The 55,205-nt window shown below is 52.2% G+C and carries 54 protein-coding genes; 34 read left to right on the top strand and 20 right to left on the bottom strand.

The window, feature by feature from the left end; all coding sequences use genetic code 11:
* On the bottom strand, positions 1-613 hold a 613-nt coding region (locus tag V6Z81_03880; GenBank protein ID MEG9861628.1), incomplete at its 3' end, for a hypothetical protein.
* Between the two features lie 197 nt (positions 614-810).
* Between V6Z81_03880 and V6Z81_03875 the strand changes: the two genes are divergently transcribed.
* The 4 genes from V6Z81_03875 (at position 811) to V6Z81_03860 (ending at position 3,771) form a co-directional block, all read left to right on the top strand.
* Entirely contained in the window at positions 811-1,020 is a 210-nt protein-coding gene (locus tag V6Z81_03875) for a hypothetical protein (GenBank protein ID MEG9861627.1), read from the top strand.
* Between the two features lie 205 nt (positions 1,021-1,225).
* Positions 1,226-1,696, top strand: coding sequence for an ankyrin repeat domain-containing protein (locus V6Z81_03870; protein ID MEG9861626.1), 471 nt, complete (start codon positions 1,226-1,228; stop codon positions 1,694-1,696).
* Between the two features lie 59 nt (positions 1,697-1,755).
* A complete protein-coding gene (locus V6Z81_03865; protein MEG9861625.1) occupies positions 1,756-2,652 on the top strand; it encodes an ankyrin repeat domain-containing protein in 897 nt (298 codons plus the stop codon).
* A gap of 132 nt (positions 2,653-2,784) precedes the next feature.
* Positions 2,785-3,771 carry an ABC transporter substrate-binding protein gene (locus tag V6Z81_03860; protein MEG9861624.1) on the top strand — a complete coding sequence of 329 codons (987 nt, stop codon included), beginning with the start codon at positions 2,785-2,787 and terminating at the stop codon, positions 3,769-3,771.
* A gap of 60 nt (positions 3,772-3,831) precedes the next feature.
* On the opposite strand, the gene V6Z81_03855 is transcribed toward V6Z81_03860, so the two are convergent.
* Positions 3,832-4,083, bottom strand: a complete 252-nt coding sequence (locus tag V6Z81_03855; protein MEG9861623.1) for a hypothetical protein — start codon at positions 4,081-4,083, stop codon at positions 3,832-3,834.
* A 199-nt stretch (positions 4,084-4,282) separates the two neighbouring features.
* Positions 4,283-4,891, bottom strand: a complete 609-nt coding sequence (locus V6Z81_03850) for a glutathione S-transferase family protein (GenBank protein MEG9861622.1) — start codon at positions 4,889-4,891, stop codon at positions 4,283-4,285.
* A gap of 132 nt (positions 4,892-5,023) precedes the next feature.
* Here V6Z81_03850 and V6Z81_03845 point away from each other — a divergent pair, with 132 nt between their 5' ends.
* The 6 genes from V6Z81_03845 to argF all read left to right on the top strand — a co-directional run bounded on the left by V6Z81_03845 (position 5,024) and on the right by argF (position 12,067).
* Entirely contained in the window at positions 5,024-6,085 is a 1,062-nt protein-coding gene (locus V6Z81_03845; protein ID MEG9861621.1) for a hypothetical protein, read from the top strand.
* A 104-nt stretch (positions 6,086-6,189) separates the two neighbouring features.
* Positions 6,190-6,666: a (2Fe-2S)-binding protein gene (locus V6Z81_03840; GenBank protein ID MEG9861620.1), complete on the top strand. Its 477-nt coding sequence runs from the start codon at positions 6,190-6,192 to the stop codon at positions 6,664-6,666.
* Between the two features lies 1 nt (position 6,667).
* On the top strand, positions 6,668-8,887 hold the full coding sequence (locus V6Z81_03835) for a molybdopterin cofactor-binding domain-containing protein (protein MEG9861619.1): 2,220 nt from the start codon (positions 6,668-6,670) through the stop codon (positions 8,885-8,887).
* 81 nt (positions 8,888-8,968) lie between these two features.
* Complete coding sequence (locus tag V6Z81_03830; protein ID MEG9861618.1) at positions 8,969-9,790, top strand: ABC transporter permease; 822 nt, start codon at positions 8,969-8,971, stop codon at positions 9,788-9,790.
* Between the two features lie 122 nt (positions 9,791-9,912).
* Positions 9,913-11,097: an aspartate aminotransferase family protein gene (locus V6Z81_03825; GenBank protein MEG9861617.1), complete on the top strand. Its 1,185-nt coding sequence runs from the start codon at positions 9,913-9,915 to the stop codon at positions 11,095-11,097.
* A 31-nt stretch (positions 11,098-11,128) separates the two neighbouring features.
* Positions 11,129-12,067, top strand: a complete 939-nt coding sequence (gene argF, locus V6Z81_03820; protein ID MEG9861616.1) for an ornithine carbamoyltransferase — start codon at positions 11,129-11,131, stop codon at positions 12,065-12,067.
* A gap of 7 nt (positions 12,068-12,074) precedes the next feature.
* Here the strand turns inward: argF and argE are convergent, their stop codons facing one another.
* The 5 genes from argE to V6Z81_03795 are packed head-to-tail and all read right to left on the bottom strand — an operon-like array spanning position 12,075 to position 17,157.
* Positions 12,075-13,256, bottom strand: a complete 1,182-nt coding sequence (gene argE / locus V6Z81_03815; GenBank protein ID MEG9861615.1) for an acetylornithine deacetylase — start codon at positions 13,254-13,256, stop codon at positions 12,075-12,077.
* Positions 13,257-13,267: 11 nt separating this feature from the next.
* Positions 13,268-14,446, bottom strand: a complete 1,179-nt coding sequence (locus V6Z81_03810; GenBank protein MEG9861614.1) for a glycosyltransferase family 4 protein — start codon at positions 14,444-14,446, stop codon at positions 13,268-13,270.
* The gene (locus V6Z81_03805; GenBank protein MEG9861613.1) at positions 14,439-15,323 is read right to left on the bottom strand and encodes an SDR family oxidoreductase; all 885 of its coding nucleotides are present in this window, start codon (positions 15,321-15,323) and stop codon (positions 14,439-14,441) included. The genes V6Z81_03810 and V6Z81_03805 overlap by 8 nt, the downstream gene beginning before the upstream one ends.
* Complete coding sequence (gene queG, locus V6Z81_03800) at positions 15,320-16,477, bottom strand: tRNA epoxyqueuosine(34) reductase QueG (protein ID MEG9861612.1); 1,158 nt, start codon at positions 16,475-16,477, stop codon at positions 15,320-15,322. The genes V6Z81_03805 and queG overlap by 4 nt, the downstream gene beginning before the upstream one ends.
* Positions 16,477-17,157, bottom strand: coding sequence for a glutathione S-transferase family protein (locus V6Z81_03795; protein ID MEG9861611.1), 681 nt, complete (start codon positions 17,155-17,157; stop codon positions 16,477-16,479). The genes queG and V6Z81_03795 overlap by 1 nt, the downstream gene beginning before the upstream one ends.
* Before the next feature lie 124 nt (positions 17,158-17,281).
* Between V6Z81_03795 and V6Z81_03790 the strand changes: the two genes are divergently transcribed.
* The 10 genes from V6Z81_03790 to lpdA all read left to right on the top strand — a co-directional run bounded on the left by V6Z81_03790 (position 17,282) and on the right by lpdA (position 29,357).
* Entirely contained in the window at positions 17,282-17,683 is a 402-nt protein-coding gene (locus V6Z81_03790) for a metalloregulator ArsR/SmtB family transcription factor (GenBank protein ID MEG9861610.1), read from the top strand.
* Positions 17,680-18,135, top strand: coding sequence for an ArsI/CadI family heavy metal resistance metalloenzyme (locus V6Z81_03785; GenBank protein ID MEG9861609.1), 456 nt, complete (start codon positions 17,680-17,682; stop codon positions 18,133-18,135). Before V6Z81_03790 ends, V6Z81_03785 begins: the two co-directional genes overlap by 4 nt.
* Before the next feature lie 46 nt (positions 18,136-18,181).
* Positions 18,182-19,309: a cell division protein ZapE gene (gene zapE, locus V6Z81_03780; protein MEG9861608.1), complete on the top strand. Its 1,128-nt coding sequence runs from the start codon at positions 18,182-18,184 to the stop codon at positions 19,307-19,309.
* Positions 19,310-19,354: 45 nt separating this feature from the next.
* Positions 19,355-20,329, top strand: coding sequence for a malate dehydrogenase (mdh, locus tag V6Z81_03775; protein MEG9861607.1), 975 nt, complete (start codon positions 19,355-19,357; stop codon positions 20,327-20,329).
* A gap of 43 nt (positions 20,330-20,372) precedes the next feature.
* Entirely contained in the window at positions 20,373-21,446 is a 1,074-nt protein-coding gene (locus V6Z81_03770) for an MBL fold metallo-hydrolase (protein MEG9861606.1), read from the top strand.
* A gap of 34 nt (positions 21,447-21,480) precedes the next feature.
* Complete coding sequence (gene sucC / locus V6Z81_03765) at positions 21,481-22,650, top strand: ADP-forming succinate--CoA ligase subunit beta (protein MEG9861605.1); 1,170 nt, start codon at positions 21,481-21,483, stop codon at positions 22,648-22,650.
* A gap of 13 nt (positions 22,651-22,663) precedes the next feature.
* The gene (gene sucD, locus V6Z81_03760) at positions 22,664-23,539 is read left to right on the top strand and encodes a succinate--CoA ligase subunit alpha (GenBank protein ID MEG9861604.1); all 876 of its coding nucleotides are present in this window, start codon (positions 22,664-22,666) and stop codon (positions 23,537-23,539) included.
* A gap of 229 nt (positions 23,540-23,768) precedes the next feature.
* The gene (locus V6Z81_03755; protein ID MEG9861603.1) at positions 23,769-26,669 is read left to right on the top strand and encodes a 2-oxoglutarate dehydrogenase E1 component; all 2,901 of its coding nucleotides are present in this window, start codon (positions 23,769-23,771) and stop codon (positions 26,667-26,669) included.
* Positions 26,670-26,704: 35 nt separating this feature from the next.
* The gene (odhB, locus tag V6Z81_03750; protein MEG9861602.1) at positions 26,705-27,934 is read left to right on the top strand and encodes a 2-oxoglutarate dehydrogenase complex dihydrolipoyllysine-residue succinyltransferase; all 1,230 of its coding nucleotides are present in this window, start codon (positions 26,705-26,707) and stop codon (positions 27,932-27,934) included.
* Between the two features lie 4 nt (positions 27,935-27,938).
* Positions 27,939-29,357, top strand: coding sequence for a dihydrolipoyl dehydrogenase (gene lpdA / locus V6Z81_03745; protein MEG9861601.1), 1,419 nt, complete (start codon positions 27,939-27,941; stop codon positions 29,355-29,357).
* 15 nt (positions 29,358-29,372) lie between these two features.
* Here the strand turns inward: lpdA and V6Z81_03740 are convergent, their stop codons facing one another.
* Positions 29,373-30,398 (bottom strand): tyrosine recombinase XerC, encoded by a 1,026-nt coding sequence (locus V6Z81_03740; protein MEG9861600.1) that lies wholly within the window; start codon positions 30,396-30,398, stop codon positions 29,373-29,375.
* A 172-nt stretch (positions 30,399-30,570) separates the two neighbouring features.
* Between V6Z81_03740 and V6Z81_03735 the strand changes: the two genes are divergently transcribed.
* Positions 30,571-32,106, top strand: coding sequence for a penicillin-binding protein activator (locus tag V6Z81_03735; GenBank protein ID MEG9861599.1), 1,536 nt, complete (start codon positions 30,571-30,573; stop codon positions 32,104-32,106).
* Here the strand turns inward: V6Z81_03735 and hemW are convergent.
* Positions 32,091-33,299, bottom strand: a complete 1,209-nt coding sequence (hemW, locus tag V6Z81_03730; protein MEG9861598.1) for a radical SAM family heme chaperone HemW — start codon at positions 33,297-33,299, stop codon at positions 32,091-32,093. The genes V6Z81_03735 and hemW overlap by 16 nt on opposite strands.
* Positions 33,271-33,885: an RdgB/HAM1 family non-canonical purine NTP pyrophosphatase gene (rdgB, locus tag V6Z81_03725; GenBank protein ID MEG9861597.1), complete on the bottom strand. Its 615-nt coding sequence runs from the start codon at positions 33,883-33,885 to the stop codon at positions 33,271-33,273. The genes hemW and rdgB overlap by 29 nt, the downstream gene beginning before the upstream one ends.
* Positions 33,886-34,118: 233 nt before the next feature.
* On the opposite strand from rdgB, the gene hrcA reads away from it, so the two are divergent.
* The 3 genes from hrcA (at position 34,119) to V6Z81_03710 (ending at position 37,107) form a co-directional block, all read left to right on the top strand.
* Positions 34,119-35,201 (top strand): heat-inducible transcriptional repressor HrcA, encoded by a 1,083-nt coding sequence (gene hrcA, locus V6Z81_03720; GenBank protein MEG9861596.1) that lies wholly within the window; start codon positions 34,119-34,121, stop codon positions 35,199-35,201.
* 85 nt (positions 35,202-35,286) lie between these two features.
* The gene (grpE, locus tag V6Z81_03715; GenBank protein ID MEG9861595.1) at positions 35,287-36,105 is read left to right on the top strand and encodes a nucleotide exchange factor GrpE; all 819 of its coding nucleotides are present in this window, start codon (positions 35,287-35,289) and stop codon (positions 36,103-36,105) included.
* An 18-nt stretch (positions 36,106-36,123) separates the two neighbouring features.
* Entirely contained in the window at positions 36,124-37,107 is a 984-nt protein-coding gene (locus tag V6Z81_03710; protein MEG9861594.1) for a complex I NDUFA9 subunit family protein, read from the top strand.
* Positions 37,108-37,159: 52 nt separating this feature from the next.
* Here V6Z81_03710 and V6Z81_03705 read toward each other — a convergent pair whose 3' ends face one another.
* From V6Z81_03705 to V6Z81_03675, 7 genes are all read right to left on the bottom strand, one after another.
* Positions 37,160-37,681 carry a hypothetical protein gene (locus tag V6Z81_03705; GenBank protein ID MEG9861593.1) on the bottom strand — a complete coding sequence of 174 codons (522 nt, stop codon included), beginning with the start codon at positions 37,679-37,681 and terminating at the stop codon, positions 37,160-37,162.
* A gap of 61 nt (positions 37,682-37,742) precedes the next feature.
* Positions 37,743-38,540: an undecaprenyl-diphosphate phosphatase gene (locus V6Z81_03700; protein MEG9861592.1), complete on the bottom strand. Its 798-nt coding sequence runs from the start codon at positions 38,538-38,540 to the stop codon at positions 37,743-37,745.
* A gap of 68 nt (positions 38,541-38,608) precedes the next feature.
* Positions 38,609-39,388 carry a succinate dehydrogenase iron-sulfur subunit gene (locus V6Z81_03695; protein ID MEG9861591.1) on the bottom strand — a complete coding sequence of 260 codons (780 nt, stop codon included), beginning with the start codon at positions 39,386-39,388 and terminating at the stop codon, positions 38,609-38,611.
* Between the two features lie 23 nt (positions 39,389-39,411).
* Positions 39,412-41,196 carry a succinate dehydrogenase flavoprotein subunit gene (sdhA, locus tag V6Z81_03690; protein ID MEG9861590.1) on the bottom strand — a complete coding sequence of 595 codons (1,785 nt, stop codon included), beginning with the start codon at positions 41,194-41,196 and terminating at the stop codon, positions 39,412-39,414.
* 11 nt (positions 41,197-41,207) lie between these two features.
* A complete protein-coding gene (gene sdhD, locus V6Z81_03685) occupies positions 41,208-41,606 on the bottom strand; it encodes a succinate dehydrogenase, hydrophobic membrane anchor protein (protein ID MEG9861589.1) in 399 nt (132 codons plus the stop codon).
* A 13-nt stretch (positions 41,607-41,619) separates the two neighbouring features.
* A complete protein-coding gene (gene sdhC, locus V6Z81_03680; protein ID MEG9861588.1) occupies positions 41,620-42,042 on the bottom strand; it encodes a succinate dehydrogenase, cytochrome b556 subunit in 423 nt (140 codons plus the stop codon).
* Positions 42,043-42,133: 91 nt separating this feature from the next.
* Entirely contained in the window at positions 42,134-43,234 is a 1,101-nt protein-coding gene (locus V6Z81_03675; protein ID MEG9861587.1) for a glycosyltransferase, read from the bottom strand.
* A 37-nt stretch (positions 43,235-43,271) separates the two neighbouring features.
* On the opposite strand from V6Z81_03675, the gene mgtE reads away from it, so the two are divergent.
* The 3 genes from mgtE to V6Z81_03660 all read left to right on the top strand — a co-directional run bounded on the left by mgtE (position 43,272) and on the right by V6Z81_03660 (position 46,071).
* Positions 43,272-44,654, top strand: coding sequence for a magnesium transporter (gene mgtE, locus V6Z81_03670; protein MEG9861586.1), 1,383 nt, complete (start codon positions 43,272-43,274; stop codon positions 44,652-44,654).
* Positions 44,655-45,163: 509 nt separating this feature from the next.
* Positions 45,164-45,826 (top strand): hypothetical protein, encoded by a 663-nt coding sequence (locus V6Z81_03665; protein MEG9861585.1) that lies wholly within the window; start codon positions 45,164-45,166, stop codon positions 45,824-45,826.
* A 68-nt stretch (positions 45,827-45,894) separates the two neighbouring features.
* Positions 45,895-46,071 (top strand): hypothetical protein, encoded by a 177-nt coding sequence (locus V6Z81_03660; GenBank protein MEG9861584.1) that lies wholly within the window; start codon positions 45,895-45,897, stop codon positions 46,069-46,071.
* Positions 46,072-46,103: 32 nt separating this feature from the next.
* Here V6Z81_03660 and V6Z81_03655 read toward each other — a convergent pair whose 3' ends face one another.
* Positions 46,104-47,156 carry a hypothetical protein gene (locus tag V6Z81_03655; protein ID MEG9861583.1) on the bottom strand — a complete coding sequence of 351 codons (1,053 nt, stop codon included), beginning with the start codon at positions 47,154-47,156 and terminating at the stop codon, positions 46,104-46,106.
* Positions 47,157-47,831: 675 nt separating this feature from the next.
* Here V6Z81_03655 and V6Z81_03650 point away from each other — a divergent pair.
* The 4 genes from V6Z81_03650 (at position 47,832) to V6Z81_03635 (ending at position 50,413) form a co-directional block, all read left to right on the top strand.
* A complete protein-coding gene (locus tag V6Z81_03650; GenBank protein ID MEG9861582.1) occupies positions 47,832-49,571 on the top strand; it encodes a hypothetical protein in 1,740 nt (579 codons plus the stop codon).
* A 177-nt stretch (positions 49,572-49,748) separates the two neighbouring features.
* Positions 49,749-49,916: a hypothetical protein gene (locus V6Z81_03645; GenBank protein ID MEG9861581.1), complete on the top strand. Its 168-nt coding sequence runs from the start codon at positions 49,749-49,751 to the stop codon at positions 49,914-49,916.
* On the top strand, positions 49,903-50,052 hold the full coding sequence (locus V6Z81_03640) for a hypothetical protein (protein ID MEG9861580.1): 150 nt from the start codon (positions 49,903-49,905) through the stop codon (positions 50,050-50,052). Before V6Z81_03645 ends, V6Z81_03640 begins: the two co-directional genes overlap by 14 nt.
* Positions 50,053-50,071: 19 nt before the next feature.
* Entirely contained in the window at positions 50,072-50,413 is a 342-nt protein-coding gene (locus tag V6Z81_03635; GenBank protein ID MEG9861579.1) for a DUF4405 domain-containing protein, read from the top strand.
* Positions 50,414-50,488: 75 nt separating this feature from the next.
* On the opposite strand, the gene V6Z81_03630 is transcribed toward V6Z81_03635, so the two are convergent.
* Positions 50,489-52,174: a YadA-like family protein gene (locus tag V6Z81_03630; protein MEG9861578.1), complete on the bottom strand. Its 1,686-nt coding sequence runs from the start codon at positions 52,172-52,174 to the stop codon at positions 50,489-50,491.
* 594 nt (positions 52,175-52,768) lie between these two features.
* Between V6Z81_03630 and V6Z81_03625 the strand changes: the two genes are divergently transcribed.
* The 3 genes from V6Z81_03625 to V6Z81_03615 form a co-directional block, all read left to right on the top strand.
* Complete coding sequence (locus tag V6Z81_03625) at positions 52,769-53,773, top strand: DMT family transporter (GenBank protein ID MEG9861577.1); 1,005 nt, start codon at positions 52,769-52,771, stop codon at positions 53,771-53,773.
* Between the two features lie 95 nt (positions 53,774-53,868).
* On the top strand, positions 53,869-54,669 hold the full coding sequence (locus tag V6Z81_03620; protein MEG9861576.1) for a hypothetical protein: 801 nt from the start codon (positions 53,869-53,871) through the stop codon (positions 54,667-54,669).
* 302 nt (positions 54,670-54,971) lie between these two features.
* Positions 54,972-55,205: hypothetical protein (locus tag V6Z81_03615; protein ID MEG9861575.1), on the top strand; the 234-nt coding region annotated here is incomplete at its 3' end.

Here is a 55,205-nt window from a genome sequence, read left to right as displayed (position 1 = left end):
TCCGCATTAAGCTCTCATAACGGTTGCGGCTATTGATGCGGTTTTGGACAGTTCCATAACTTGGAGGTTTCAGACGAGATTGATAGCATCTACGGCAAATCTCTTCATGTGTTTGCCGCATTGTTGGACGCTCGGGTGTTTCGTGGTACTTCTCGATTACTGATTGTATTATCGTTTCAATCTTAGAATCTATTTGTTTCTTGCGAACTCCGCCGGGTGATGTTTTGCCGGCTAATGTAGAACTTTGTGGACGGTTTTCGTATTCTGAAATCCAACGCCTCAAGGTGCGTTCGTCTCTCCCGAGTTCAGATGCCCGCTTTGCAACAGCTATTGATATGCCTTTTTTACCTTTGAGCTTTAGGAGAGGTTTTATGGCGTCATATTTCTTTAGAGCTTTTTCCTTTTGCTTCGGGGTTAACTGATCCCACTCCCTATGTCTGCTGCAGGTCGCATCCGTATAAGGATCTAGTTCACCTGGGGAGACGTCGCGTTCAGCACCATGAGTTATATGTGCAACACGTACCTTATTTAGTTCTGACACGGAAATAATTTGATATGGCTCGCCATTGATGGAGACCCGCTCGTTGGGCTGGAGGCGAACTCTGTTCATCATTCCGTCACCTCATTTAGCCATACATGAGGGGTGCGCATATTTGATGTGATTCTATATGATTATCTGATAGATTAAGAAGCAACGGTTCTCCGTAATGGAAATCAATACTGATGGAGTTACCTCCGGTCAGCGAATAATACAAAAAGGTTCTGCTACAAGCAGCTTCGGCAGTCCAAAGACAATAAAAGGAAAGAACAATGAAAACTCTAACAATGCTTTCAATAGCCCTTGTGATGGCTTTTGCTTATAGCACCCCTGTCGTTTTTATGACCACTTCCGCCCATGCCACTCACGTTGGTGACGGGTTCAGACGTGAGTTTGACAGCTGGGGAAACAGCATCGAAAACTGGTGGGAGTCCACTGGCTTACTGATTGAAGATCTCGATTTGATCGAGGAGTTGGAATAAGTCAATCAGTTTACATTAGCCATAGAAAGGCGGGCCATATTATGTGGTCCGCCTTTATCTTTACAATCCCTATGGCCACCTTCGGGAGTTGCCGGTGTGGAGCCGAAAGTCAGGGGTATCTGTACTAACGATAATGCCTGTATTAACATGTGAGGGGGATCTAATATGATGATCTCATTGAAGAACGTAACTCAAGGAATATGACATGAGGATAAAAGCGAGTATCTTTTTTGGGTGTCTGATTTTATTTTCTATTTTGCATTCCCCCCTTCAGGCGCAAGATAATGTGTTGCTGGACATATCATTTTGGAAGATGGCCACGGTGGCGGATGTAGAATCCGCTCTCGGCCAGGGTGCTGATGTCAACGGCCGCAAAGTGGGTGGGTTAACACCCCTGCACGGGGCCGCAGGAGCTAGCAAAACACCGGCGGTGATAGAACTGTTACTGGACCATGGGGCTGATATAGAGGCCCGCGATGGGGTTCACGGGATAACGCCCCTGCATGTTGCGGCGCGCTTTAACAAAACACCGGCGGTGGTTGAGGTCTTACTGAACCGTGGAGCCGAAGGAACGGCACAGGACAAAAAGGGGAAGACCCCTTTTGATTATTCCCAGTTCAACAAGGCTCTCAAAAATACCGAAGCTTACCGGCGTCTGAAAGAGGCCCAACCTTGATAAGGTGCGCTTTCTGATATAGTAGTTCCCGTTAAGGGATGTAACCCAAGGAATTTGACATGAAAACAAATGTAAGTATCGCTTTGGTGTGTCTGTTTTTGTTTGTTGTCTTGATATATTTCCCTCTGGGGCAAGATCAGAAAAAATATAACGCGTTGTTGGATAAATCTTTTTGGGAGGTGGCCACTGTGGAGAAGGTAGAGTACGCTCACCGCCGGTACGATAATGTCAACGTTCGCAATGAAATTGACCTCACACCCCTGCATTTTGTGGCACGTTATAGCAATGCGCCGGCAGTGGCGGATTTGTTGCTGGACCATGGGGCCAATGGTGAGGCGCGGGACAAATCGGGAAACACACCTTTTAATTATGCCAGAGAAAACGAATCCCTTATCGGCACTAACGCCTACCGGCGGCTGGTCTATGCACAATACAATAACGTGTTGCCGGATGATAATAATGTATTGTTGAATAGAAATTTTTGGGAAGTAGCCACTGTGGCGGATGTAGAGTCCGCTCTTGGGGGTGAATCAGAGGTCAACGTTCGCAATGAAGATGGCTTCACACCCCTGCATTTTGTGGCACGTTATAACAATGCGCCGGCGGTGGTGGATTTGTTGTTGGACCGTGGGGCCGATATAGGTGCCCGCAATAAGTATGGACTGACACCCCTGCATACGGCGGTACTCAATAGTGAAAAACCGTTAGGGGTGAAATATTGGCTGGACCGTGGGGCTGATATAGGTGCCCGCACCGAAGAATGGTGGACGCCCCTGCATGCGGCAACATTTCTTGGCCGGCAGAGACTGGTTGAGTTGTTGCTGGACCATGGGGCTGATGGCACGGCGCGGGACAAATCGGGAGACACAGCTTTGGATTATGCCCATGAAAACGACTCCCTTTCTGGCACCAGAGCCTATTGGCGTCTTTACGATGCCAATTTTGAGATATGGTGAGCCATCATGTCACTGTCGTCCCATCCTCAAAGGCAGGTTTAAGGGTATCCCTAATAGGAAAATCAAAAAAATAGCCGACCTTACGGGTTACTCCCTTTTGACGACAACAAATCAACCGACAAGTAGCATGAAATGAAACTCAAAAATATGATCCTGGCTACCGGTTTTTGGCTAATCGCCAATCAGGCCTTTGCTGCGGATGAATTAACATTACAACTGAAATGGGTTACTCAGGCGCAGTTTGCAGGATATTACGTTGCCCTGAAAAACGGTTACTATGATGACGAAGGTCTGGACGTCACGATTAAACCCGGCGGCCCCGACATTGCTCCGACGCAGGTTTTGGCAGGTGGTGGGGCCGATGTTGCTGTAGAGTGGATGCCGGCAGCACTGGCTGCACGGGAAAAGGGTGTACCTATGGTGAATATAGCCCAACCCTTTAAGTCGTCGGGTATGATGCTAACGTGCAGAAAGGATTCAGGCGTAACCTCCACGCGTGATCTCAGGGGAAAAACGCTCGGGGTGTGGTTCTCCGGCAATGAGTACCCGTTTCTGGCATGGATGAGCAAGTTGGGAATTCAGACAGATGCCTCGGGGGATGGTGTTGAAGTGTTAAAACAGGGTTTTAATATAGATCCTATTCTCAATGGTCAGGCGTCTTGTATCTCCACAATGTCTTATAATGAATATTGGCAAGTCATTGACGCAGGGTTATCGCCTGATGAACTGACAAGTTTCAAATATGAAGATCAGGGCGTGTCAACTCTTGAGGATGGCTTGTATGTTCTCGAAGACAGGCTCGGTGACCGGTCATTCAAAGATAAAATGATACGGTTCGTCCGTGCTTCAATGAAGGGGTGGAAATGGACCGAAGACAATCCGTATGATTCTGCACTGATCATTCTGGATTACGATGAAACCGGAACCCAAACCGAAAAGCATCAGGTTCGCATGATGGGTGAGATCGCCAAACTCACAGCAGGTTCTAACGGCGCTCTGGACCCGGCGGATTACCGGCGAACCGTCGATGCGCTTCTAGCCGGCGGCTCTGATCCTGTGATAACCGGAAGACCCCGTGGAGCCTGGACTCATGAAATAACGGATGCCGCACTAAAATAAGTTCGGATTGCCATACCGCTGAAAAAACTCCAATCAGATATATCCACCCTGTTCATTTTCTTAAATCCAGTTCGTATATGTATTCAAAATCTTTATACCCGTCAGGCCAATGATTTTATCATTATCAAACAGGCCAAAAGTTGCACCGGAATCGTCTCTCAGTCGGCTTCTCCAGATTGCGGTATCGTATTGTGCTTCCTCATCATAGTTGGATAAGAAAACACCCGGAGATTGCTTTAAAGCGCGTAGCCTGATCGACTGGACGAATTCCCAATCTCCCTCAAATAGTTGTTTAATTTTCATCGAACTCATAATCTTTATCCTCCTTTTTTCAAGAGGATTATTTGTGGCAAAATATTGCCTGCTGCAGGGGGTTTGAACCCAAAGGGGTTCAATGCATCGCTACCGGCTTAACTGTATCCGGATGGCCGCCAGCTTACCGCAATATTGGCCACTTTATTTTTTTGCGGTTTTCTATACGCCCATGAGGTTGGGTGCGTCGAACGTTCTCTTATGCCGCCAGAGCTTTCTGCAGTGCCGGACGTTCGCTGATACGTTTTGTGTAGGCCTTAAGGTTTTTCATATCGTCCGATACACAGCCCATGCGGTCACTCATCAGAATAGAGTGCCCCAGCATAATGTCTACCGCTGAAAAATCACCTATCAGATATTCCCGTCCCTCAATGGCTTCATCAACGGGAGCCAGTGCTTTGCTCAACAGACGCTGAGCCTGACCGCGTACGGTTTCGTCCTGACGTTCCGGTGGCAGCAAAAGCGTGTGAACCACGATGGTATTGATCGGTGGCATCACCATGCCTTCGCAATAATGAAACCATTGCAGATATTCCGGAAAGCGGGGGTCATCAACGGCAGGTTTAAGATCTCCGTTTTTGTGACGCTCAAGGATGTATTCGGTGATAGCCCCCGACTCGTAGATGGAGGTATCGCCGTCATCCAGAACCGGTATACGTCCAAGAGGATGCCGCGCTCTATGTTCGTCAGATTTAAGGTCTTTGGGATGAAAGTCCATCCGGTTAAGTTTGTAAGGCAATTCCAGTTCTTCAAGAAGCCAGAGAATACGGACCGCACGGGAATTAGGTGCAAAATGTAATGTGAGCATGACGCCTCCTGTAATAATGACAGAGGCCATCGTTGGCCTCTTGCCGGATTTTGCGCTATCGGGCAGGATATTTAAACCCCCTTTATACGATATGGGGGTTAAGGCGGGTAACCTGGAACAGGCAGGGGTGTTATGACGCAAGTTCAGGACAATAAAAGCGTATCAGGAGGGATTAGAGCACAGGCGGGTCTTCATCATCAATATCTGCTGGGGTTGCAGTTGATGGTGGCTACACGGGAGGCGGCGGAAGTTACCGGTGAATGGATGTTTCATCTGTTTCGGCAGCAACATGAAGAGAAATTTTTATCCGGTTTCAAAAAACTTGATCTGGAAGGGCTTCCGGATGCGGTAGCGTGTGCACAATATCATGTGCTCTCAAACGGGATGGGGGGTGTTACGGTGGAATATATGGAGGAGTCCGATAGAAAGGCATGGGTGAGGTTTCGCTATCCGCGTTGGATGTATGACGGGGCTGTTATTTGCGGTGCGCCGCCTGAGACGAGTCGGGGATTTTTAAGAGGGTGGTATGCGCAAAATGGTCCGTCTTTGGGTAATCCGAGGCTTGGGTTTGTGTGTGTATCGGAAGATATGACCGGTCAGTTTGGACTGTGTGGTTATTTCAGGGAGTATGACCATGTGCTTGATGGAAGTGAACGGTTGCAATTTAAACCTGATGAACGTCCACCGCCTTATGATGAGGCCAAACAGCCCAGGCCACCGGAGGCCGGGTGGCCGCCCGAACGATTGTCCAAAGCCAACCGCAACTATGCCATGGATTATATTCGTAATGGCCTGTCTGCACTTATTACGGTTTTGGGTCCGGAGCGTACCCGCGAACTGGCAAGTCTTGCCGCGCGGCTTACGGGCTTGCAATATTATGCCTTTATGGCGGAGGCCGTAGGGGGAGTTGATGGCGGTGCGGATGATGCGGCCCGGTTTTTGATTGCCATGTTTGCGGGTATGGGAGATGAGGCTGAACTGGCATCCGGCGCCGATGCCGGTAGTGCCGTTATTCACCATAGTGGTCTTCGTATTGTGCGTGGTCTTGAGGGAGAGGTGTGCGATATTCTGCTGGCGTGTTGGATAGAACTTTGGCGCGGAGCCGTAGCCTCGCACCGGACGTTCATGGAGGTCGACGTTGAACAGATAAAAAATCAGTTAATCTGGAGAATTAATGCTCTTCCGGAAAAGTAGGGCGTCATGAGGATGGTCGTCTGTCTTGACTCAAAAGAGGGGAGTTGTCACAATAGTTTTATAAGAAGATTTAGTAATGATTAAAACGAAGCGAAGGCAAAACTTTGGTTAGCGTTACAATCAACGGTGATTCCCACGTGCTTGATGTTGATGATGCAACACCAATCCTCTGGGTTGTGCGCGAGCAGCTAGGCCTGACGGGTACCAAGTTCGGATGCGGCATTGCGCAATGCGGAGCGTGTACGGTGCATCTTAACGGGCAGCCTGTCCGGTCATGTTCCGTTCCCATCGGGGCGGCTGATGGGGGGGCTATCACCACCATTGAGGGAATTGCCACCAGAGATGCCGGAGGGCAGGAAAAACTATCCAAAATCCAGCAAGCATGGATAGACGAACAAGTGCCTCAGTGTGGCTATTGTCAATCAGGGCAGATCATGTCGGCGGTGGCGCTGTTGCGGGAAAACCCTAACCCTACAGATGACGATATTGATGATGCCATGTCCGGCAATATATGCCGTTGCGGGACGTATAGCCGCATCCGTAAGGCCATCAAAAAAGCCGCCGGTGGGGGGAGCGCCTGACATGGCAAAATGGACGCGCAGGGCGGTTATCGGGTCAGGACTATTGGCGGGTGGCGCTTTTGTGGTAGGGGTCGCTTTGCGTCCGGGCAATCCGGTAGATGAGTTAAAGCCTCTGGTGGCCGGAGGTCAGGGCGAAAACCTCATTAACAGTTGGGTTAAAATTGATGCTGATAATGTGGTAACGGCGATTATTCCCCACACGGAAATGGGGCAGGGAGTTCGTACGTCTCTTGTGCAGATGCTGGCGGACGAGATGGATGCCGATTGGGATAAAATTGCCGTCATGGAAGCTCCGACAACCGGCGATTATGTTTCTCAACACATGGTGCGCTTGTTTTTTGCACCGGGCACTCTGGATGCGCCGCCATGGCTTGACCCGACCCTTGATGGCATTCTGACGCAGGTTTCCAAGTTAGCGGGTGGTTATGCAACGGGAGGAAGTTCGTCGGTACGGGCGACGGGGCAAAGAGGAATGCGGGTTGCAGGCGCTGCCGCACGTGAGATGCTTATAGCGGCTGCCGCCGAGGCATGGAATGTACCGGCAGGTGACATACGAACCGCAAACAGCACATTGTTGCATGACGGGTCCGGCAGGTCGGCGGCCTATGCGGTATTTGCAGACGCCGCCTCTCGGCAGTCTTTGCCTACCCATCCCAAACTCAAAACACCTGACCAGTTCAAACTTATGGGCAAATCCATGCCCCGTGTTGACCTTGATGAGAAGGTGAACGGGTCGGCGCAATATGGCATTGATGCCACCATCCCCGGTCAAACGATGCGCTATGGTGCTATTTTCGCCGCGCCCGTGCCGGATTCAACCATTAAATCCGTTAATGACACGCAAGCTAAAACAATGCCGGGAGTTTTGGAGGTAATCAACTTTGGCGGTTTTGTCGCTGTTATTGCCGAGGGATATTGGCAGGCGCAACAGGCTCTTGATACGGTCGAGATGGATTTTTCAAAGACGCCCAACGATAATCTTGATCAGAAGGGATTGTTTGACCGCTATGAAAAAGCCCTGAGTGAAGCGGGAGACGAAGGCGGTGATGTTCTCGGTGAGGCTGGGGATGTCATTTCGGCCTCTGACAATGCGCCTGCAACGGTTGAAGCGGAATACCGGGTTCCTTTTTTAGCTCATGGGGCCATGGAGCCGGTTAACTGTACGGGCTGGGTTCATGATGGTGTTTGTGATTTGTGGACGAGTGCGCAGGTTCCCCTACGTGCCATATCGGAGGTTTCCGATGCTACCGGCATTGCAGCGGACAATATAAACCTTCATCAAATGGAAATGGGTGGCAGTTTTGGACGCCGGTTGCGAGATGATTATGCGGTTATCAGTGCGCGGGTGGCTCAGGCGGTAAACTATCCTGTGAAAGTTATATGGTCGCGGGAGGAGGATATTCAGAAGGCGTATTACCGCACCTGCACAACGAGCCGGTTTAAGGCGGGCCTTGAGAGTGCGGGCCGTCCGGTAAGTTGGGATAATGTCTATGTGCATCAGGAGGCCCCACCGGAGGCGGCTTTTGTTGATTATTATGATATTCCCAACAAGCGCATACGGACCTTGCCGGATGTACCGATGCATTTGCGTTTCGGAGATTGGCGTTCGGTGGATGAAAGTCAGCACGGATTTTTCAAAGAGTCTTTTATGGATGAACTCGCTCATAAAGCGGGTGTTGACCCGTTTGAGTATCGTCTGGCTCTGCTGAACAAATCGCCGCGTCATAAAGCGGTCCTTGAGGGGGTGGCGGAGATGTCAGGCTGGGGACGCAAATTGCCCGCCGGTCATGGCCGGGGTATTGCTCTGGTGCCTTCTTTCGGGACTATTGTGGCGCAGGTCGCGGACGTCGAATTGTCTGGTGGCACACCACGCGTTGTTCGCGTTTATTGTTGTGCCGACCCGGGTTTTGCAGTAAATCCCTCAGGCTTTGAGGCACAGATGGAGAGTGCGATTGTGTATGGCCTGACGGCGGTGCTTTACGGAGAGATTTCTCTGGAGGAGGGTGCCGTTGTGCAGAGCAATTTTCATGATTATGAAATACTCCGCATGGAAGAGATGCCTGATATTGAGGTTAAAATTATCAATGGCGATAATGTGGTTCTGGGTGGCGGTGGTGAGCCGGGCCTGCCTCCTATAGCGCCTGCCGTCGCTAACGCCGTTTTTGCGGCTACCGGTGTGCGTGTTCGGGAATTGCCTTTGAACAACATCACGTTTGCTTAAACGCTATTTTTATGAGAAAAACGAACCGTATGTTAGCGGGTAGTTTTTATAATTCTTCATTGAATAAGATACAGTAGCGCCATGACGGATATAACACGGGTCAGAGAATATCCTGCTGAAGGAGTGCGGCATTTCGGCGCTGTAAACTGGCTTGGGCTTTGGACGTTGTATCTGAAAGAGGTACAACGGTTTTTCAAAATTCTAACCCAGACCGTTATGGCACCGGTTATCACTACTTTACTCTTTCTGGCCGTTTTCTCTTTGGCTCTGGGTGGGTTGCGTCCGGATATTTCAGGTGTGCCGTTTTCCAGTTTTCTGGCTCCTGGACTGATTATGATGGCCACGATTCAAAACGCTTTTGCCAATACAGGCTCATCTTTGTTGATTGCCAAAATACAGGGAACAGAGGTTGATTTTCTTATGCCGCCCTTATCGGCGGGTGAACTTAATCTGGGGTTTGCTCTGGGTGGGGTAACACGCGGACTGTTGGTGGCTATAATGACAGGTCTGGGTATTACTTTTTTTGTAGAGGTGGACGTCAAACATTGGTGGGCTGTCGTCTATTTTGCTGTAAATGCATCCTTAACGATGTCTCTGATGGGGATTATAACCGGCATCTGGTCACAGAAGTTCGATCATATGCAGGCTATCACCAATTTTGTTGTAGTGCCCCTGTCGTTTTTGTCGGGTACGTTTTATTCTGTTCGTCAACTGCCCGAGCTGGCCTACAATATTACCCATGTTAATCCGTTTTTTTACATGATTGACGGGTTTCGTTACGGCTTTACAGGGCATAGCGACGGTAGTCTTTTGGCGGGCGTATTGTTTTTGGGGGGGCTTAACATTATCCTATGGACAGTGTGCCATTGGATTTTCCGAACAGGATGGCGATTGAAATCATAACAATTTGACAGAGCCACCATACAATTTATATTTGTATCCTAGTTTATCTACTTTCAAGCAATTCCTACAACACATCACCGGAAACAGTGTGCCATACGTGTTTCTAACATTAGGCTATTTTTATGATAGAGTCCGTTCTTCCCGTCTACAACCGCACTGATATCGCTTTCGACCATGGCGAAGGCCCATGGCTGGTAACGGGTGATGGTCGCCGCTTTCTGGATTTTGCTTCCGGGGTCGCCGTGAATTCTCTGGGGCATGCGCACCCTCATCTGGTGAAGACCTTAACGGAGCAAGCGCAAAAACTGTGGCATACGTCTAATCTTTATCACATTTCCGGTCAGGAGAAGTTGGCGCAAAGGTTGGTAGCGGCCAGTTTTGCAGATACGGTCTTTTTCACCAATTCCGGTTCCGAGTCCATTGAGTGTGCCATAAAAATGGCACGCAAATATCATACGCACCGGGGCAAGGCAGATTGTTTTGAAATTATTACCCTGGAGAATGCCTTTCATGGCCGTACGCTTGCAGCACTGGCAGCGACGGGACGTGAGAATTATCTGGAGGGTTTTGGTCCCGTGTCGCCTGGTTTTGTTCAGGTTCCCTTTGCCGATATGGCTGCGCTGGAATCTGTGATGACGTCGGCTACGGCCGGAGTGTTGCTGGAGCCTATTCAGGGTGAGGGAGGCGTGCGTCCTGTGCCGTCCGATATGCTGCGGAAAATCCGTGGCCTGTGCGATGAACGGGGAGTGCTTTTGATTGTAGACGAAGTGCAATCGGGCATGGGGCGTACGGGAAAATTGTTTGCTTATGAATGGGCCGACATTGAGCCTGATATTGTAGCCACGGCCAAGGGTATCGGCGGAGGCTTTCCCATGGGGGCGTGTCTTGCCACTGAAGCGGCTGCCTCCGGCATGACAGCCGGAACTCATGGTTCAACCTTTGGCGGCAATCCTCTGGCGATGGCGGTGGGCAATGCGGTGCTTGATGTGCTTTTAGAGCCGGGATTTTTAGAAAAGGTGGTATCCACCGGTTTGAGATTGCGGCAATCCGTTGCCATGATATCGGATCAATATCCTGAAATCATAGAGGGTATACAAGGTGAGGGATTGTTTCTCGGCTTGCGGTGTCAATGTCCAAATGTAGGGTTGGTACAGGCTCTTTATAATGAGAGAGTATTGTCGGTAGGTGCGGCCAATAATACGGTCCGGTTGTTACCGCCACTTATTATTGACGAGTCCCATGTTGAGGAACTCATAAGCCGTATGACAAAAGCCTGTAAAGTTTTGAAGGCGCAGAACAGCGCATAGAATCCGGAAAGTCGAAAAGAAAGAATAAGATATGACCGGTGAGCCGAGACATTTTATTGACCTTGATGTCATTGCAAAAGAGGATTTGCGATCTATTCTGGATGATGCTCGTGCGCGTAAAGAAAATCGCAAGGGTAGTGAAGGTGTGGTGAAAGTTGATACAGACCGTCCTCTTGAAAATTATTTGTTGGCGATGGTTTTTGAAAAATCTTCTACGCGTACGCGGGTTTCTTTTGATGTTGCCATGCGTCAATTAGGGGGTGAGACGTTGTTGTTGAACGGTGTGGATATGCATCTGGGTCGGGGGGAGAGTCTTGCGGATACGGCGAGAGTGTTATCGCGCTATGTGGATATCATCATGTTTCGCAGTGCAAGCCATGATAATCTGGAGGAGTTGGCGGTTTCTGCTGAAGTGCCGGTTATCAACGGGTTAACGAACCGGAGTCATCCGTGTCAGATCATGGCGGATGTTATGACGTTTGAAGAACATAAGGGGCCAATCGAGGGGTGCAAAATTGCCTGGGTCGGCGATGGTAACAATGTGGCGGCATCCTGGATTCATGCAGCGGCGCAGTTTAATTTTGAACTGGTGTTAGCGTGTCCGACTTCATTGTCGCCGGATGTGGCGGTTCTGAAGAAAGCACAAGCGGCGGGGGGACAGGTGACACTTACCCATGAACCTTATGAAGCGGTAGCCGGTGCTGAGTGTGTGGTGGCAGATACGTGGGTTTCTATGACCGACTCGGAAGACACGAAAACTCAGCGTCATGCCGTGTTAACACCTTTTCAGGTTGATGAATCTTTAATGGCGGCGGCCGGTGGAGAGGCAATTTTCATGCATTGTCTGCCTGCTCACCGTGGTGAAGAAGTAACCGCAAGCGTTATAGATGGGCCTCAATCCGTTGTGTGGGATGAGGCTGAAAACCGCCTTCATGTTCAAAAATCTATTTTGAGATGGTGCCTGCTTTAAGGGGGTATCAGGGTCCGGTTGCATAAGCCAGAACGCGCTCCATGAACTGCTCGCACAGATCAATCTGGGATAATTCAATAAACTCATCAGGCTTGTGGGCTTGTGCAATATCACCCGGCCCGCATACGACACTTTCCATGGCGGCGTTTTGAAACAGGCCCGCCTCGGTGGTATAAGAAACGCCGATGGTTTCATTCTGGTTGGCTAGCATAAGTGCTAAAGTTTCAGCAGGGGAGCCGTTCTTGCCTAAAAAGGCGTGTACCTGAGCGTCGGGAATAATTCGAACATCGGCTTCAGGTGCAATAGAGCGCATCTCCGGCAATATGACATCACGCACGAAATGCTCAAGACGCACCTCAGGCGTGGGGTCTGCCATGACCGGTAGTGGCCGGTATTCCCACGAAAAAGTGCACCGGCGTGCAATGATATTAACCGCAGTTCCTCCCTCAATGGATCCAATGTTGATGGTGCTATGAGGGGGGGTAAAGCGGTCATCCTGCGCATCTTTCTCACACATCTCACGGGCCACATTATTGAGAAAGTCAATAAGGCGGGCGGCTATCGTAATAGCATTCACCCCGTCGCCGGATGCGCTTGAATGAGCCTCCCGTCCCGTAATCTCAACACGAAAGGTGCGAATGCCCTTGTGAGTCGTAACGACACGCATGGTGCTCGGCTCTCCTACCACTACCAAAGCGGGGCGGATGCCCTCATCGGCCATCCATTGCACAAGACGCGGAGCACCGAGACAGCCTACCTCCTCATCATAAGACAAGGCTAAATGAACAGGGCGCTGAAGATCTCCTGTAACAAACCGGGGCACGGCGGCAAGGGCAACCGCCAGAAAAGATTTCATATCACACACTCCGCGCCCATAAAGCCGGTTATCTTTTTCCGTTACCGTGAACGGGTCCGTCGTCCACGGTTGACCGTCCACCGGCACTACGTCCGTGTGACCTGACAGAACGACCCCGCCCTGTTTGGGGTCATGGGTTCCATCGGACTTAAGGGTGGCAAACAGATTGGCTTTGTTGCCATCATCGCTGGTCACCTGAACGCTCGTCACACCATGGCTCTCAAGATAGTTGGCGGCAAAATCAATGAGAGCCAGATTAGAGTTTCGGCTGGTGGTATCAAAACTGACCAGGCGGTCAATCATTTCACGGGTGCTGTATGAAGGGGCACTCATTGTGTGTTCTCTTATGTTGCATGGCTGGAGTGTCGAGGAGAGTGCAGAAGCGATCGATAAACGTCAAGAGTGGCCGAACACATAGCATCCAACGAAAAACGTGGAGCCACAAAATTACGACCACGTTGACCCATAATAGTGCGGCCTTTCGGGCCCATGGCAGCGGCTTCTTGTAAAGCGCGGGCCAGAGTGGTGGCATCCCCGGGCGTTATCCGCCAGCCTGTTGCAGTCGCTTCATTATCGTTGATAACGGTCTCTCGGGCACCGCCATGGTCTGCGACAATTACCGGACGGCCTGCCGCTTGCCCCTCTACCGCCACCCGTCCGAAGGCTTCCGCCTGCAAAGAAGGGGATAATATAATGTCAGCTGCCCAACATGCTCCGGGCATATCATCAATGTGCGGCACGAACCGCACGGCGTCTTTTACTCCCAAATCACAGGCTTTATTTTTTAAGCGGATGCCATACGCATTTTGCCAATCATAGCCACCGGCAAAAACCACAACCGGTCGGTAATCAGGGTCAAGCTGAGCCAGCGCCTCTATTACGCAATCATGGCCTTTTGTGCGTGACTGACGGGCAGGCATGAGTGCTAACATGCTTTCCGTGCCCACGTTCCATTGCTGCCTGAAGCGTGTGGTGCGGGTGGAATCTTCTTTTTTCGGGTCATAGGCCGCTAAGTCTGTGCCACGGTGAATAGTAATAAGACGTGCTATACGGCGAGGGTAGCGTATTTTTATTCTCTCTGCCGTGTAACAAGAATTGGCAATCACAACATCGCCACGCACAAGGGCGCTGCTATAGAAGATTTTCAGTGCCGGACCGTCCGGAACGGCACCATGCCAGGTGGCCACAAGAGGTATGTTGCACCGCCGGGCTGCCCGCAAGACACTCCATGCCGGTGCACGTGAGCGTACGTGCAATAAATCTACCTGATGCTTGTCTATGAGGTGACGGAGGCGTCTGATATTATGAACGATAGTTACAGGATTTTTTGAGTGCACAGGCAGGCAGATGTGCTCAGCTCCAATGGCCTCAATGGCAGCTACCTGATGCCCCCCTGCGCTGACCACAAGAGGCAACCAGCCTTCAGAAACAAGGGCCGTGGCAACATCCACCGTGGTGCGTTCTGCACCACCACCCTCAAGGCGCGGAATGATTTGCATCACACAAGGCTTTGCCTTAGCCATGGCCCTCGCCCTGTTTTGCCAGCGCCCGTAAGCCCTCCCGATAGGTAGGGTAGGCCAGTTGAACGCCTAGCTCCCGGGTAATAAGTTGATTATTAACCCGCTTGTTTTCAGAATAAAACCTCCTCACCATGGGCGACAAACCGGCGCTATCAAACGGCTCAAGGGGTGGTGGGTCAATGTTCAAAAGGCTGGCTGCAAACGTGACCACATCCTGAGGAGGGGCAGGTTCATTATCACACACGTTATATATGGCTCCGGCCCGGGGTTGGGTTATGGAGGCGTCCAGAACAGCAGCAATATCATCTGCATGAATACGAGAAAACATCTGTCCGGGTTTATTGATACGCCGCGCCCGCCCTTGCCGGAGACTACAAAGAGCATTGCGTCCGGGGCCATATATACCTGCCAACCGAAAGATATGAACCGGCCAGTTATACATCTTTCCGAAAGAATTCCATTCCCGTTCTGCACTCTGCCGTCGCTTGCCGCGCTCCGTAGTGGGGTGTGTGGGTGTTGTTTCGTCAACCAGCGATCCATCCCGCACACCATAGACACCGGTGGTTGATAAATAACCGCACCAGCGGCGTGTCTCCAAAGCACCAAGTGTCGTACCATGATGGCGTATGACTACATCGCCCTCCTCATCAGGGGGGATGGAAATAAGCACATGGCTCGTATCGGCAAGGGCGCCTTTCGCGTCAACCATGGGAGTTTGACCGTCAAACAAAAAAGGATCAACGCCGTTCCGGCTAAGATGCGCCAGTTTTTCCGGTGTTCGGCAGGTACCGGCAATGCGCCAGCCACGGGGTTGCAAGCGGTTCGCCAGCGCGGCGGCACTCATGCCATATCCAAAACAAAACAAGCGCAAGGCGGTCATAATGTATCACTCCTCCTTCGATGCCATTCCCGGCGAACGTAGATGTCCTGCTCATAAGGCAATGCCCGGCTTTTCAAAACCTCATGACGTGAAGGGTCAAGGCGGGCCAGCGCCCATACCGCCATGGCTCGCACTAAAGGCTCTCGGTCATCTATAAGGGATTCTGCTCTTGCCGCAAGGGGGCGACATGCAGAATTGCCTATAGCAATCAACACATTGCGTACAAACCGTGTCCGTCCAATACGTTTTATGGGAGAACCGGAAAACAAAGCGCGGAAGGTTTTGTCATCCAATGTTACCAATTCCTCGAGAAGAGGGGCTTGTAACTCTTTACGGGGATGAAAGGCCATCTCTTGTGTCTGTCGGGCAAAGCGGTTCCATGGACAGACGGCGAGGCAATCATCGCATCCGTAAATGCGATTGCCCATTAAGGGACGCAACGAAGAATCAATGTGTCCTTTATGCTCAATGGTGAGGTAAGAAATACAACGCCGCGCGTCCAGTTGATAAGGCGCCGGAAAAGCATGGGTGGGGCATACATCCAAACAGGCACGGCAACTGCCGCAATGATTTTCATGAGGTGTGTCGTCCGGTAGAGCAAGATTTGTCAGGATAGCGCCTAAAAATAGCCACGACCCATGATCACGCGAAACCAGATTGGTGTGCTTGCCCTGCCAGCCCAGACCTGCCGCCGCTGCAAGCGGTTTTTCCATCAGGGGTGCCGTGTCCACAAACACTTTAACCTGAGCGTGCCATTCATCATGAATATCACGGGCGAGTCGCTTCAGGCGCTTTTTGAAAACATCATGGTAATCCTTACCACGTGCATAAACAGAGATGGCCCCATGGCCGGATTTTTTTAGCACAGCGAGAGGATTGTCCGAAGGGCCGTAATTCATGCCCAACATAATGACAGAGCGGGCGTCCGGCCAAAGTGTTGCCGGAGAGGCGCGCCGGTCCTGATGACGCTCCATCCAGTCCATATCGCCATGCCGGCCTGACTCAAGAAATTGCTCAAGGCGCCTGCCCGGTCCGGCAATTGCTGTGGGATGAGTGATGCCGATGGCATCTAATCCGCAAGCAGTGGCCATCTGCTCAATATGCTTCCGTGTCCGGGGGCTTTGGCGCGCCTGAAGTGTGGAAGGAGCAATCATCAAAAATCAAGATTGGTATAATTATCCGGCGGGAGTGTACCGGCTATGCGATCCTTCAGCAGGGCGCGAAAGGATGGTCGTGATTTAAGCCGTACATACCAGCTTTTGAGGTCGGGATGGTTTTCCCACGCCACATCGCCCAAATAATCCAGACAAGAAAAATGAGCAGCTGCTGCAAGGTCGGCGCGGCTCATCTTGTCCCCTGCCAGCCAGTTTCGTTGTTCTGCCAGATGATTGATATATGCGAGGTGGAGGCTTAGCTGATGCTGTCCCGCCTTCAGATATGCCGTGTCCGGCGAACCACCGCCCTCACGGGCGGGGATAAACCGACGGGTTATTTTTTGGTAGACAAAAATACGCGTGACTTCATCGTTTATACGACCATCAAATAATGAAACCAGGCGGCGGGTCTCGGCACGGTCCTCAATAGTTTCAGGCAGTAAAGAAACCTCAGGGTAGACTTCCTCCAGATACTCTTCAATGGCACGGTGCCCGGCGATAATGCGGCCGCCGGCCTCTATAAGAACCGGCGTTTCACCGGCAGGGTTGAGAGAAAGCAATTTCTCACTGCATGAGCCGGGGGGCTCCTCCACAAGCTGGAAGGGTATAGCCTTCTCTGCCAGAAGAAGGCGTACTTTACGGCTGAAGGGGCACAAAATCCCATGATGAAGTGTACGCATAGTGAGTCCGTCATACTACATGAATGTAGGATTGGCTTTGAAGTGAAAACAGTTTCTGTTTATGCCTGACTTAGGGGTACACCGATACGGTGATGATATTTGCTCATAAAAAACCGAGGGGAATATGGAAAATATGGAGGGAAGGTTGACAGATACGCTATGTTTTTATATATTTAGAATTATGGAAATGAAAAATGCCCTCGTAATCCTCAGCGCCCTGTCGCAGGAGACCCGTCTCGCGGCGTTTCGTGCCCTGGTGAGTGCCTACAGCCCGGATGGAACTGGAAGTGGGCTTGCGGCAGGGAACTTAGCGCAATTGTTGGATGTGCCCTCTGCTACTCTTTCGTTTCATCTTAAAGATATGACAAACGCCGGACTTATAACAGTGCGTCGCGAAGGACGTTCTTTAATTTACGAGGCTAATTTAACCTGCATGAATGATTTGGTTGAGTGGCTGCTCGAAGATTGCTGTGGTGGGGCATGTCATTTGTCATATAGTGCCAAAGAACAGGAGAAAATCTCATGAAAAGATTACACGTTAGTTTTTCCGTTAAGGATTTGGAGCATTCGGTTCGTTTTTACAGCGCCTTATTTGGTACGCCGCCGACGGTGCTCAAACAGGATTATGCTAAGTGGATGTTGGAGGATCCGCGGGTCAATTTTGTGATTGAGTCTCGTGGTGAGGCTATTGGTTTTTCTCATGTGGGGATTCAAGTTGAGAGTGAGGATGAGTTGCAAGATTTATATAAACGTTTTAGAGCCGCTTCAGGCGGTGAGGTTCTGGAACAAGAGCAGACCACGTGTTGCTATGCAGTGTCTGACAAAAATTGGGTGCTTGATCCTCAATCGGTGGCGTGGGAGGCGTTTTATACGCGCCATCCTAGCGACGAGTATGGGCAGCCCGGAGTCTCTGGTGCACTGAAAGAGGGTGAGTTGTTGGATAAACCGTCTGCGACGGGGTGTGCTTGTGGGTGTTGAGGATAGTTTTTGGCGCCGACATACATAAAAGGGACCAGATAATGTCGTGACCCCGATTGTTGTTTACGACCAGCTGGTAACCTCCGACTGCATTGAGGTGGATGTGGCGCAGGCGGCAACGGTTGCGCGTCTTGAGGCTTTGCATAATGCTCTGGGGCGTTATGGGAAGGGTAAGCGCTTTGGTGTGCCGGGATTTCGTCGCAGGAGTCAGCCGCCAAAAGGGCTTTATATTTGGGGAGGCGTGGGGCGGGGTAAATCCATGTTAATGGACATGTTTTTTGATACGGCTCCTTTGACAAACAAACGCCGGGTTCATTTTCATGCCTTTATGGCGGAGACTCATGAGCGTATTTTTACGTGGCGTGAAGGAGAAAAATCATCACGTGGTAGCGGGGGTGGTGACCCTATAGCGCCGGTAGCGCGGGATATTGCCCACGAAGCGGCGTTGTTGTGTTTTGATGAGTTCCAGGTCACGGATATCGCGGACGCGTCTATTTTAGGCCGTTTGTTTTCGCATTTGTTTGATCTGGGGGTTGTGGTGGTCGCGACATCCAATCGTGCACCGGAAGGGCTTTACGAAGGGGGGTTAAATCGGCAACGCTTTTTGCCGTTTATTGATTTGTTGCATGACCACATGATGGTGTTGGAGTTGGATGGCGATACAGACTACCGCCTCAACCGACTTGGGGGCCGTCCGGTTTATTTCTCACCGCTGAATGAGGCAGCAGTTGTTGCCATGGATGAGGCATTTGAACGGTTAACCGGTGGTACCCCGCCTATGGTCATGACGGCTGAGGTTAAGGGGCGTACTTTGACGGTGCCGTGCGCTGCCATGGGGGCTGCGCGGTTTTCTTTTGAGGAACTGTGCGCACGGCCTTTGGGGGTGGCGGATTATGGTGCGCTGGCTAGCCGGTTCCATACGTTGATGATTGATGGGGTGCCGGTATTAGCTCCGGAAAAGCGCAATGAAGCAGCGCGATTTGTAAGTCTTATTGATATACTTTATGAGCATGGTTCTAAACTGGTAATGTCGGCGGCGGCATTGCCGGAGGCGATTTATCCGGCAGGGGATGGCAGTTTTGAGTTTCGTCGTACGGCTTCGCGTTTGGCTGAGATGCAGTCGGTGGCATATCTGGAGCGTGGCCATGGGGTATTGCCGCAGGACAGAGCGTGATAGAGTAAGTTGGGTAGGGGACAGGAGTAGAGCGGAGAACAAAACATGACGCGTAACAAGATAGCCCTCATCGGGGGTGGACAAATTGGTGGAACGTTAGCTCATCTGGCAGGCCTTAGGAATCTGGGTGATGTTGTTATCTTTGATATTATGGATGGCATTCCTCAGGGCAAAGCGTTGGATTTAGCGCAATCGTCCCCGGTTGAGGGATATGATACTCACTTTTCCGGTGCTTCCCGTTATAGTGCCATTAAGGGGGCGGATGTGGTGATTGTCACCGCCGGTGTACCGCGCAAACCGGGTATGAGCCGGGATGATTTGCTGGAGATTAATCTCAAAGTTATGGGACAGGTGGGTGCAGGCATAAAAAAATATGCGCCCAATACCTTTGTTATCTGCATCACCAACCCTCTGGACGCTATGGTGTGGGCACTGCAAAAAGCGTGTGGGTTGCCAAAAAACCGGGTGGTGGGTATGGCGGGAGTTCTGGACTCGGCCCGCTTTCGGTGTTTTCTGGCGGAAGAGTTCGGCGTTTCAGTTGAAGATGTTACAGCCTTTGTGCTGGGGGGGCATGGCGATACCATGGTGCCTTTGCCGCGCTATTCTACGGTGGCAGGGATACCTCTTCCGGATTTGGTGGCGATGAAATGGACAACCCGGAAGCGTCTGGACGATATTATTCAGCGCACCAGAGATGGTGGTGCGGAGATTGTAGGTCTCCTTAAGACAGGCTCTGCTTTTTATGCTCCTGCTACGGCGGCTATGGATATGGCAGAGGCTTACCTTAAAGACAAGAAACGTGTTCTGCCGTGTGCCGCCTGGTTAAACGGCGAGTATGGCGTTAAGGGTATTTATGTCGGCGTACCGGTGGTCATCGGCGCTAAGGGTGTGGAGCGGATTGTAGAAATCAAACTGGACCGCGCTGAAAAAACGATGTTCAATAATTCTGTCAAGGCGGTTAAGGGGTTGGTAACCGCGTGTAAAAAAATTGAACGCCGATCTGCAAAACCCACCAAATAATCCTGCTAAATAATAAGTAACAACAAGTGTAGGAGAGGATAGTATGAGAAAAATACTCATCGGTATTGTGGTCGTGGTAGCGGTAGGGGCTGGCGGCGTGTGGGCGGCACTTCAGGTGCCGGCCGTACAGGACGCTTTATTTGAAAGAGCCTTGCAGGCGGCTTTTCAGTTTCCGGGAACAGAACTTCTGGATAATGATACGCTGGATGTTATCGTGTGCGGCTCCGGCTCACCCATTCCCGACCCGTCACGCGCCGGGCCGTGTGTGGCGGTTTTGGCGGGGGGACATTTTTTGCTGTTTGATGCAGGAGCAGCCTCAAGCCAGACTTTGGCGCGTGCCCTGTTACCTCAAGCCTCGCTGGATGGGGTGATCTTTACCCATTTGCATTCCGATCATATTAGTGGTCTGGGCGATGTGGCTCTGCAAAGCTGGGCGGCGGGACGCATAAAGCCTCTTGATGTCTATGGCCCGCCGGGTGTGGAGAGAGTCGTCAATGGATTTGAAGAGGCCTACCATCTGGATGACGGCTATCGTATTGCCCATCATGGAGAGGCGGTTGTACCTGCCGCTGCCGCACCTCTTGTTTTCCATGAGGTTATAGTCAGTGATGCCGGGGCAGAAACTATTGTTTTGGATGATGGTAACTTCAGGGTAACGGCGTTTTTGGTCGATCACGCACCGGTTGCTCCGGCTTATGGCTATCGGGTTGATTACGAAGACCGCTCTGTGGTGATTAGCGGGGATACGGTCAAGCATGACAATATCGCCCGGGTAGGGGCCGGGACAGACGTGTTGATTCACGAGGCTCTCAATAAGGATATGGTGATGGCCCTTTCCCGCCACGCTAAGGAGGCCGGATTACCCAATATAGCTGCCATATTTCATGATATTACGGATTATCACGCAACGCCCGTGGAAGCTGCGGAAAGTGCCAATGAGGCCGGTGCGGGGCTTTTGGTACTCACCCATATTGTACCGGCTCTTCTCAATGACCTGATGGTGGATATATTCATGCGCGGGGTAGACGACATACGCCCTGAAGGGACTATGCTGGGCTATGACGGATTACATATTGCGTTACCTGCGGGGTCTCGTGAGATTGACATTATTGAATGACACACCATAAACGCGCGGGGTTGGCAGGGAACAGATGAACATTCATGAATATCAGGCAAAGGCGTTGCTGGCAGAGTATGATGCGCCGGTGCCCAAAGGCAAAGCGGCGTTCACGGTGGATGAGGCTGTTAAGGCTGCCGAGAGTCTTGAAGGGCCATGGGTAGTGAAAGCGCAGATTCACGCAGGTGGGCGCGGCAAGGGCGGTGGTGTGAAAGTGGTGAAGTCTGTGCAGGAGGTACGCACTGAGGCAGAGCGCATGCTGGGCATGACGCTGATTACTCATCAGACGGGTCCGGGGGGTAAACGTGTCAATCGGCTTTATATCGAACAGGGTGCGGATATTGCGCGCGAACTTTATTTGTCTTTGCTGGTAGACCGTGCAACGGGCCGTTTGGCGTTTATTGCATCCACTGAGGGGGGTATGGATATTGAAGAGGTTGCAGCGAATACACCGGAGAAAATCGTTACGGTCTCTGTTGACCCGGCCACCGGCATTAGCGGGTTTCATGGTCGGCGTATTGCTTTTGCTCTGGGTCTTGAGGGAGATAGTGTTAAACAGGCTGTGGCTCTGACGCACACTTTATACAGAGCGTTTGTGGAGAGTGATATGAGTCTGCTTGAGATAAACCCTCTTGTTGTGACAGGTTTGGGTGCACTGGTGTGTCTTGATGCCAAAGTATCTCTGGAAGATAACGCTCTTTACCGACACAGGGCACTTATGGATTTGCGGGATGAAACCGAGGAAGATCCCGCAGAAGTTGAAGCCTCCGGTCATGACCTTAACTACATTAAACTGGATGGCGAGGTAGGGTGTATGGTCAACGGTGCAGGGTTGGCTATGGCTACGATGGATATTATCAAACTGTTTGGCTCGTCTCCGGCTAACTTTCTTGATGTTGGCGGGGGGGCGACCCGGGAGAAAGTAACCCAGGCGTTTAGAATTATTCTCTCTGATGAATCAGTACGCGGTATTTTGGTCAATATCTTTGGCGGCATTATGCGCTGCGATATTATCGCTGAGGGTGTTGTCGCGGCCGCTCAGGATGTCAACCTTGATGTGCCCCTTGTGGTGCGTCTGGCAGGCACAAATGTGGAGCAAGGGGAAAAGATACTTGCTGAATCCGGATTGTCGGTAATCACCGCTAGTGATCTTGGCGATGCGGCAGAGAAAATTACAGCCGCCATGAGCGGAAACAAAAAGTAAAAGGGGACAGGTCATGGCGGTGCTGATTGATGCGCAAACGCGGGTTATTTGTCAGGGGTTTACGGGCGCTCAGGGGACGTTTCACTCTGAGCAAGCCATTGCCTATGGTACCAGGATGGTGGGTGGGGTAACACCCGGCAAGGGGGGGGAGAGCCATCTTGATTTGCCGGTCTTTGATACGGTTCAACAAGCCGTTGAGCAAACAGGGGCTACTGCAAGTGCTGTCTATGTGCCTCCGCCCTTTGCGGCTGATGCCATTTTGGAGGCAATCGCTTCTGAACTGGAGTTGGTGGTATGCATCACTGAAGGTATTCCTGTTATGGATATGGTTAAGGTAAAACGTGCTCTGCAAGGCAGCCGTACTCGACTGGTAGGGCCTAACTGCCCTGGTGTTATCACACCCGGGGCGTGTAAAATTGGTATTATGCCGGGACACATCCACCAATCCGGGTCGGTGGGTATTGTCTCTCGTTCCGGTACGCTAACTTATGAAGCGGTGGCTCAGACTACGGCCGTGGGTCTGGGGCAAAGCACGTGTATTGGCATTGGGGGAGACCCGGTGAACGGTACCAATTTCATTGATTGTCTGGAGATGTTTTTAGCGGACGATGAGACAACGTCCATCATCATGATTGGTGAAATCGGTGGAACGGCAGAAGAAGAGGCTGCTGATTTTCTTAAAAACTCTTCCATAAAAAAACCGGTTGTTGGCTTTATCGCTGGAGTAACCGCCCCACCCGGGCGACGCATGGGTCACGCAGGGGCTATTATTGCCGGAGGGGCCGGGAGCGCTGAAGATAAGATTGAGGCGATGCGTTTGGCAGGGGTTATCGTCTCGTCTTCTCCGGCAACGCTGGGGTCAACTTTGGCAGAGCACCTCTCTCACTAATGAGTGGTTTTTAAAATACAGGGCTCACATGAGGAGGGGTCGGCAAATCCTTTAAATGGTTTGTTATAGCGCGAAAAATCAACTGTTTATGTCCCCGGATGGCCAAAGGAGGCCAGATAGCAAATTGTTGTGACCCGGCAACAGGGGTGTGATAAAAAACCGGAACGCTCTATATCTACACTAACGGGTGTACACTAATGATTAAGGATCTGTAGGCACATTATATATCATGGCACAGAAAACATCTGGAATGGCATCAAAGGACGCTTCTTTTCTTAATAGCGGCAACATTTCATACATGGATCATCTTTATGCTCAATACCGTCAGAACAACGAGGCACTTGATTCTGAGTGGCGTGCGTTTTTTGACTCTGTAGGCGGAGCGGATGCGGATGGCCCGTCATGGGCGCGTCGCGACCGGTTACAGTCGGCAAACAGTTTAGTGGATGAGGATGTCACCGCTGCTCTCAGGAAAAAAATTGAATCTCGCTCAGGCGACATAGGACAGGAGGAAGTGCGCAGTGCAACTCTTGATTCTGTACGTGCACTTATGATGATACGTGCCTATCGTATTCGTGGTCATCTTGCCGGTGATTTGGATCCGTTGCGTTTGGCGGAAGTAAAATCTCATCCGGAGTTACTGCCTGAGAGTTATGGCTTTACAGAAGCCGATATGGATCGTCCAATTTTCATTGATAATGTGTTGGGGTTAGAGACAGCCACCATTCAAGAGATGTTGGCCATTCTCAAACGCACCTATTGTGGCACTTTGGGAGTAGAGTTCATGCACATCTCTGACCCTGAAGAAAAAGCATGGATTCAAGAGCGCATTGAAGGGCCGGACAAAGAGATATTTTTTACTGCCGAGGGAAAGCGGGCGATGTTGTGGAAGCTCATGGAAGCGGAAGGTTTTGAGACTTTCCTGAATACAAAATACACCGGCACCAAACGCTTTGGCATAGATGGTGGTGAGGCTATGGTTCCGGCATTAGAGCAGATTGTCAAAAGAGGTGGCAATATGGGTGTGCGGGAGATTGTTCTGGGCATGCCACATCGCGGCAGGCTCAATGTGCTGGGCAATGTTATGCACAAGCCCTTTCAGGCCATCTTTCACGAGTTTCAAGGTGGCTCTTCCAATCCGGAAGACGTGGAAGGCTCCGGAGATGTGAAATATCACCTGGGGTCATCGTCTGATAGAGAGTTTGATGGCAACAAAGTGCATTTGTCCTTAACCGCTAATCCTTCCCATTTGGAAATTGTTGATCCGGTTGTTTTGGGCAAAGCGCGGGCTAAGCAGGATCAGGCACAAGATACGGCGCGCCAATCTGTGTTGCCTTTGTTGTTGCACGGTGATGCTGCTTTTGCGGGGCAGGGGGTTGTAGCGGAATGCTTCGGGCTGTCCGGATTGAAAGGCCATCGCTCGGGCGGTGCTATCCACTTTATCGTTAACAATCAAATAGGTTTTACTACGGCGCCTCATTTGTCGCGGTCATCGCCTTATCCTTCTGATGTAGCTAAAATGGTGCAGTCTCCCATCTTCCACGTTAACGGAGATGATCCGGAAGCAGTGGTGTTCGCTGCTCGTATTGCTACCGAGTTTAGGCAGAAATTTGGCAAACCGGTCGTCATTGATATGATTTGTTATCGCCGTTATGGTCACAATGAGAGTGATGAACCAATGTTCACTCAGCCCCTGATGTATAAAACCATCAAGAATCACCCGACTACATTTACTCTGTATGCAGAAAAACTGATTGCAGAGGGGGTGGTTACCAAAGATGAAGTAGAGCATCAGCGTGCCGGGTTCCGCAAACAGCTGGATGCAGACTTCGCCGTAGCCAATAATTATCGTCCCAACAAGGCAGATTGGCTGGATGGGCGCTGGACAGGTCTTGAGCAGGCCAGAGGCAATGAGCGTCGCGGTGAAACGGCGGTTGATCTGGAAAAATTGCGGAAAATCGGCCTTAAGCTCAGTACGGTTCCTGATGATTTTAATGCCCACCGCACTATTCGCCGCCTTATGGATGCTAAATGCCAAATGTTTGAAAGCGGTTCAAACATTGATTGGGCAACAGCGGAGGCTTTAGCGTTTGCAACTTTGTTGGAAGATGGATTTTCTGTGCGCTTGTCTGGTCAGGATTGTGAAAGGGGGACTTTCTCGCAACGTCATTCGGTGTTGACAGATCAGGAGACGGAAGACCGGTATATTCCTCTTAATCATATATCTTCCGGTCCGGCTAATTTTGAGGTGGTTAACTCTATGCTGTCAGAGGCCGCTGTTTTGGGCTTTGAGTATGGCTACTCTTTGGCCGAGCCCAGGACGCTGGTTTTATGGGAAGCGCAATTTGGTGATTTTGCCAATGGTGCTCAGGTGGTGATTGATCAATTTATCTCATCTGGCGAGCATAAATGGTTGCGCATGAGTGGCCTTGTGATGCTGTTGCCCCACGGCTATGAAGGTCAGGGGCCGGAGCATTCTTCCGCCAGATTAGAGCGCTACCTTCAATTATGTGCCGAAGACAATATGCAGGTTGCAAATTGCAGTACGCCTGCAAATTATTTTCATATTTTGCGCCGTCAGTTGCATCGCAGTTTCCGCAAACCTCTCATCTTGATGACGCCAAAATCTCTGCTACGTCACAAATTGTGCGTGTCCTCTCTTGAAGACTTCTCTTCATCTGCCTCCTTCCACCGTATACTGAGAGATGAAGCGCAAACCCAAAAAGGCCGGTTTGTTGAACTCAAACCAGATAATGAAATACGCCGTGTTGTGTTGTGTTCCGGAAAAATCTACTACGACCTCCATGAGGCGCGAGAAAAACGCGGCATTAACGACGTCTATATTATGCGCCTTGAGCAACTCTATCCGTTTCCGGTTCGGAGTTTGGCAGAAGAACTTTCACGCTTTTCGAATGCTGAGGTTATATGGTGTCAGGAAGAGCCCAAAAATATGGGCGCATGGAGTTTTATAGAGCCCTATATTGAATGGGTGTTGGGGCATATTGATGCCCGTTATCGTCGTGCCCGCTATGCTGGCAGACCGGCGAGTGCATCTACCGCCACCGGCTTGATGAGCCAGCATATGAGCCAGCTAAACCAGCTTCTTACCGAAGCTTTGCAAATAGATTGATTGGCAACAACCGGCATACCGGAGGATGAATAATTATGACTAAAGAAATCCGTGTCCCTGCGTTGGGTGAGTCGGTTACCGAGGCCACTGTAGCGCAATGGTTTAAACAACCGGGCGATGCTGTTACGGCAGATGAACCCCTTGTGGAGTTGGAAACTGATAAGGTGACTGTAGAGGTTCCGGCTCCGGCATCCGGCGTTTTGTCTGCTATTGATGTGGCCGACGGTGAGACGGTAGAAGTGGGAACATTGCTGGGTTCTCTGACGGAAGGAGAGGTGCCTGAAGCAGCACCTCCCGCATCATTAACACCTGCTCCTGAGGCTCCTTCATCATCCCCGGCAACGCCGTCTGCGCCCCCATCAGGCTCTTCTGAGGTGCCTCTGCCGCCCTCTGCACGGCGCTTAGTGGAAGAAAATAATGTGGATGCCGCCGCCATTCAGGGCACCGGCAAAGGTGGACGTGTGGTTAAACAAGACGTCATGGATGCCATCGCTGCCGGTGTTCGCGCCGAGAGTGCTGCGAGGGGCGGTGGAGTTTCTATCCCCTCCGTGCCCGTTGATGAGTCCGCCCTGGAAGAGCGTGTCCCTATGTCACGGTTGCGTCAGACGATTGCATCCCGTCTCAAGGCTGCTCAGGAAACGGCAGCTATTCTTACGACATTTAATGAAGTTGATATGAGCGCGTTGCAGGCGATACGTTCGGAATATCGGGATTTATTTGAAAAAAAACATGGCGTACGACTTGGTTATATGAGTTTCTTCGTACGCGCATGCGTGGCAGCTCTTGAGGAGGTTCCCTCAGTGAATGCCTCTATTGATAATAATGAGATTATCTATCGTCGTTATTGTCATATAGGTATTGCGGTAGCCACTGATAAAGGCCTTGTTGTGCCGGTACTGCGGAATGCTCAATCTATGGGTCTGGCGGATATAGAAAAATCCATAGGTGACTTTGGGCATCGTGCCCGTGAAGGAAGCCTTTCTATGGATGATTTGCAGGGCGGTACGTTCAGCATATCTAATGGTGGTGTTTTTGGGTCCTTGATGTCTACGCCGATTTTGAATACACCCCAGTCAGGTATTTTGGGGATGCATCGTGTGCAGGATCGTCCGGTTGTGGTGGACGGAAATATTGTTGTGCGACCCATGATGTATTTGGCCCTTTCTTATGATCACCGACTTGTAGATGGGCGTGAAGCGGTAACGTTTTTAGTGCGGATTAAGGAAAACCTTGAAGATCCTCACCGCTTGCTCCTGAGTTTGTGACAACATGACTGAGACTTCCGAATCATCGGTGTTTGATTTAATTGTTATAGGTTCGGGCCCGGGCGGTTATGTATGTGCTGTGCGGGCAGCGCAGTTGGGGATGACGGTTGCCTGTATAGACAAACGCGGCGTACCGGGTGGAACTTGCCTCAATGTGGGGTGCATTCCTTCAAAGGCGCTGTTGCATGCATCTGAATTCTACGAGGAAGCGGCTCATATGGATGCTATGGGTGTGGCCGTGGATGGTGTCAGGCTTGATTTAATCAGGATGATGGCTTTCAAGGATGAAGGAATTACGGGCAATACGAAGGGCGTCGAGTTTTTATTTAATAAAAACAAGGTAGACGATATACGAGGGAACGCTCGTATTGTGGCACCGGGCCGTGTTGAGGTTCTTTTTACAGATGGTACGCGCCGCGAGTTGACTGCCGGACGTATTGTTATTGCAACAGGGTCTGATGTAGCCCCGCTACCGGGTATTGAGATTGATGAGAAACGCATTGTTTCCTCTACGGGTGCCTTATCTCTTGAGAAAGTACCGGAACATCTGCTGGTGGTGGGTGGCGGCTATATCGGCCTTGAACTGGGGTCTGTGTGGCGTCGTTTAGGGGCTCAGGTGACGGTGGTTGAGTTTTTAGATCGCATCACACCCGGCATGGATGGCGAGATCTCCCGCCAGTTTCAGCGCCTCCTGAAACGTCAGGGTATGAAGTTTGAATTAGGCACAAAGGTTAATGCTATTGAAAAACGTGATGGTGATTTGGCGATTCATGTAGAGCCTGCTACAGGGGGCGAGACGCGGGTGCTGGAAGCCGATGTGGCGCTGATTTCTATAGGGCGCATTGCCTATACCGGTGGTTTGGGGTTGGAGGATGTGGGCGTGCGCCTTGATGACAGGGGTCGTGTGGAAACGGATGCTCACTTCAAAACCAGCGTGGATGGGATATATGCCATAGGGGATGTGATTGCCGGACCTATGTTGGCGCACAAGGCAGAAGATGAAGGAGTCGCGGTGGCCGAGCATCTGGCCGGTCAGTGGTCTCATGTAAACTATGACGTCATTCCGGGGGTTGTATATACGGCACCGGAGGTGGCTGCTGTTGGCCAGACAGAGGAGCAGTTAAAAAATGCGGGTGTAATTTACAAAGCAGGCAAGTTTCCCTTTACTGCTAATGGCCGCGCTAAGGTGAATCGCACCACGGATGGTTTTGTTAAGATTTTGGCAGATGCCGAAACGGATCGCGTTTTGGGTGTTCACATCATGGGAGTTGATGCCGGTAATATGATAGCGGAAGCGGCTATCGCCATGGAGTTTGGGGCGTGTTCGGAAGATATTGCGCGCACGTGCCATGCACATCCTACTCTTACGGAAGCTGTCAAAGAGGCCGCTCTCGACGTGGAAAAACGTGCCATCCACATGTAAGACTTATCCTGGTCTTCACGCCCTAGGGTGAGCTTTATTGTAGACAGTAAGAAGATGTTGGTCGTCTACGGCAGTATATATCTGGGTGCTGGAGAGACTCGCGTGCCCCAATAATTCCTGAATGGTTCGCAAATCACCTCCGGCACTTAAAAGATGTGTAGCGAAACTGTGGCGTAAGGCATGGGGGGTAGCACTGGGGGGTAGGCTAAGACGCGCTCGCGCTTTGGCTACAACAGCCTGAACCGCACGGGGCCCCAGAGCACCGCTACGTGCACCTCTAAACAAAGCACTGCCTGTTTCAAGTGCAAAAGGACAAAGCGCTGCATACTCTGCAACGGCCTCGCGCACCACCGGTATGATGGGGACAAGACGCTCTTTGCCACCCTTGCCACGGATCATCAAACTATCCCCCAGAGGTAATACGTCTGCTGTTAGGGATAGGGCTTCCCCCAATCGCAATCCACACCCATACAGCAACAAAAGAACGGCACTGTTGCGGGCAATTATCCATTGAGGTTTTTTGTGATCTTTTGGGTCATCCTGACTTTGCCGGTTTGGCGTATTATTCTCCGTGTCGTTTCCGTTTCCCGTTTTGTCTTCCATACTAACAAGAGCTTTGGCTGCCTCGGGGGTTAGGGGGCGGGGGAGGGTACGGGCCAGTCGGGGAGAAGATAGTCTCTTCAGGGCTGCAAGAGCGACATTGTCTGGCACCATTGATTCACTCTGAACGAGAAATCCAAAAAAGGAACGCAAACCCGAAAGAGTGCGGGCCAGCGACCGGCTGGACACTCCCTGATCACGGCGACGGGTAAGAAAGGCTCTAAAATCAGAAGCCTCCAGAGAGGCTAGCATAGAAGGGTTTACGGGTTCACTGAGGTGGTCCGCCAGAAAAGTGAAAAAATCCACCGCATCCCGGCCATAGGATTCAACGGTGGCGGGGCTAAACCGGCGTTCATTTTCAAGCCAGCCGAGCCAGTCTGTCAGCAAAGCCCGTGTGGAAGTAGGGGTCTGGGGCGTAAGCCTGTCGGTGATGGTGCGCATACAATCAGAAGGAACAGAATCGGGACATGATTCGTCTATAATACGCTATTTTATCCTCAAAGGTCGCCTGCGACAAAAGGTTTACATCACTCGAAACTGCCAGTACGTTCGGATATATGTGGCAGCAAAGCAGAGTCCACAGGCGCGTAGCGTTTGTCGGATAGTACAACTCATGGATTTTTCCCCGTCTATTTGTCTCTTACGTCGCGTATCGGTTCTTGCGTTTATTACGGGTGTGGTGCTGGCGGGTTGCACCTCCCCTCTATCGTCTCCTACACCGGCTACACAAACTTCCGAGGGTCCGGCGACGACCTCCGCTCTTGTTTCTTCACCGGAGGCGATAGGTCAGGGGGGTAGAGTGCGCATGGTTCTTTTGCTACCGTTGAGTGCGCAGGATGACTCTGTTCGGCGCACTGCTACGGCGATGTTAGACGCCGCTCAAATGGCTCTGTTTGAGGCTAACCTGTCCACCCTTGTGTTAAAAACTGCGGATACGCGAGGAACGCCGGACGGTGCACGCTATGCAGCGGAAGAGGCGGTGCGTGCGGGTGCGGATATTATTTTGGGACCATTGCTCTCTGGCGTGACGGGCGTTGTTGCCGATGTTGCGCGTCCTCATGGAATTCCTGTGATGGCATTTTCTTCTGATAAAGAAATAGCCGGTAATGGTGTTTATTTGATGGGCTTTCCTCCGGAGCAGGATGTAGATCGTATTATTCGTTTTGCTGTTAGTGAGAATTTGTATAATTTTGCGGCGTTTGTTCCGGAAGATCGTTATGGAATGCGTGTTGCTCAGGTGTTTGAAGAAGAGGTAGTGCGGGTGGGGGGTAGTGTTGCAGCATTACAGACCTACCCTCGTGTAGATATTGATGAACTACTGGAGGCTGTACGCTGGTTCTCTTATTACGATGTGCGTCAGAAGCGTCTGGAAGAAGAGCGCTCGCGTCTGGAAGAACAGCGCTTGCGTCTGGAAGAAATCTCTCAACTGGAGGCGTATCAACCGGTGCAGGAAAACTCTCGACCGGAGGCGTATCGACTGGAAGTTGGTGGGCAGGAGTATGAACAGGGGCAAAATCTCTTTGCCTCTGCTACCACCCTTGAAGAAATTGATAAAACTCTTGAGGAACTTGAAGATCGTGAGACCCTTGGACAGCCGCCCTATCAGGCACTCTTGCTACCGGAAGGAAGAGAAGAAATTCACGCCATAGCACCGTTATTTCCTTATTTTGATGTTGACCCCCGCGAGGTTCAGTTTATGGGCACGGGGTTATGGGATTCTGATAATTCTCTTCTAAAGGTGCCACCCCTGAAGGGGGGATGGTATCCGGCTCCACCTCAGGGTCCTCGGGAAGATTTTGAGCGCCGCTATACGGGAATCTTTGGCTATGCGCCGCCGCGTTCGGCGATCCTCGCTTATGATGCTCTTCAGATGGTAGCCGCTCTCTATAGAATGCGCCCTAGGAAGGAAACATTCGGTGCGCCTCGCTTTTCCGCCGCAGATATTACCCATGAGGAAGGATTTAGCGGGATTGGAGGTGATTTTAAATTTTATCCTGATGGTTTGATAAATCGGGCGCTGGCGGTTTACGAAATCCGCCCCGATGGTGTTCATATGATAGCTGAACCTGAATTTTCAGAAGCTCAGGCCTTTCTTGCAAGACCGCCCGTGTCCGCAAGACCGCAAGCCGATTTTCAGGGGTTAAGATAGTCGCTGTCGGCTAAGAGGGTAGCAATAATGTTATCCAGAACCAAAACGCCTCGCAGAGTTGCCCCGAGGCGATTTTCTTGTTGCCAAATGAGGCCGTCCTTCATCAGTTTTTCTACCAAGCGGGCATTAAGAGGCTTGCCGGTCAGACGGGTGTATTTCTTCAGGCAAACGCCCTCCGTAAGCCGCAACCCCATCATGATGAGTTCTTGTCCGCATACATCTCCATTTAAAGGCTCTATTACTTCAAGTCCGTGTCCGGCGCTCTCCACACGGGCAAGCCACGCATCCGGTGACAATATGGTGCGGGTGGCAAAGCGCCGGTTGTCATATTCAATGCGTCCGTGGGCCCCGGGGCCTATACCGGCATACTCGCCACCGTTCCAATAGGTAAGATTATGCCGACACCGGTTGACCTCCTGACCATGGCTGGATATTTCATAAGCAGGCATGTTGGCGGCAGCGCAGATCTCGCGGGTGATTTCAAATAAATCCGCCAATCGGTCTTCGTCGGGCATGGCAAGACGTCCGCGCTCACGGGAACGGTAAAAGGGTGTGCGCGGCTCTATGGTCAGTTGATAGAGAGAAAGATGGTCTGTTTTTTCAGCAAGAGCACGTTGGAGTTCCCCCTCCCAGTCAGCTAAACTTTGTTGAGGCCGTCCATATATAAGGTCCATGGATACAGTGTCAAATATTCTTCTGGATAAGCGCACGGCTTCAAGGGCCTGGGTCGCCGTATGGCGGCGTCCCAAAAAACGTAACGCATCATCATCAAGAGCTTGTACCCCAAGAGAAATACGGTTTATGCCTGCACTTTGAAAATCTTTAAGGAGCGCGGTGTTCATACCGTCCGGATTAGCCTCCAGAGAGATTTCAATATTTTCTGCTACCGGCCAGATATGGGCGATATGGTCCAAAATGCCCGCCACCGTCTGCGGCGGCATCAGAGATGGCGTGCCGCCCCCGAAAAAAACGCTCTGCACCACGCGATTATGCGCTCCGATATTGTGCGCTCCGATAAGGGAGGCTGTATGGTCAATTTCCCGCAACAAGGCATCCCGCCATTGTTGCTGGTCGATGGAGCGCTCCTTGTGGACGTTAAAATCGCAATAGGGGCAAATAGACCGGCAAAAGGGCCAGTGAATATAAATCCCCAAAGGGATGCCATTAAGGTGCGCGGAGGGTGAAGCATGCATGAATCAAATCGTGAAAAGCACGGGCGCGGTGAGAGATGGTCTGTCTTTCATCGGGCGACATTTCGCCAAAAGTTACACTATGGCTCTCAGGCTGAAACATGGGATCATACCCAAACCCTTTTCCCCCCCGTGGAGGCCAGACAAGAACGCCGTGAACATATCCTTCAAAAACTTCTACGTGATGATCAGGCCAGACAAGAGCCAGAGCGCTTGTAAAGTGGGCACTGTGATCGGGGTTTTTGGTTTTCTCGACTTCTTGCCACAAACGCGCCATGGCATCGTCAAAGTTGCGCTGTGGTCCTGCCCACCGCGCAGAGTATAATCCGGGGGCCCCGTCAAGGGCAGTTGCAGACAAGCCGGAATCATCCCCCAGCGCCGGAAGCCCCGAAAGAGAAGCCGCTGCCCGTGCTTTCAGTATGGCGTTTTCCTTAAATGTCGTGCCGGTCTCTTCCGGCTCGGGCAGCCCGAGGGTGGCTGCTGATACGCCGGATACGCCATGAGGTGTTAAGAGATCATCGATCTCTTTAATTTTACCCTGGTTATGGCTGGCCACAACGAGTTGATCGCCGGAAAAAATACGCGGCATAATTACGATATAACCTGCTGCCAATGCGCAAAACACGATTTATTCACATACCGGAAAATTCCCGATTTAAGTGTGATAGCGTGTATTCTGCCGGGCAATCGGTCCGATGAACACATAAAAACTCCCGTAAGCACAACAGTGCTGGAAATATGATAGGCACATGAATATATGTGGACTGGTAGTATAATGATGATGGCAATTTACACTATACCAGAAACGGAGCGGAGTGGGTCATGAGGCCGAAATCTGTCACAATCCGGGATTTGAATGAACGCTCACGGGTGATATTCCGCCAGATTGTAGAAACCTATCTGGAGACCGGTTCTCCGGTAGGCTCACGTCTTGTGAGCCGCGATTCTATCGTCTCGCTGTCACCGGCTTCCGTTCGCAGTATTATGGCGGATTTAGAGGATATGGGGTTGTTATTCTCGCCTCACGTAAGTGCCGGCCGTCTGCCTACCGATGCCGGCTTACGGCTGTTCGTGGATAGTCTGATGGAAGTCAGCAACCTCACCACGGAGGAGCAGGCCCGCATTGAGGGTCATCTTACGGGGGCTGGCAATAATGTTGACGATATTCTCAATGAGGCTCTGAGTTTGCTTTCGGGTTTAAGTCATTGCGCCAGTCTTGTTCTGGCACCCAGACAGAACGTTGGTTTGAAGCATATAGAGTTTGTGCCTGTGGAGGCAGACCGGGCTCTGGTTGTTGTTGTGACGGAAGAAGGACAGGTGGAAAATCGCTTAATTGATGTGCCAAAGGGCTTGCCGCCTGCTATGTTGGTGGAAGCCGCTAATTTTCTCAACCGGCATTTGCGGAGTGGTAGTTTTGAGGAGGCTCGTTCGCGCATTCGTCAGGAGATGAAAACACAACGTTCAGAATTGGATGAACTAACGCAGCGGGTCATAGAGGCGGGGTTGGCGACATGGGCAGGTGTTCAGAAATCGGGCAAGGCGGGGGAAGGGGAGTCTCTTGATAAAACGCTGATTGTCAGCGGACACTCCCGTCTTTTGGAGGATGTCACGGCTATGGAAGACCTTGAGCGGGTCCAGTATCTTTTGGATGATTTAGATCGCAAGGAGGATTTCATTAAACTACTGGAATTGTCCGAACGTGCAGGAGGCATCCGGATTTTCATCGGCTCTGAATCGTCATTGTTTTCATTGTCAGGATCATCAATGATCGTAAGCCCCTATTGCAATGCCGATAGACGCATCATTGGTGCTCTGGGAGTGATCGGGCCTACCCGGTTGAATTATGCGCGTATTATTCCGGTGGTAGATTTTGCCGCCGGCATGATAGGCCGCCTGTCGCGATGAGGCCGCTACGATGATATGAATACTCTCTCTTCTCTTCCGTATAAAATCTGGTAAAACTACACTGTAGATAAGGTTATTTTGATCGATGGACAACACAACTTCTTCCCAATCTTCCTCTGCACCTTCTTCAGGCGGGCTTGACGATGAAAGCGCCGTCGCCAATGAGGTGAAAGGGGAGGTGAAAAGCGGGTCGGCGGATGCTCCGCCTGATGAGAGCGCACAGGAGCAGGACCGGAGTGCCGGGTCTCAAATGGCGGCCGGCGATGACAAAGAGGGTGCAGACAAGAATGGCACCGGCAAAGAAGGGGAGTCACCATCAGGCGAACCGCCGGATGAGGATGTCCCGGATGAAGATGCCGAGGACGATGTTGCCGCCCTGAAAGAAAAACTACTGCGGGCCATGGCTGAGATGGAAAACACCCGCCGTCGTGCCGAGCGCGACAGGGCTGAAGCGTGGCGTTTTGGTATTATGAAACTGGCCCGCGATATTTTATCTGTTGCGGATAATATGGAGCGTACGCTTGAGGCGGTGCGGGGTCAGGCTGAGGAGGGGCCGGATACTGTGAAGATGCTGGTTGATGGCGTAGAGGCCACCCGGCGGGAGTTTTTATCTATTATGGAGCGTCACGGGGTGAAGCCTGTTAATCCGAAAGGCGAGCGGTTTGATCCTAATTTTCATGAAGCCCTGTTTGAAATGCCGGGAACGGATCTGCCGGCAGGTCACGTTGTAGAAGTAGTGCGTGTCGGTTATGTGCTTGAGGACAGGCTTTTGCGTGCCGCTCAGGTGGGGGTTGCAAATGCCGAAAGCACCGGGGACGATAGTACTGAGGATGACAGGACTAAGGACGAGAGTGCAAGTATCGGCAGCGGTAATAATGATAATTCTGAGAGCAATGAATCCTGACAACGGGAATAGAAAACGTTGAATAGAGACCCATCACTGGAAAACCGTTTGATTACCGTCTTTGGCGGTTCAGGTTTTATTGGACGTTATGTTGTGGGGCGTCTGTCTAAGCGGGGATACCGTCTTCGGGTGGCGGTGCGCCATCCTAATCGGGCTCCCTATCTAAAACCCATGGGCGAGGTGGGTCAGATTGATGTAGTTGCCGCCGATATTACCAACCCCGCCTCGGTGGAAGCCGCACTGGAGGGAGCATGGGGATGCGTCAATCTGGTTGGTATTCTCTATGAAACACGACGCCGGACATTTAATGCTATCCATCATCAGGCTGCAGCCTCTTTGGCGGTCTGTGCATCACGCCGTGGCGTTCGGCATTTTGTTCATCTGTCTGCCATTGGTGCCGATGCAGAATCGCGTTCTTCCTACGGCCGTTCAAAAGCCCGGGGTGAACAGGCCGTCAGAGAATCTTGTCCTGAAACTGTAGTGGTGCGTCCTTCCGTAGTGTTTGGTCCGGAAGATGATTTCTTTAACCGTTTTGCCGCTATGGCGCTTCTGGCCCCGGGCCTGCCTTTGATCGGCGGGGGGCATACACGGTTTCAGCCGGTCTATGTGGGAGATGTAGCACAGGCCGTATGCGCTGCCTTTGAAGATGAAGCCGCCCCGGGCCGGATTTATGAACTTGGAGGGCCGGAGATATATAGTTTTCGCTCCTTGATGGAGATGCTGCTCAGGATGATAGGACGTCGGAGAATGCTCGTTCCTGTTCCTTTCGCGGTTGCCCGGTTGATGGGCAGTTTTTTGCAGTGGCTACCGTCGCCGCCGTTGACGGCAGATCAGGTTGCGTTGCTTGAGTATGACAACATCGTCAGCAAAGAGGCTCTTGCGGAAGACCGCACCGCACAAGGACTTGGCATAACGCCTACGGGGCTGGAGGTGATAGTACCCACCTATCTGGAGCGGTTTCGCACAGGCGGTCATTTTGCCGACCGCTACAAAAAATCATAGAAGGTAAAAGAGATCGCTCCGGGCACTCCGTCAGGAATAGTGAAAAGTTTTCTTATATAAAAGGGTCGTGTGCCCATTGCAGAAGAGCTTGCCGTTGTCTGGGACGGCAGGACAGATCTCCGCGGTCACAATTGGCTCTAATCTGTCCGGCATGACGCGCAAAAGATTTCCATCGCCTGATTTGAGCCTGATCTGTCTTTTCAATTCTGCGCCCCAGATAATAGCGGCAATACCATTGAAACCACCCTCTCGGGTCAGGGCCGATAATCCATCCTTTTTCTTGCCATACCTTTAGGGATTGGCGGCTCTTTACGCCAAAATAATTGAGTTCGGGGTTTGATGTTTTACTTGTTTTGGCATTTTCAAACCAGTCGCCCGGCAATTCGTCCGTGCAGTCATTGCAGTATTTTCCCTCAAATACACCAAGAGCCATCATCTCTTTGGGGGTACAGTGAGGGCTAAACTCCGGATCAAAATCCTTTCCCACCGGTTTGGAAAGAACATACGCATACCCTTTTTGCATAAGGTCATTAACAATTATTTTGTCACCGGTCTTGTAAATCACTTTACTCATGCATGACTCATACGAAGCGATTCAATCAATTTTTTAATGACCTCTTCTTTTATACCCGGCATCATCCTGAATAAAGCCAGCCTAACAATGCTGCCCCCAGCACCAGACGGTACACTACGAAAACTGTCAGGTTGATATGCGCTAACAGGCGCATAAAAAATGCAATGGCGGTCAATGCTGCCAGAAAAGACAAACCCGCTCCCAACGCCAGATCGGCTAAATCTGCGCGGGTTCCTGTCTCGAAGGCGTGCAATCCCCCTCCCAGCCCTGCACCGGCAATGGCCGGAATGGCCAGCAGCATGGAAAAACGTGCCGCCTCCTGCCGGTCATACCCGAGGGCGCGGCTCATGGTGATGGTAACACCGGCCCGGCTGGCTCCGGGTATAAGGGCGCACATTTGTGCTATTCCGACCAGCAACGCATGAGGCGCTGTCATGGTTTGAAGGTTACGTGTGTGTGCCCCTGTTTTGTCGGCGGCATATAAAAGCACGGCAAAAATGATATTGGCCCAGGCAATCACCACGCCCGTGCGCACCATGTCAATATATCCTCCCGCCAATACTATGCCGCCCGCAACGCCAAGGGGTAGACTTGCCACAATCAGCCATAATAAAATCCGTCCCTCCGGAGAAGGCTTGCCGGCAACAAGACCCGGAGTGCTTTTGGCAAGCGCCATGATGTCATGCCTGAAATAGACAAGTACGGCCAACAAACTGCCCACATGAACGGCAATATCCACATGAACGCCGCCATCCGGCGAAACCCCGAAAATATGAACAAGATTCAAATGGCTGGATGAACTAACCGGCAAAAATTCCGTTATGCCCTGAATGACGGCCAGAAGAATAATACTCTCCACAGGCAAGATAGAAATTCCTTCTTATGGAGGCGTGGCTTTTATGGAGGAGCAAGAGTGGTCAGACACTGTCAGCTGCGCCGCTCCACCATCATTTTCTTGACCTCGGAAATGGCTTTGGCCGGAGACAGTCCTTTGGGGCATGCTTTAGCGCAATTCATGATGGTATGACATCGGTAAAGCCGGAAGGGATCTTCCAGATCATCCAGACGCTCGCCGGTAGCCTCATCCCGGCTATCGACCAGCCAGCGGTAGGCATGAAGAAGTGCGGCCGGACCCAGATAGCGGTCACTATTCCACCAATAGCTCGGACAGGACGTAGAACAACACGCACACAGGATACACTCATAAAGACCATCCAGTTTTTCGCGGTCATCATGGCTTTGCCGCCACTCCTTGCCGGGTTCCGGTGTCTCCGTGTGTAGCCATGGTTCGACAGAGGCATATTGTGTGTAAAAGTTTGTCAAATCCGGCACGAGATCTTTAACCACCGGCATGTGGGGCAGGGGATAGATTTTGACATCTCCCTTAATTTCATCAACCCCGCGTAAACAGGCCAGCGTATTAACGCCGTCGATATTCATGGCGCAGGAGCCGCATATTCCCTCCCGGCACGAACGGCGAAAGGTCAGCGTGGGGTCCGTTTCATTTTTGATTTTAATGAGCGCATCCAGAACCATCGGCCCGCATTGCTCCATGTCTATGGTGTACCGGTCAATGCGGGGGTTGTCGTCATCATCCGGGCTCCACCGGTAAATCCGGAAAGTCTTCGCGCCGGAAGCCGCCTCCGGTGCGGGCCAGTTTTTACCCTCCTTGGGTCGTGAATTGCGCGGTAATCTCAACTCAACCATTATTCATATCCTTGTTCAAAGAACTAATATACCCGTTCCTTAGGAGGAATATATTGTACATCATTACTGAGCGTGTGGTTATGCACGGGCCGGTAATCCAGCCGCACGGCACCTTGATCATTGACCCGGGCGAGGGTGTGTTTCATCCAGTTTTCATCATCACGGTCGGGATAATCTTCCCGCGCATGGCCTCCCCGGCTTTCTGTGCGTTTGGCGGCGCCCTCCATGGTAACGAGAGATTGCACAATCAGATTATCAAACTCCAGGGTTTCCATGAGATCGGAGTTCCAGATGAGAGAGCGGTCGGATACGGAAATATCATCAATGCCCTGATAGACGTTATTGATCAGCGTCCGCCCTTCCTCCAGAACGTCGCCGGTGCGGAAAACGGCGCAATTATTCTGCATGACGCGCTGCATGTTCAGGCGTAGCTCGGCGGTCTTCGTGTTGCCTGAGGCATGACGGAAACGGTCAAGACGTGCAATGGCATTGTCACCCGCCTCTTTTTTAGGCTCCGGATGACGCTCGCCGGGAGTAATCAGCTCGGACGCCCGCAAGGCCGCTGCGCGGCCAAACACCACCAGATCAATCAGGGAGTTAGACCCCAGCCGGTTGGCACCGTGAACGGAGACACACGCCGCTTCTCCTACCGCCATCAGGCCGGGCACGGTAGCATCGGCATCTGTGTCGGTGGGGTTAATCACCTCGCCATGATAGTTGGTGGGAATCCCTCCCATGTTGTAATGAACCGTCGGCAAAACGGGAATAGGGTCACGCGTGACATCAACACCGGCAAAAATACGCGCTGACTCGGAAATTCCCGGCAACCGTTCGGCAAGCACCGCCGGGTCGAGATGATCCAGATGCCGATAGATATGATCCTGCTGCGGCCCGACACCGCGCCCTTCGCGGATTTCGACGGTCATGGAGCGCGAGACAACATCGCGGGAGGCCAGGTCTTTGGCGGAAGGCGCATAGCGCTCCATGAAGCGCTCCCCCTCGCTGTTGACAAGATAGCCGCCCTCGCCCCGCGACCCTTCGGTAATCAGGCAGCCCGAGCCATAAATGCCGGTGGGATGAAACTGGACAAACTCCATGTCCTGCAAAGGCAATCCGGCGCGCAGGGCCATGGCGGAACCATCGCCGGTGCAGGTATGCGCCGAGGTGCAGGAGAAATACGCCCGTCCATAACCCCCCGTAGCCAGAATGGTCTGATGTGCGAGAAAACGGTGCAGAGAACCATCCTCCAGCGACAAGGCTACCACGCCCCGGCACCGGCCGTCCTCCATCACCAGATCAATAGCGAAATATTCGATGAAAAACTCTACCGAGTGACGCAAAGACTGGCCATACAGCGTATGAAGGATGGCATGTCCCGTACGGTCGGCCGCCGCACAGGTGCGCTGTGCAATCCCCTCGCCGAAATTGGTGGTCATTCCCCCGAAAGGACGCTGATATATTTTGCCTTCTTCCGTGCGGCTGAAAGGAACGCCGAAATGCTCTAACTCGTAGACGGCCTCCGGTGCATGGCGGCACAGATATTCGATGGCGTCCTGGTCGCCCAGCCAGTCGGAACCTTTTACGGTGTCATACATGTGCCACCGCCAGTCATCCGGCCCCATATTGCCCAGTGCTGCCGAGATACCGCCCTGTGCGGCAACCGTATGACTGCGCGTTGGAAATACTTTGGTGATACAGGCCGTCTTGAGACCGTTTTCTGCGCACCCCAGCGTAGCCCGCAACCCGGCCCCGCCTGCACCGACAACAATGACGTCAAAATAATGGTCTGTCAGTTCATACGTAGACATTGGCTTGTCCCTCAGGCTGCGCCCGTCAGGGTCAGGCGTAACACCGACAATATGCAAACGACCGCCAGCACCACGACAAAAGCCGTGTTGGCGATCAGCGATAGCACTTTAAGGCCCTCGTGATGAACATAATCTTCAATAATGACCTGCATGCCCAGACGCATGTGCCAGAGCCCGCTGATAATCAGAAGCAGAAGCGCCGTTGCAATAAGAGGATTGCTAAAATAGGCGCGCATCTCCGCATAGCCGGAGTCGGCATTCACAATGATGGAAACCAGAATAATCAGCGTAAGGGGAACATTGGCAATGGCCGTTAATCTTTGCCGCCAGAAGTGTTCGGTGCCGTCTTTGGCCGCCCCCAGCCCTTTGACGCGCCGCAGGGGCGTCTGCATGTCCTGATTGTTTTGCATCCCCTGCCGTCCCTTAACCCTGTCCGCCCGTGAGCGTCAGGACGAACGCCCAGATAACAAGCGTCAGTATAACGGAGCCTGTCAGCGAGGCCTTTGCCATGAACTCGACAACCGGCAGGTCAAAACCGCGTCCAGTATCCCACAAAAAATGCCGCAGGCCGCCGAGCATGTGATGAATGAGCGCCCAGGTAAAACCGAACAGCATGAGTTTTCCGATGAGGCTGCCGGCGAAAGCCTGAAACACGCTATAGGCTTCCGGTCCCGAAGCGGTGGCGACCAGCCACCATGCCAGAAACAGGGCACCAAAATAAAGCGCACCGCCGGTGATGCGGTGCATGATGGAGAGCATCATGGTGAGCATGGGGCGGTAGATCTGAAGGTGGGGAGAAAGCGGACGTTGTTTGAGGTCTGATGACGCTTTTCGTGTTTGAGACATATTATTTATAGAACTTCCCGCAGGAGGTTGCCTTTATTGTGCCACGGCTTTGAGTATATCACCCCGCCTCCCGTTCGCAACAGATATAAAATTACACTGTCAGAGGTTCGGCGGGCCATAAATAATGACCGCACACACTTTGGGACGTATCTCCCGTCATGACGTCCAGAATATAGCGGGCTATGATGCGTTCGTTATAGACACCGTGGGCCTTGGCATGACCCCGGGCGGCAATGGTTCGCGCCATGCTGTCGTTCTCGGCATAATAACGCACCTTGTCTATCAGCTCTTCAGTGTCATCAAAGAAGACCATTTCATTGTCGTCATAAAGAGCCTGAAGACCGGTAGCGCCGTGGGTGAAGGTCAGCAATCCGTTTCCGGTATATTGCGCTATTCTGTCAGACGCATAAAGGGGCATATCATTGCTGCGGCTCAGATTAAGCCCCATGCGGCAGGCGGACAATTCTTCAAGATAATCCGCTCCCAGCAAAGAAGGGTTACCGCTAAAACTCCAGTAGCTGAAACTGAGGTCCGGCAGGGCGCGGCGCAAATCTTCGGCGGTTTTTATTCTGGGGTCGGTGCTTTCGCCCGTCATGGCGGCAAAGACGTGGGCTTTTGGGGTTGGGTTTTCAAACGCGCGGTAACGCTCGCAGGAGGCATCAACGGGATTAGGAATAAACGCTACCCTGTTATGAGGCCGTGCGAACTGGCGTTGATCTTCGCCCGATGAGGTTAAAAAGAGTGTGTCCACCACGTCGGCAAAGCGGTGGAGTTTTTGTCGTGTACTGGGTTGGGTTGGCAGATCTACCGAGCAATAGGCGATTTTAACGTGGGGGTATTTGTGGCGAATTTCGCGGAGGGTTTCATTTTTTATAATATCGGCGTGGAGAAGAAAGATGACATCCGGTTTGAAATGATCACACGCCATGAGAAACTTCCGGTTTGTTTGCCTCACTCCCAGAGTGCGTGTGTGGAATATATTGGAGGCGCGGGCGATATCTCTGTCCGAAAAAGGATAAACCATGTGCCCGGTCCGGTTAAACCCGGCTGTCAGTTTTCGGATGACGCTGTAAAAGAAGCGTCCCTGATCACGGTCGTCGTAATTCCCGGCGCATAAAATACGCAAGGGATCTGACAATCCTTGTTTGGTTTCGTTATACATATTAATGATGACCCGACGTGAGTATAACATAAAGGCACATCCGGCATAACAAGGAGAAGTTGAACTCATGGAGACGTTACAAACAAGCGAAGATCGTTTTAGAGAACGTTTGGCACCGGTTTTGGAGCTTGTTGACGGTCATGACGTTGAGGGGTCCGAAGCGCCGTTGCGTAGTGCCGTTACGAGCTTGCAGGATGCGGAAATTGCTCATCTGTTGGAAATGTTGCCTCCGAGGCAACGCACGCTTGTGTGGAATTTGCTGGACCCTGATATTGCGGCGGATGCTCTTTATGAGGTAACCGATAGCGTTGCCGAATCTCTCATTCAGGATATGGAGGAAGACCGTCTGGTGGCCCTCTGCCGGATGATGGACCCTGAAGCCTTAAACGAGATTGTCGATGGTCTTACCGGAACTGTCGTAGAGCGGCTCCGGAAAAGTCTGCCGCCGGCCCGCCGGCGGTGGCTGGATATGATTGCAGGCTATCCGGAGGAGACCGTAGGCCGGTATATGAGTCCGGATATGCTTGTGATTGGAGAAGCCTCCGGCATTCAGGAGGCGCTTACATTTCTGCGTGGTCTTGATTCCATTCCCGACCATACCGATCAGCTGTTTGTGATTGATGAAGCGCGGCGGCTGGTCGGCGTGTTGCCTTTGACGTCGCTCTTGACGTATGGGCCGGAGCAATCCGTAGCGGACATCATGACCCGTGATCCGGTTTATGTGCGGGCCGGTGAGGAGCTGGGTGATGCGGCATTGGCCTTTGAGCGTTACGATTTGATATCGGCACCGGTGGTTGATCGTCATGGTCAGTTGATGGGCCGTTTGACGGTAGATCGGATTATGGATGTGGTGCGTGAGGAAAGTGAAGAAGAGGCGTTTAACCGCGAAGGCTTGCCGGGGGATGAAGACATTCTGGGCCGCGTTTTTGAAAGCGCCCGCCGCCGGTGGTTGTGGTTGTGCCTTAATCTGATGACGGCTTTTTTCGCCTCCCGCGTGATTTCACTGTTTGAGGAAGATATTGAACGTCTGGTGGCTCTGGCAACCCTGATGCCCATTGTTGCCAGCATTGCGGGCAATACGGGCAATCAGACCATCGCCCTTATGGTGCGGGGGCTGGCGCTCGGGCAGATCGGGGGAAGCAATGTTATGTACCTGTTCCGCAAGGAGTTGATGGTCGCTCTGGTCAACGGCCTGCTATGGGGTGGTGTGATGGGGCTCATTACGTTTTTTCTGTATGGCTACCCGTTACTGGGGGGCCTGATGACGGCCGCGATTACTCTCAACCTGCTGGTGGCCGCTCTTGTGGGCGTTGCGGTTCCTTTGATGATGGAACGGCTGGGGCGTGACCCGGCGCTGGGGGTGAGCGTTATTTTGACCTTTGTGACCGACAGTTTCGGCTTTTTGATTTTTCTGGGACTGGCCGCTTTGTTTCTGCCCCTTTTTGTTTGAACGAGCGGTTCAATACCGTTGCTAAAAATCTGCATGCCGGATTTTTGCAAATAAATCTGAGACGGTATTGCATAGGCAAAGCCGTATAACGCATTTGTGAACTGCCGGTATGAAATTTTTTTACGGGATACCCCTACAATACACTCCACGGTTCGGTTGACCCGGGCCCCACGGGAGGGGCGGTAGCCGTTACCGGGGCGTCAGAAGCCGGAATTCGGCATCAGGAATAATGAGCTGTCTGACCTTCTGGGCAGTGATGGCGAACGCCGGAGCCGTTCGCCATCCGTCATTAACAGATCATTAACTGAACAGGAAAACCGGATCGTCGCAGGCGCTCTGTTTTCCGGATAGATAGGCAATGAAAGGATCTTTGTTATGAAGATACAACATGCTCGGCGCCCGCCTTTGGCGCCCGGAAACAAGACGAAGGACAATAGCAGCTCCGGAGGCGCGGAGCGGCAGCAACATCAGACGGAGATTGACAGATGAGCAACGGGAGAGAACAGCGTGTGAGCAAAGTGCCGAAGCAATTTCGTAAACATGCCTTTAAGAAGGGGCAGGGGGGCAGGCCGCCGGGTGCGCTGAACAAAAAAACGCTGACGGTTGGCGAAATACTGCAACAGGCATTTGAAAAGAGCGGCGGTTATGATGCATTGGTCAGGTTCGCGAAAAAGAACCCGAAAGCGTTTTATACGAGAATTTGGATAAAACTGCTGCCATACGAGATGAAGGCGAAGAAGGCCCGTGAGTCGGTCCCTCATCATGAGAGGCTTGAAGCGAGGCTGGAGGAAGGAAGGCGCCGCGCGGCAATATCGGCGGACAGCGATAGAGAAGAGGAGACCGCAGGACTTGACGATGTTCCGCAGCAATTGCGTAAACATGCCTTTAAGAAGGGGCAGGGGGGCAGGACGCCGGGTGCGCTGAACAAAAAAACGCTGGCGTACGTCGATTTGATACGGGATGTATTTGAAGAGATTGGCGGTTTGGATGCATTGACCGAGTTCGCGAAAAAGGAACCGCTGGCGTTTTTTAGAATGTGGATAAAACTGGTGCCATACGAGATAGAGGCACGGCAGGCCCATGAGTCGGCCTGTCATCATGAGAGGCTTGTAGCGAAGCTGCACGAAGGTAGGCTGCGCGCGGCAATGTCGGCGGACAGCGATAGAGAGTAGGGTCCGCCACGCTTGTCCTCACCGAAGGTGCTCTGTCTTCCGAAAAAAGGCTCAGCCGTAGGCTGCTGTTGAGCGAAGCGAAACTACCCCGCAGGGGTATTATAGGAGACAGCATTCATCCGGTGGATGAATTTACAGGGGTGGACGAGTATTACAGACCTGTCAGCGTGAAACCTAACGGCATCCTCCGCGCCTCGCTTCACCGGGGAGTAGATGTAAATGCGAACCGCATCACGGGGCGCTGATGATGGCCCGGGAGAGCGTCCCGGGTAAGTGTCTAGCGGTCTGCCGCGAAGGCACCCAGCAGGGCCAGATTATTTGCGGCTTGCACACCGAAAGTTCCACCAATGGAAGCGGGTTGAGTGCTTCCTCCTTCCGTTCCATAAAACCTGCTTGTCCACTCACCCGTCAGGGCCACCGGGGTGGCACCGGTGGTCATCGCGCTTGTAGTCCCTTGACTGTATCCGGAATTTCCACCGCTTGTTCTAATATTAACCATCTCTAGATCAACCGAAGTGACGGGCGCAGCCCCTCTCTGGAACCGGAAATTATCGACCGTTCCTTCAACATTTCCGAAGTCGGTGTTACTGGCAACTTTAAAATCGGCTACGATTCTAACATCTGCCACAAACGGATTTGTGCTTTGGCCCGGAACCAGAGCGGCCCCGACGGCGTGACCATTATAAGTGGCCGTTCCGGTAACCGAGGGCAGATTGTCCTGATTATAGACGAGGCCGGAGGTACTGTCTGCAAAAGCGCCATAAGTAGCTGTTCCGGCATCCGGTACTTCCGCCCAGATGCCCCAGGCGATATATTGGACGGTGGCGTTATTCTCTCTGTTGTGTGCCAGAATGGCCGTCCTGTCCCCGTCCCCGTCATCATGCAGCAGGATCACTTCCTCAAAGGTGTCGGCCCCGGCAGGGAGTCTGGTTTTTATTGCCTTGTCGTAAGTGTTACCGGTATCCAGAAACGTTCCCCCCGCAATATCCAGCTCGTAGGTTGTTGTGCCTGATGCCGGGATGTTGACCGTTGCGGTGGCAACAGCGGTGGTGCCGGAGGACATGGTCACACTACCCGCATCACCACCCTCAACACCCGAAGGTGCGGCAAGAGCGTTACCGTTCGCCGCCAGGCGGGCCGCGCTCAGGGCGTTATCACCGTCTTGCGATAAATTCGCGAACGAACCCAGTTGCCCGTCCTCAATCACTATGTTGTCGCCCGTCACCATGGCGTCGGGCACCACCGGGGCCCGTACACCGCTAGTCCCTCCCCCGCAGGCGGCCAGAAGTGCCATTGCAAAAGTTGCTGTCATAATCCGGATGATATTCATACTATTGTCCTTTCGGTTGTCATGACTCGGCGGAGCCGCCTCCGGCCGGGCCTGTTCAGATTTCTTTTTGCAATACCCCTCAAGGCCGTATCATCCGCTTTTCAGCGAAGCCTGCCTGTTCGGGGCTGTTGTCGGTTCCCATCCACTTCACGCCGGGTTCTGCGGTCATAATACACTCTGAACCGCATCCGGCAAGGGTTTATCGGCACACCCCCTCATTTTCTCTCACACGGGCCTCTGTCGCCCGGCCGGTCGATATCATGGGATTTTTCCCGGTTTATGGGCTTTTTTTGCGCCGGAGGCGTCATGATGCCGTAATCGCGGGGCTCCCTGAATTCGGAAGCCGCAATTTTCCGGATAAATTGCACAGTCAACGTCCCCGGGGAATTGACCGCCGGGTGCACAATCTCCGCCCCCGGTGCCGGTAATGACAACGTCATGGCATTCTGCATTGCTGTCAGTTGTCGTGTTGAAAGTGGCTGTCCGTTCCCTGATCATGTCCATAGTGTCATGTCCATGGTCATGGCGGTTTCCCTGACGTTTAACAGATCGTGACGTTTAACGGCTGAAGCGTGGCCATGATTTTATGCCCCTTTTATGCGTTGACAAGATATTGACGCGTTTTTACCCTGTATCATGGCTGATCGGGTGATTGGATAATCCGGTGACATCTCCATGATGCACGGACCGGAGATTCGCAACTCTTATCCGCGCTTGAATGATCGCGCGGCGGGGTGGTTGCGTTTTTTGCACCGCAAGGCGACAACCCCCGACGACTGGTCCGAAGACGGCGAACCTCACCCGTGGTGGGATGGTGCCTCGACACCGCCCATGTTGAGTTTTCCGCGCTTTGACTTGTCCGAATCCTGCTATGCCATCGGCGTCATGGCCGACAGAACACCGGCATGGCGCGAGGTCTATGGGGAGATTCTCAACGGTCTCGCCGAACGTCATGTGACCTATTGGGCGGCAATTGACTGGCTCACCCAGTTCGGCCCCGACCCGCGGCGTAAATCCTATCCTCAGGAATGGATTGATGCGCTCATACCCGAACATCTGGTCGGCGAGTATGACGTCCCCGGCTGGGTTGCCAATGATATCGAGCCGTGGGGAATGCAGCCTGACCCCATCGGCGCGGACGGTAATTTATTCTTTAAGGGATGGTTGAATCTCATTCAGTCCCTTCACGCCTATGTAACGGGAGAGGACAAGTGGGGCGACCCGTTCATGGTCGCGGGCGTTGACCGCGCCCGCTTTGAATGGACCCAGCACAGGATTGTCGAGCATCTGGTCAGCCAGTGGACCGCCAGCCCTCTGGGGCCTCATTGCGAGAATACGAAAATCTGGCCCTATTGCCTGTCGGCGGCGGGACTGGGGCTTCAGCTCTATGATGCGGTTTTTGGCAAATCGTCCCATCATGTTTACGGACGGTGGCTGGAACACAATAAGGATAGATATTTCGGCATCAGCGGGGAGGGGAAACTGGAGTGGGCTCCCATGTATTACGATCCTCTGGTTGATCACATGCAGACGACGGCACCGCCCATGGGGTTGGCGATTTCATTTTACATGATGCCGCAGGCGCCGGCGTTTGCCGAGTTTTTATACCGTGCTGCCGTCAGTTTTCTGGGGTGGGATAATCCGCAATCTCCCGTACTGGAAATGCCTGACCCGCGCTTTATGGCTCTCGGGCTGGCGGTCTCGCGGGAATATGGTGACTATGTAACCGAGGCGCGGTTGAGGGATTATGCCGAGCGGCACTTCGAGCCCCGTTTTTTTGGCAGGGACAACGGGGATTTCGGTTTCTGGTTTAATCTGGGCGAAGACTGGCCCCGCGGGCAGATGTCGTCATTGGCGATGGTAGCGGAAGTCGGAGAGCCCGGTGCGTGGCGTAATCTGTTTTTGCACCCCGATCTTGATAAGCACCATGCGCCGACCGTCGAGGGTGTTGACTATCCTTCTCTGGGTGTCGCACAGGCGTGGAATGATACCCGGGCCGGTCAGTTGCAACTAACCGTTTTTGCGGGCAATGCGGAGGCCCGTGGAAACCGTACATCTTTTCGCGTGACCACATTGCCCGATGCCGGCAATGTCAGGATATTGTGTGACGGCGGCGGGTTTTCGTCGTGGCGGGCTGTGGATGAGAGAACCATCGAGATTGAGACGGATATTAACGCCCATTCTTTTCAGATTTATACGGGCTACAGGAGTGATGGCAATACGCGGAACAACGGAGCGGAAAGGGTTGACACACATGGCGCAGCAGAAAACGGAGCATCAGAAGCACGCTTTATGGGCGAAGCGTCTCGGGGAAGCCCTCAGGCCGCTGGCGGAACCTCTGGCCATATCCTTTTACGCTCCGGGGGATGCCCCTGTTGCCCCTCCGCCGCCGGGAGTGTCACCGCCGCCGCCTGACGCCACGGGCCGGACGGGAAGCGTTCCGGCGGGGTGTGTTTTCTGGGTTCGAACGGCTCAATACCGTCGCCAAAAATCTGCATGCCGGATTGTTGGCGACGGTATTGCATACACAAAGCGGCTGCTCCCGCTTTGTGTCCGTGAGAACGAATATCTCAGCCCTATCAGGGACTGGTCATGGTAGTATCTATTATCGCCCATTTGTCGCTGAATTACCGCCATCTGTTAAACTATGTCCGGGCACGGCTCGTTGCGGCTTTTGGCGGTGTTCTGGTGACTCTTCTGGTGCTTGTTTATGGGGTCGCCGTTAATAACGAGGTTCCGCACGGGAATGCGCGCGGATGAAATGACGGCGGCATTGCCCGGTTCGCGGTTGGGAGAGATTATCGGGTTACTCGAGTCCGCCGTTGCGCTTAACCGGGCAATGGGCCGCTATGCGGGCGAAGATGCCCGCCGTTTTACTGGTGTCAAATCGTCCTGACAGAAGAGGTTCAAAAATAATGTTTAGAAAAATTGTTGCCGTTTCATTATTCGTTTCCTTTGTTGCCATGGCCACATCCGGGCTGATGATGTTTGTTATCGAAAAGCCGTCGTTCACCATACAGATGCATCCGGTCCATAAACTGTTCGGACTGGTCATGGTAGCGTCTGTGATCGCTCATCTGTCGCTGAATTACCGCCATCTGTTAAACTATGTTCGGGCGAGACTCGTTGCGGCCTTTGGCGGTGTTTTGGTGACTCTTCTGGTGCTTGTTTATGGTGTCGCCATTAATAACGGGGTTCCGCCGGAGATCGCCATCCCGATGGATGCTCTGGCGGCACAGGCCGAGGACGCAAAATAGGCGCTCTTAGCGTTTAACGGCGCGTCTGAAACGTCACTCTTGTATGCTAGGAAGAGACGGCAGGTGTCTGCCCGCTTACCACTTGAAGCTGACGCTGGCTCTGCTGCCGAATTTTCTCTGTTTCAGGCCAAAGCCGCCGGCTACGGCGGCGGTGACACGCTTTGCCAGCCGGACCGACCCGGAGACTCCGAAAGCCTGCGCTGAATCATATTGACCATAGCCGGCCGTAAGACTGAACCTCTCGCCGGGCAACAGGGGGGCCGCATCGGCCATTGCCATTGATATGGCGACGCCTTCACGCACAACATCCACATCCTGTGCCAGTCCTTCAACCCGGTTATCCAGTTCCATCAGGTTGGACTGGTTTGTTGTTGCCAGAGCGTGCGTGGTTGTAATCCGCATCTCATGGTCATTTAACGTATCGGTCGCGGCATCTATCCACTCACCATGGGCATCTAACGTTCCTTTATTGGCAGCTATATCAACTCTATTGGTCTCTATATTTGCGGTATGGATTTCATCCTGCGCTATCCGGGCTTCTCGCTCCATCCTATCCGCATCTATCCGGGCCATTTCCTCAGCATCTAGTTCCTCTTGTGTAACGTCGGCCTCTCTCGCTTCCCACATATTAGCAGTATCGTCCCAGGTAAGAACGTACTTTTCTTCACGATTACCGGATAAATCAACATCGCTTAATCCGCCAAGGTCGTTATCTTCCGCTGTCCACATGTCGGTAGTGTCGTCCCATTTAAGAACCTGATTATCTGTAGCGGCAGTAGAATCAACATTAGCTAAATCGCCAAGTTCCAGATCTGCCAGTTCCTGATCCGTAGCATAGGTAGCATCCAGATCGGTATCTACCCAGTCATTGCCATCGAATGTAAGAGCATTACCACTTTGTGCTCCGGATACATCAATATTGTTTAAATCGCCAATATCCGCAGCAGCTATAGCATTTGTAACATCATCTGCAGTTTGCGACGAGCCTTCCAGCGTAGTTATTCTGTTGCCCAGATTCGTATCCGCATTTGTCCGCGCAGTTCTTTCATTTGCCAGTTCAAGATCCGAAGCAAGGCCATCATTCGCCCCACCACTGGACTCCGAGTTCAGGGTAGTGCGCAGATTATCTATTCTGGTGTTCGTGTTGCTTACGCTCGTCGTCACGGTATCTATTCTGTTGCCCAGATTCGTATCCGCATTTTCCCGGTTAGTTATCTCTGTATTTAACGCAGTCGTATCTGCCTTGGTACCTACCGTCGTTGTCAGAGTATCTATTCTTTGGCCCAGAGCCGTATCCGCCGTTTCCCGGTTAGTTGTCTCTGTACTTACCGCACTAGTAATATCATTCATCGAAGTCCCGGTTTCATCAGCTGCCAATTCCCATGTACTTGTAGTGGCGTTCCATTTAAGAATCTGATTATCTGAAGGAGCAGGTGCGTTAACATCGTCTAAATCGTCAAGATTATTCTTAGCATCGCCGGTCCGGACATAGCTGTCTAAAGCACTCGGATTTAGCTTGCCATTTGCCTCCGTATACGCTTCATTGGCTCTCCGTCCAGCTTCATTTGCCGCTGCACAATTAGTCGCCGCATCTCCGGTAAGCGATGAACAATCTACCGCCGTATATACCGTCTGTGCCCGTGCATCGCTGCCGGTCAACATCACCCCGCCGACGGAAAAGGCGAAGGCCGCCGCAATGCCGACCGAAATCATACCCCGGTAAAAAGTAGAGGTTCCCGAAAAAATGGAGTTCTGTATCATTACGTTCTTCCTTTTCTGATTCTTCATTCTGTCATTGTGAGTGCCGTGTCAGAGTTCCCCCGGGGGTGGAATCGCATCGCAGACACTCAGCCTGCCGCCGGCGTATAGATATGTGCCATCATCCTGATTGAGATCTTTCCCTGCCAGGGTGGAATCCGGTCAAGTGCAAGGATTCCGTTAAATTCATTACCAGCCTCAAAATAACCCTTTTCAAACGGACGTCAAGCACTAATAGGGGTAAAATCCGTATAATATGCCCGAAAAACGGCGTTCAGGGCGCCCCGGATGCCATGAGAAACGGGCAAAACCGGCAGGAGGTGTAACCGGCAATCCGTAGGCGAATCACCGCTTATCGGCTCCGTCGGGTCAATAAGGAAATCCGCATGCCGGCTCTGCCGTAGGCAGCTCCGTCAGGCTTTTTGCAAATAAATCTGAGACGGTGCGGCGCAGCCGGACGGTGCAATAGCCCCTTCGGGGTGCCGTCAGGCATTTCGAAGCCCCGTACCGGTTCAGGGAATATAAAACCCTGAGTATATAAATCCCCGGATTAAGGCTATGTAACATAAACGGATGAAGGTCAGGGAACATAAAAACGTGAAAAACAGCAAACTGCCCGGTATTAGACCACCTGCCGCCAAACCAGTGGCCGCCAGACCAATGGGTGCCGGAGTGTTAAATCCTGACCGGACCATGTCGGCAGGGTCGTGGACCCTGTTGATCGTGCTTTCGGTACTGTGGGGCTCGTCGTTTTTCTTCGTCGCCGTTGCCGTTGAAGAACTGCAGCCTTTTACCATCGTGTTTTTTCGGGTTTTTCTGGCGGCCCTTGTTTTGGTGGTTTTTATTTGGGCCGGTGGTGAACGATTGCCCGCCACCCGTAAAGCGTGGTCGGCGCTTGTTGTCGTGGGGCTGTTGAATAACGCCGTTCCGTTTTCGCTGATTGCATGGGGGCAATCCCATATTGCATCGGGGCTGGCGGCGGTCCTGATTACCATGAGCGCTATTTTCACTGCCGTTCTGGCGCATTTTTTTACAGAGGATGAGAAACTTGCCGGTCACCGTTTTGGCGGTGCCGTGGTCAGCCTTGCAGGCGTTGCGGTCATTGTCGGCGGACAGGCGCTGGAGTCGTTAGGCGTTGATGTTCTGGCGCAGGGAGCCGTGTTGGCGGCGGCACTGTGTTATGCCTTTGCGGCCATTTATGCGCGTCGGGTTTACGGGCTGGGGGTAACGCCGACGGCCATGGCGGCGGGTCAGGCGGTGGTCGCGGCGGTGGTCCTGTTGCCCCTTGTCGTGTGGATTGATGCCCCGTGGCAGCTGCCGGTTCCGGGTGTTTGGACCATTGTCTCGGTTATTTGTCTGGGTGTGCTGTCATCGGCGGTGGCGTATTTTATCTATTTTAAACTCCTGTCTGATGTCGGCGCGGCGAATGTCACGCTGGTCACGGTTCTGGTTCCGGTGAGCGCGTTAATTCTGGGAATTCTGATTTTGGGAGAGATTTTGACCGTGCGGCATTTGGCGGGAATTGCTCTTGTCGGGCTGGGTCTGGCGATTGTTGACGGCCGGCCATGGCGGTTTATGGCGTCGCGGTTTTCGGGGGGATAGGGCCGGTCAGGGCATTCCGGTTTCCGGAGCGGAATCTGACACGGATGCATGGTAGTGTAATGGCCGGAAGTGAGTTCGGAGGGAACAGGGGCAGGATGAAATTACCCGTTGTCGAAGTTTTGAGAGAAACCTATGAAGGGTTCTTCCGCCATGGAAGAGCCATGATGCGTCTGGTCCGGTACGCCGCTTTAGCCTATGTCGCGCTGATTATTCTGCAGGCGGCTTATTCGTTGGGGCTGGAGTTCTATTATCACTATTATGAAATTCGTACTCTTGCGTTGCTGGGGTATGGGATTATTTTGCTTCCGTGGTTAATTTTCCCTTTGTTTGCCGTTCCCTGGAGCCGGTATATCATACTGGGGGAACGCAACGCGGGTTGGCGCGGCTATTATCGGCGCTATCTTCTGGCGACGGTGGTTGTATCCTTGCCGGGCATTCTGTTAATTGCAGGAACGGTTTTCGGTTTGATCGTCATGGACGGTGCTGACCGCACTGCCGGTGTTTTAAGTGTGGGCATATTTCTGTTCTTTTTATTGGTGACACTTTATTTGCAGGTGCGCCTGAGCCTGTTGTTGCCTCTTACGGCGGTTAGGGGAGGTCTGTTGATCAAAGAGGCCTGGGCAATGACCGGGGGAAATTGCGGGCGGTTGTGCCTTGCCACTGCGGGCGCAATACTGCCGGTGTCTGTGGTTTTTTATCTCGTTTTTTCACTTGTGTTTGTCCTTATGTTCACTGTTCTGGGCAGCGCGGAAGGTGAGGCCGGTCTTCTTCTGCCGGTCTTGTTTATTCTGCTGTTTTTCGTTGTCTCTCTGGCAAGTTTCCTGCTTGTTACTTTATTGTTTATTTCCGTTTTATCTGTTTCTTATCGCCATCTTTCCGTGCGCCCCGCAACATAAACAACGGCAAACATACGTCGGCAAGCATAGCAGCGGCCCGCGGCACACTTCCCCTCCGGCTCCGGAGCCATAAAAAATAATTCTGCGACGGAATCCGGTCTGCGGTACGTTTAACCTTGTATGGAACATGAATAGTGCCGGCCCGTATTTGAAGGGACCATGCCTGACTCCGGTGATGATTTTGGTGTCGGGCAAGCGGGTGATAACAAGTGGAGATAACGGGTGGAGAGGTGCTTTTGGATTCGGGCTTGATCGGGTTTCAGGGCAGTGTTGAGTAAGCAGGAGAATAGAGGAGAATAGATATGACAATGGACAATACCAATAATAATCCGGAACTTGAGGCCGCAGGCCGTCGCTGGAAACGCTGGAGGTGGGTTTTGTATGTTTCCCTGGCACTGAATCTGTTGTTGGTTGGTATTCCGGTTGGTTTTTTTGCTTTTGGTAAGTCGGAATATCGCGCTCTTATGTCGTCCATACCTGCCGATGTGCGTAGGGATATTCGCCGAAGCCTGAAAGACGCACGGCCCGCGATCAGG

Source organism: Parvularculales bacterium, assembly GCA_036881865.1.
Lineage (GTDB): Bacteria > Pseudomonadota > Alphaproteobacteria > JAPOUT01 > JBAJNM01 > JBAJNM01.
Note: the sequence above shows the minus strand (reverse complement) of the source record. Positions and strands in the feature narration are given on the sequence as shown.

What these genes read in the sequence shown, in the direction of transcription:
- V6Z81_03735 (MEG9861599.1), top strand. Translation starts at nt 30,571, where the DNA reads ATGGATTTTTCCCCGTCTATTTGTCTCTTACGTCGCGTATCGGTTCTT.
- hrcA (MEG9861596.1), top strand. Translation starts at nt 34,119, where the DNA reads ATGAGGCCGAAATCTGTCACAATCCGGGATTTGAATGAACGCTCACGG.
- rdgB (MEG9861597.1), bottom strand. Translation starts at nt 33,885, where the DNA reads ATGCCGCGTATTTTTTCCGGCGATCAACTCGTTGTGGCCAGCCATAAC.
- V6Z81_03640 (MEG9861580.1), top strand. Translation starts at nt 49,903, where the DNA reads ATGCGCGCGGATGAAATGACGGCGGCATTGCCCGGTTCGCGGTTGGGA.
- sucC (MEG9861605.1), top strand. Translation starts at nt 21,481, where the DNA reads ATGAACATTCATGAATATCAGGCAAAGGCGTTGCTGGCAGAGTATGAT.
- V6Z81_03795 (MEG9861611.1), bottom strand. Translation starts at nt 17,157, where the DNA reads ATGCGTACACTTCATCATGGGATTTTGTGCCCCTTCAGCCGTAAAGTA.
- mdh (MEG9861607.1), top strand. Translation starts at nt 19,355, where the DNA reads ATGACGCGTAACAAGATAGCCCTCATCGGGGGTGGACAAATTGGTGGA.
- V6Z81_03860 (MEG9861624.1), top strand. Translation starts at nt 2,785, where the DNA reads ATGAAACTCAAAAATATGATCCTGGCTACCGGTTTTTGGCTAATCGCC.
- sdhC (MEG9861588.1), bottom strand. Translation starts at nt 42,042, where the DNA reads ATGTCTCAAACACGAAAAGCGTCATCAGACCTCAAACAACGTCCGCTT.
- lpdA (MEG9861601.1), top strand. Translation starts at nt 27,939, where the DNA reads ATGACTGAGACTTCCGAATCATCGGTGTTTGATTTAATTGTTATAGGT.
- odhB (MEG9861602.1), top strand. Translation starts at nt 26,705, where the DNA reads ATGACTAAAGAAATCCGTGTCCCTGCGTTGGGTGAGTCGGTTACCGAG.
- V6Z81_03655 (MEG9861583.1), bottom strand. Translation starts at nt 47,156, where the DNA reads ATGAATATCATCCGGATTATGACAGCAACTTTTGCAATGGCACTTCTG.
- V6Z81_03675 (MEG9861587.1), bottom strand. Translation starts at nt 43,234, where the DNA reads ATGTTATACTCACGTCGGGTCATCATTAATATGTATAACGAAACCAAA.
- sucD (MEG9861604.1), top strand. Translation starts at nt 22,664, where the DNA reads ATGGCGGTGCTGATTGATGCGCAAACGCGGGTTATTTGTCAGGGGTTT.
- V6Z81_03865 (MEG9861625.1), top strand. Translation starts at nt 1,756, where the DNA reads ATGAAAACAAATGTAAGTATCGCTTTGGTGTGTCTGTTTTTGTTTGTT.
- V6Z81_03755 (MEG9861603.1), top strand. Translation starts at nt 23,769, where the DNA reads ATGGCACAGAAAACATCTGGAATGGCATCAAAGGACGCTTCTTTTCTT.
- V6Z81_03740 (MEG9861600.1), bottom strand. Translation starts at nt 30,398, where the DNA reads ATGCGCACCATCACCGACAGGCTTACGCCCCAGACCCCTACTTCCACA.
- V6Z81_03850 (MEG9861622.1), bottom strand. Translation starts at nt 4,891, where the DNA reads ATGCTCACATTACATTTTGCACCTAATTCCCGTGCGGTCCGTATTCTC.
- argF (MEG9861616.1), top strand. Translation starts at nt 11,129, where the DNA reads ATGACCGGTGAGCCGAGACATTTTATTGACCTTGATGTCATTGCAAAA.
- V6Z81_03790 (MEG9861610.1), top strand. Translation starts at nt 17,282, where the DNA reads ATGGAAAATATGGAGGGAAGGTTGACAGATACGCTATGTTTTTATATA.
- sdhA (MEG9861590.1), bottom strand. Translation starts at nt 41,196, where the DNA reads ATGTCTACGTATGAACTGACAGACCATTATTTTGACGTCATTGTTGTC.
- V6Z81_03830 (MEG9861618.1), top strand. Translation starts at nt 8,969, where the DNA reads ATGACGGATATAACACGGGTCAGAGAATATCCTGCTGAAGGAGTGCGG.
- V6Z81_03870 (MEG9861626.1), top strand. Translation starts at nt 1,226, where the DNA reads ATGAGGATAAAAGCGAGTATCTTTTTTGGGTGTCTGATTTTATTTTCT.
- V6Z81_03650 (MEG9861582.1), top strand. Translation starts at nt 47,832, where the DNA reads ATGATGCACGGACCGGAGATTCGCAACTCTTATCCGCGCTTGAATGAT.
- mgtE (MEG9861586.1), top strand. Translation starts at nt 43,272, where the DNA reads ATGGAGACGTTACAAACAAGCGAAGATCGTTTTAGAGAACGTTTGGCA.
- V6Z81_03810 (MEG9861614.1), bottom strand. Translation starts at nt 14,446, where the DNA reads ATGGCTAAGGCAAAGCCTTGTGTGATGCAAATCATTCCGCGCCTTGAG.
- V6Z81_03630 (MEG9861578.1), bottom strand. Translation starts at nt 52,174, where the DNA reads ATGATACAGAACTCCATTTTTTCGGGAACCTCTACTTTTTACCGGGGT.
- queG (MEG9861612.1), bottom strand. Translation starts at nt 16,477, where the DNA reads ATGATTGCTCCTTCCACACTTCAGGCGCGCCAAAGCCCCCGGACACGG.
- V6Z81_03845 (MEG9861621.1), top strand. Translation starts at nt 5,024, where the DNA reads ATGACGCAAGTTCAGGACAATAAAAGCGTATCAGGAGGGATTAGAGCA.
- V6Z81_03635 (MEG9861579.1), top strand. Translation starts at nt 50,072, where the DNA reads ATGTTTAGAAAAATTGTTGCCGTTTCATTATTCGTTTCCTTTGTTGCC.
- V6Z81_03620 (MEG9861576.1), top strand. Translation starts at nt 53,869, where the DNA reads ATGAAATTACCCGTTGTCGAAGTTTTGAGAGAAACCTATGAAGGGTTC.
- argE (MEG9861615.1), bottom strand. Translation starts at nt 13,256, where the DNA reads ATGAGTGCCCCTTCATACAGCACCCGTGAAATGATTGACCGCCTGGTC.
- V6Z81_03705 (MEG9861593.1), bottom strand. Translation starts at nt 37,681, where the DNA reads ATGAGTAAAGTGATTTACAAGACCGGTGACAAAATAATTGTTAATGAC.
- V6Z81_03695 (MEG9861591.1), bottom strand. Translation starts at nt 39,388, where the DNA reads ATGGTTGAGTTGAGATTACCGCGCAATTCACGACCCAAGGAGGGTAAA.
- V6Z81_03875 (MEG9861627.1), top strand. Translation starts at nt 811, where the DNA reads ATGAAAACTCTAACAATGCTTTCAATAGCCCTTGTGATGGCTTTTGCT.
- V6Z81_03825 (MEG9861617.1), top strand. Translation starts at nt 9,913, where the DNA reads ATGATAGAGTCCGTTCTTCCCGTCTACAACCGCACTGATATCGCTTTC.
- grpE (MEG9861595.1), top strand. Translation starts at nt 35,287, where the DNA reads ATGGACAACACAACTTCTTCCCAATCTTCCTCTGCACCTTCTTCAGGC.
- V6Z81_03645 (MEG9861581.1), top strand. Translation starts at nt 49,749, where the DNA reads ATGGTAGTATCTATTATCGCCCATTTGTCGCTGAATTACCGCCATCTG.
- hemW (MEG9861598.1), bottom strand. Translation starts at nt 33,299, where the DNA reads ATGCATGCTTCACCCTCCGCGCACCTTAATGGCATCCCTTTGGGGATT.
- V6Z81_03785 (MEG9861609.1), top strand. Translation starts at nt 17,680, where the DNA reads ATGAAAAGATTACACGTTAGTTTTTCCGTTAAGGATTTGGAGCATTCG.
- V6Z81_03835 (MEG9861619.1), top strand. Translation starts at nt 6,668, where the DNA reads ATGGCAAAATGGACGCGCAGGGCGGTTATCGGGTCAGGACTATTGGCG.
- sdhD (MEG9861589.1), bottom strand. Translation starts at nt 41,606, where the DNA reads ATGCAAAACAATCAGGACATGCAGACGCCCCTGCGGCGCGTCAAAGGG.
- V6Z81_03805 (MEG9861613.1), bottom strand. Translation starts at nt 15,323, where the DNA reads ATGACCGCCTTGCGCTTGTTTTGTTTTGGATATGGCATGAGTGCCGCC.
- V6Z81_03770 (MEG9861606.1), top strand. Translation starts at nt 20,373, where the DNA reads ATGAGAAAAATACTCATCGGTATTGTGGTCGTGGTAGCGGTAGGGGCT.
- V6Z81_03855 (MEG9861623.1), bottom strand. Translation starts at nt 4,083, where the DNA reads ATGAGTTCGATGAAAATTAAACAACTATTTGAGGGAGATTGGGAATTC.